We start from the raw sequence: 55,462 nt of genomic DNA, 5'->3' as shown, positions 1-55,462 counted from the left end.
AGACCGGTGTATGGCTGATGTTGACGGGAGCGACGGCAGCGTTCCGTTCTGGTGGATCGCGTTTTTCATCCTGGTCTCACTTGGTGCGGCGATCGGTTCGATCTATTTCGTCGGCGGCAGCATTCTGCTGGTACCGCCGATCGCGTAGCTACATCGAGTCAGGGGCCTCGACGCCGAGGACGGCCAGGGCGTTGGCAACGGTGTGTTGTGCGGCGGCGACGAGCGCGAGCCGCGAGCGGCGGGTTGCGGCCGAATCGGCCGACAGCACCGGACACGACCGGTAGAAGCCGTTGAACGCGTCGGCGATCTCGCGGGTGTAGGTCGCCACGCGGTGGGGTTCGAGCTCGTCGGCAGCGTCCTCGATAACCGCCGGAAATCGGGCGATTGCGTCGATCAGTGCGGCCTCCTCGGGTGTCGGCAGTGCTTCGATATCGATCTCGTCGACACTCGGCTCGCCGTCGGCCTCCGCAAGAATCCCACAACAGCGAGCGTGGACGTACTGGACGTAGGGGGCTGACTGAGCCTCGAAGTCGAGTGCCTCCTCCCATTTGAACGTGATTCCTTTGGTTGGTTGTTTCGAGACAATATCGTAGCGCACCGCGCCGATCCCAACCTGGTGGGCGATGCGTTCGATATCCTCCTCGTCGAGTTCGTCGTCGCGGATGCGGTCGTCAAGGCGATCTTCGACCTCCTCGCGGGCGCGGTCGATGGCCTCGTCCAACAGATCATCAAGCATGACGCCGGTGCCGCGGCGGGTGCTCATCTTCCCCTCCGGGAGATTGACGTACGAGTAGATCACGTCGTCGAGCCGGTCGGGATCGTTGCCGAGGATATCCAGCGTCGCCTGGAGTTGGCGGGCCTGCAGCTTGTGATCCTCGCCAAGAACGGTCACCGCACGATCGAAGTTATCGAACTTCCACTCGTGGTGGGCGAGGTCACGGGTCGTATAGAGGCTCGTCTCATCGGAGCGCAGGAAGACGAGATTTTTGTCGATGCCAAACTCATCTAATTCGAGCTGCCAAGCCTCCTCGTCGTAGACGGCATACTCGCTGTCTTTGAGCCGGGCGGCGACATCGTCGGTCGAGCCGTCTCGCATGAATCGCGTTTCCTTGACGAACTCGTCGAACTCGGCGGGCAGCCGGGCGAGACAGTCTTTCATTCCACCGAGGACGGTGTCGACGACCTCGCCGACGCGCTCGTAGGTCGCCTCGTCGCCGGCTTCGAGTCCCTGCATGATCGCGGCGATCTCGTCCTCGGCTGCCTCGGCCGTCGCCTCGTCGGCGTCTTCGAGGAATGAGTTTCCTTTGCGGTAGTACCGCACCAGATCATACTCCGCGCGATCGCGGGCTGGCTCGCTGTCGAGATCGCTCTCGTCGAACTTCTCGTAGGCCCACGTGAAAACAGCCATCTGGCGGCCGGCATCGTTGACGTAGTAGTGGCGTTCCACGTCGTAGCCCGCCATATCGAGGGTGTTGGCGACGGCGTCGCCGAGGATCGGGTTCCGGGCGCGGCCGACGTGTACCGGGCCGGTCGGGTTCGCGCTTGTGTGTTCGACGACGACTGACTCCTCGCGGTCGTCCAGCCGCCCGTAGTCGTCGGCGTGGGCGGCTTCGACCGTCTCCTGTCGGTATCGGTCGGTCGTCTGAAAGTTGATGTACGGCCCTTTGGTCGTCACCGCACCGATGTAGTCGTAGTCGGCCGGCTCGATGGCGTCGGCCAGTTCGGCGGCGGCCTGTGGCGGTGCGGTCTCCAGCTCGCCGGCCAGCCGGAAAGCAACACTTGAGGCCAGCGTCGCGTCAAGATCTTCGGGTGGCTCCTCGATCCCGAGGTCGCCGGTCGGCAGGCTGAGTGACTCCAGGCCCGCCGTCAGGGCGTCGGCGACCTCCGCACGAAAGGTTCTGAACATGCCGTCGGGTTTCCGGCCGGTGCTAAAGGGCCTTCCGAACCGACACCCGCGATCCGAGGGGTCTTCAACGCGGGCCACGTACTCCGAGACAGCAGTGTTGGTTTCGACGGACAATCTATAACGATTTTGAGATGCGTTCCATATGCGATATTCTTATCACACTCGATCACCTTTTCCCATCTATGTCAGAATCGGCAGCGGGCAGCCTCACTCACGACGAACTGCTCGCGTTGAAGCATGTCGCCCTCGACGGTGGCCTCACGGGCACGGTGACCGTCTCCTGTCGCGGTCTCGGCGACCGCCTCGATGCCTCGACACAGACCGCCTCGCGTCGTCTCCAGGCGCTTGAAGCGGGTGGCTATCTCGACCGCGAGCGGGTCGCCGACGGCCAGCTTGTGTCGGTCACCGACGGCGGCGAGCAGGCGCTCCGATCGGAGTACGCCGACTACCGCCAACTGTTCGAGTCGCCGACTGAGTTGACGCTGACCGGCACGGTAACGACGGGGATGGGCGAGGGCAAACACTACATCTCACTGCCGGGCTATGAACGCCAGTTCGAATCCCGCCTCGGCTACACACCGTTTCCGGGCACACTCAACATCGAGCTTGATACCGCAAGCATTCACGCTCGGGCTGACCTCTCGGGACAGGCGTCAGTACCGATCGACAGTTGGGAGGACGATGATCGCACCTACGGCGCGGCGACCTGCTACCCCGCAACGGTCGAACGCGATGGTCGGGCCTTCGAGCCAGCGCACATCATCGTCCCCGACCGCACCCACCACGACGAGGAAAACCTCGAACTAATCGCCCCCATCAAGCTCAGAGACGAACTTGATCTCGATGACGGCGAGATGTTAGCCATCCACGTTGCGGAGGCGGAGCTCGAATGAGCCCGCCGACTGCTGACGCCGACAGCGACGCGGCCAGCATCGACGCCGACACCTCTCAACCAATGGAAAACGGTGACAGCGACGCAGTCGACGCCGCGATCGACGCCTTCCGTGCGGGTCAGCCGGTGTTGATCCACGATTTCGCCGACCGCGAAGGTGAAACCGATATCGTCTATCCGGCAACCGCGGTCGACCCCGCGGCGGTTCGGCGACTTCGCAACGACGCCGGCGGGCTCGTCTGTGTCGCCCTCGCTGACAGCGTTGCCGAGCGGTTCGACCTCCCTTTCCTCCAAGAGGCCCTCGACCATCCGGCGACCGAGAACCACGAACTGAGCTACGACGACCGCTCGTCGTTTTCGATCACGGTCAACCACCGGACGACAGAAACGGGGATCACCGACCGCGACCGGGCAACAACGATCAGTGAACTCGGCGCGGCTGCGGCGACCAGCGACTACGACGGCGAGACCTTTGCGACCGAGTTTCGCAGCCCCGGGCACGTCCATCTGCTGCGGGCGGCCCCGAATCTCTTGGCCGACCGGGCCGGCCACACCGAGTTGGGGATTGCCCTCGCCGAGGCGGCCGAGCAGCCGCCGGCAGCCGTTGTCTGTGAGATGCTCGACGACGACACCGGTGCCGCGTTGTCGCCGGCTGACGCGGCCGCCTACGCGGCGCGCAACGATCTCGTCTACGTTGAGGGATCGGCCCTGCTCGACCGACTGGGGTAGCCGCGGGCCGCCTGCTTAGCCGCGAGACGATCTGTTTTGATCGTTGGTTGCAAACTGTTAAGAATCGGTAGCCGAAGGTTCAGAGTAGCAATGGCATCCTTCGACGAGATGCGCGAGGCGGGCGATATCGAGACGATCTGGCAGAACGGCGAGTTCGTCGACTGGGACGACGCGACGATCCACGTCCTCACCCATGGGCTTCACTACGGGACGGGGATCTTCGAGGGGGCCCGCGCCTACGATACCGACAACGGGACGGCCATCTTCCGGTGGGAGGAACACCTCGATCGGTTCTTCGCCTCGGGGGATCCCTACGAGCTGGAAATCCCTTACGACCGCGAGGAGCTCACCGAGGCCACGATTGAACTCCTCCGCCGGCAGGATCACGACAGCGCGTACATCCGCCCGATCGCCTACTTCGGCTACGGCAGCCTCGGGATCAGCCCCGACGACTGCCCGACCGATGTCGCCATCGCCACCTGGCCGTGGGGGGCGTATCTCGGCGAGGAAGCCCTCGAACACGGCATCGAGGTCATGGTCTCCTCGTGGCGAAAACACGCCTCCAGTCAGATCCCGACCAACGCCAAAACGACCGGCCTCTACGTCAACAGTCTGCTGGCCGGCGAGGAAGCCCGCCGCAACGGCTACGAGGAAGCGATCGTCCTCAACAAGGAGGGCCAGGTCGCCGAGGGCCCCGGCGAGAACCTGTTTCTCGTCCGCGACGGCGAGATCTACACGCCCGGCCTCTCCCAGAGCATCCTTGACGGCATCACCCGCGATACCGTGATCACGCTGGCCCGGGAACTCGGCTACACCGTCCACGATCAGGCGACGATCAGCCGCGGCGAGCTCAACACGGCCGACGAGCTCTTCTTTACCGGGTCGGCCGCTGAGGTCACCCCGATCCGCAAGGTCGACAACGTCGAGATCGGCACCGGCGACCGCGGCCCCGTGACCGAGGAGATCCAGTCAGCGTTCTTCGACCTCGTTGAACGGAAAACCGACGCCCACGACGACTGGTTCACGTACGTCTAACGACGACCGGTTCAGCGTTGTACACGCGAGTGCTCCGCCGGTATCGTTATCCTCGCAGCGAGCCTCTAGTTGGTATGAACCGCCTCCCACGAGCCCTCCTCAGCGTCGCTGTCGGCGTTCTCGTCTTCCTCGGCGTGACGATCGCGGTCACCGAGGGGCTCGCCCCCTACGTCTGGCCGTCGCTCATGGTCGGGGTTCCGGCCGGTGGTGTCGCCGGTGTCGCCGCCGTCCCGCTGGCCGTCTTTGGGCTCGCCGCGTGGGCGGAGCGACGGCAAACCGGCCGGGTGAGCGAGCGTACCCGTCGCAATCTCTCGACCACGGCGGCTGCTCTCGGTGGGTTTGTGGTCGGTAGCGCGCTCGCGTTCGCCGTGGCGATGACCCAAGCGATCGGCCTCGCAACCGCAATGCTTGTCGCCGCGATGCCCGCGGGATTGTTCACCGCCGCGGTCGCCGGGATCCTCGTTGCGCGTCGCCACCGACGCGTGGCGCGGGCGTCGGCACCGCCGTCGACCGATGTCGAGTAAGCTCCGCGTTAGTTGTCGGTCGCTGTGCCGTCAGCCCCCTCCGACGACTCGGTTCGCACGGTCGTGGTGGTGTCGTCGTCGCCTCGGGCCGGGTTTTCGGCTTCCTCGACTGGAATGTGGTGTGCCGACTCCGCAAATCCCGCGCTCAACACCCGCGTCAGGGCTTCCTCGACTTTCTCGTTGGTCTCTTCGACCCGATCCTCCTCGACCTCCATCACGAAGCCGGTCGTGATATTCGGCGCGGTCGGCAGAAAGAGCACGATCTTGCCATCCTGTGTTTTCTTCCCGGTTTTGAACGCCGTCATCCGGATCCCGGGCCAGGTTTCGAGTCGCACCGGCTCCTGGAGATCATCGGTGCCGGAGAGTGCGGTTTCGACGGCGAGCTTTGTCGCGTTGTAGACGACCCGGAGCCCCGGCATCCGATTGATCGCGCCATCCAACGCCGACTCGAAGAGCCGGCCGGCGGTCGTCCGCATCAGGTAGCCGACCGCAAGGATCAGCGTCAGGATGAGGACGACCGCGACGGTGATCCGGGCCAGCGGGACGAGGCTTTCTGGAACGCCGAGCCCGACGAAATCGAGGGTGCTGATCAGCGGGAGGGCGATGATCCGCTCGTAGAGATAGTTGAGAACGAACAGCAAAATCCCCAGCGGCAACAGCACCACCAGCCCGCTGGCGATATCGCGTTTCCACGAGGACATATTCTCTCCTTGGTGTGTGGACGCTTAGGTCATGTGGATCGCCCGCTGGGGGCCGAACCAGTGCGTCTTTACGCTCGCCGACATCTCACTCGGGTATGCTTGTGGGCCTTGTCGTGACAGCGTTGTGGGCGATGTTGCCGGCCTACGTGCCGAACAACGCGGCCGTCCTCGCCGGCGGCGGCCGCCCGATCGACGGCGGCCGAACGTGGGGTGACCGCCGGCTCCTCGGCGACGGCAAAACCTGGCGCGGCACCGCCGTTGGCACGCTTGCCGGCGTCGCTCTTGCCGCCGGGCTCAACGTCGTTGCCGCGCCGATCGCCGCTGCTACCGGACTCTCGCCGCCAACGTTCCCGCCGGCCGCCGCCGTCGGCCTCGCCGCCGGTGCGATGGGTGGCGATATCGCGGCCTCGTTTCTCAAACGCCGGAGCGGCCGCGACCGCGGGGCGGCGTTTCCCGGCTTGGATCAGCTTGATTTTGTCGTCGGCGCGCTCGCATTCGCCGTCGTCGCCGCGCCTGAGTGGACGCAGGCGACGTTTACCCCCGGTGTGCTTGTGGTGGTGCTCGTTGCCACACCGGTTCTCCATGTCGGCACCAACATCATCGCCTACCTGATCGGCGCGAAAAACGAGCCTTGGTAGCGTGTCGACGCAGCTACCGGGTGAACTGGACGCCGGAATCCGTGATCGACTGCCGGAGGAATCGGTGATCGATGATTCGGTCAACCGCCCCGGCTTTCGTCTGTATCTCCAGGTGTTTGAACTCGTAGTCCCGCTGGATCGATTTGGCAAATCGGGTGGCCTGTTGGTTGCCCTCAAGCGCACAGAACATGAACTCATCCGTCGCCGAGGCAACGGTCCACGCCGCAAGCAACTGACTGTACGTCACCTGCAGGCGTTTGAACTGGTCGTTCCACAGGAGGCCGCCGACGCTCTGTGTGGTCTCCCAGACGAGCGCGCAGGGATACCGGCTGTTTGAGAGCTGTTTGCGGACGGCGCGTTCGGCCAGCCGCCGGTTTTCGTACCGTGACAACACCTGTGGCTTGCTGCCGTCGGTGACAAACTCCCGGACGACGCTCTCGCGCCCGTCGGCGACGATCTCGATCGGGGGTTTGCTGTCCGGCACGCTGATCGCGCCGATCGCCCCGGTGCCCAGTATCTCTGCGTCCACGACTCGGTTGCTGTTACCCGGCCGCGGTATAAAATTCCGTCCCAGTCTGTCGGCATCCCCGCTGCTGCACCTGGCACCGCGATCAGGCTGTCGCAACGAGCCGCGTTTCGCCGGCGGTGACCGCCTCGTCGATGGCGACGAGGACATCCTCCCGATCGTATCGTGGCGGCAACAGCACATCGGCGCGGCTCCCGAAGGAGACGTGGCCGATCCGTTGGCCGCGGGTGAGGGTGTCGCCGCCCTCAACGTAGGGGTGAATCCGGCGGGCGAACCAGCCGGCGATCAGCGCGACCTCGTAGTCGCCGCAGTCGATGACGACCCGCTCGTTGCGATCGGAATCCTTCGAAAAGGCTGGCTTGTACGCTCCGGGGCAGTGGTCGACCGATCGCACCGTGCCGCCGGCCGGCGCGCGGTTGACGTGGACATCGGTGACGTTCATGAAGATCCCAACCCGAACCCGGTCGCCCTCCTCGCGGATGACCGACACCCGGCCGTCAGCCGGCGCGATGATCCCCGACCCGGGTGGCTGTCGGGGTGGATCACGGTGAAACCACAGCACGCCAACGCCGAGTGCGAGGGCGACGGCCGCACCCGGCGGGAACACGACGACGGCGATGACGGCGGCCGCAAAGCAGATCGCGGCGTACCGCCATGCGCCGGAGGCGACGGCGATGGTCGGGAGTATCGAACCCATGGTTAGGCCATCTCCCGAAGTTCAGCTCGGCCGTCGGCCCACGCAGCCAGCAGGTGCATGAGGTGAAGCTTGTCGTCGAGGCCCTCGCTCAACTCGTGGTCGGCCGCACCGGCGAGTGTGTGGAGCCGGGCGATCTCGTCGCTGTCGAGGGCCGACTGTGAGCGAGCGACCCGCAGCAGCTCGCTCAGTAGCGTCTTGCCGTCGTAGCCGCCATCCGACAGCAGGTCATCCAGCGTCCCACGAGCCTCGCTGAGCTCACCGTTGTGCGCGGCGGTCAGGGCGGCGGCGATCTGCTCGTCGTCGCCGATATCGCCGAGTGTTTCATAGGCTGCCTGCATCGTGAGTTCACCCTCCTGTTCGGCGGTTGTCTGTGCGGTCAGAATCGCCTCACGGAGGTTACCGTCGGCCGCGCTGGCGACGAATTCGAGTCCGTCGGTGTCGTACTCGACGCCCTCGGCGTCACAGATCGTTTCGAGGCGATCGATGATCTCGTCGGTCGTCGGGGCGCGCATCGGGACCGGGAAACACCGCGAGTGAATCGGCGCGATCAGCTTCGTCGGCTGCCGTGTCGTAAACACGAACTGTGTGGTGCGGTGGTGTTGTTCCATCACCCTGCGAAGGGCCTGCTGGAAATCCTCCCGGATCGCCTCGGCGTTATCCAGGAGAATCGTCTTGAACTGCCCGGAGACCGGGGCGTGACTCGCCGACTCGGTGAGCACGTGGTTGATCATGTCGGCTTTCGCCATCCGACTCTTCCCGGCGAGAAAACCCGCAAACCGCGGGTCGTTTGTGATCTCTTTTTTGCTGCGACCGAAGAAGTCGGCGACGTTGAGCTCAATCAGATCGGCGTCGGGATCCTCGTGGACTGCCCGGGCCAGCGCGCGGGCGGCGGCGGTTTTGCCGACGCCTGGCGGCCCCTGCAGCAGGAGGTTCATCGGTTCGCCGACGGTTCGTTGGAGTCGATCGCGCACCTCCGGCTGTGGGAGGTCGGCCAGCTCGGGGGCGTAGGTGTCGATCCACAGCGGTGCGTCCATTGGCGACGCTGGGGGCCGGTGGCGTAAGAATCGGTCGATCGCCCGCGCTTGCTCACGGTACTCTCACCGCGAGCCCGTCCGACTGTCGTTCCGAAGGGGGTTTATCGCTCGGTGGTTGAGCCCCGCCCATGTCGTTACGCGTGACGTTTCTCGGAACCAGTGGGGCCGTGCCGACGACCCAACGCGCTCCCAGTGCGATCATGGTCAACCGCGAGGGCGACCGCCTGCTGTTCGACTGCGGGGAGGGCACCCAACGGCAGATGATGCGCCACGGCACCGGCTTTACCGTCTCGGATATCTTTGTCACGCACCTGCATGGCGACCATATTCTTGGCATCCCTGGTCTCGTCCAGAGCTGGGATTTCAATGACCGCACCGAGCCGCTGACGATCCACTGTCCGCGCGGCACCGCCGACGAGATCGATAAGCTGCTTCGGATCGGCGGCCACTCGCCGTCGTTTTCGATCAGCATCGATGAGGTTTCCCCCGGCGAGGCGGCCCACGAGACCGACGAGTACACTGTTCGCGCCGTCGAAACTGACCACCGCGTCACCTCCGTTGGCTACGCGCTCATCGAGGCCGACCGCCCCGGCCGCTTCGACCGCCAGAAGGCCGAAGACGAGTTGGGGATTCCGCCGGGCCCGAAGTACGGCAAACTCCACAACGGCGAGTCGGTCGAACTCGATGACGGCCGGCTGATCGACCCCGAGGAAGTTGTCGGCGACCCACGTCCGGGCCGGCGGGTTGTCTACACCGGCGACACCCGCCCGACGGCGGCCGTCGAAGCCGCCGCGGCCGACGCTGATCTACTGATCCATGATGCCACCTTTGCCGATGGTCACGCCACCCGCGCCCGCGAAACCAAACACGCAACCGGCCGGGAGGCCGGCGAACTCGCCGCAGCAGCGGGCGCAAAACGGCTTGCGCTGACGCATATCTCCTCGCGGTATGGGGCCGATCCGTCGCCGATCAAGTCGGGGGCCGCCGATGCCTTCGACGGCGAGGTCTTCATCGCCAGCGACGGCCAGCAGGTCGCGGTGCCGTTTCCTGACGCTGACGCCGACGAGCGGTGATCGACCCCACCGGATCGACACACACCTGCCCACGAGAGGTGTTCTCACAGTAGTGCTCCTAGCAGCGGTTTTGTCGATCGCCGCCTACGCTCAGATATGGGCATCAACCCAGCGATCAGCCTGCTGTTGGTCTCGGATACCCCTTCGTACCGCGAGGCCGTCGCCGACGCCGTCGATCACTGTCCGGATCTCACCCTGACAGCGACCGTCGTGCCGGACGACAGCCAGCCGGCCCGTGTTGCGGCTCCCGCTGACTGTGTGCTCATCGACGCCGGCACCGACGGCCTCTCGCTGGCTGATTTTCGGGCGGCCCTCCGCACCCACCACCCCACACTGGCTGTCATCGTCGCCGCAGCCGAGTCGACGACACTGCCGCCGTCGCTGTCGATCCATGCGCGTGTCGCCACGTCTGACCCGGATATCGTTCCCGAACTCGCCCGGATTGTCACAACGACCCGCCAGCGACAGCCCTCGCCGTCGGTGTCGGCCGACCAACAGTAATCCCGCCGTCGACACCCCCGCTCGGCGTGGCCTATTTAGCGGTCGATGCCCTACTTCCCTCCGTGACCGTCCGGACAAACGCCATCGACGCGCCGGTGTTCGGCGTCGACATCCAAAGCGGCGACATTCGGGGCGACGCGCCGGCCTACGCGTTGGTTGTCCTCGACGACGGCGAGATCGAGCGCGATGTCGTCTCCTTCCGGAAGCTCTGCCGACTCATCGACGACGAGGAACCCGCACTCGTCGCCACCGACAACGCCTACGAACTCGCCGCCGACAAAAACGAACTCGTCGGCTTTCTGCGGTCGTTGCCGTCGACGACGAAACTTGTCCAGGTGACCGGCGACGAACGCCCCGAACCGCTCTCGCGGGTCGCCTCCCGTCACGGCGTTCCCTACGACAAAAAACCGATGGCCGAAGCCGAGGCCGCCGCGCGGCTGGCGATCGCCAACGTCGGCTGTGAGGTCTCGGCGTTCACGGATACCACGACCGTCAAGGTCGCCCGCGGCCGCTCGACCGGCAGCGGCGGCTGGAGCCAGGATCGCTACACGCGGCGGATCCACGGCAACGTGAAAAAAGTCGCCCGCGAGGTCGAATCCAAACTCGACAGCGCGAATCTCGACTACGAGCAGGACGTGACCGAGAAGTACGGCGGCTACTCGAACGCGATCTTCACCGTCGAGGCGACGCCGGACGAGCTCCCAGTCTCTACCCATCGGGCCGGCGACACCCGGATCGAGATCGAACGCGAACAGCGCGACGGGATCAGCTACCAGCCGCTCGTCAAACGCCGTGATCGCGTGATCGTCGGCATCGACCCCGGCACGACGACGGCGGCGGCGGTCGTCTCGCTGGACGGCCGCGTGTTGGCGACGTTTTCCAGTCGGACGGCCGACACCGCCGAGGTGACCGAGTGGCTGATCGAGCAGGGTCGGCCGCTGATCGTCGCCGCCGATGTGACGCCGATTCCGCAGACGGTGGACGAATTCCGGCGGAGCTTCGAGGCGACGGCGTGGACGCCCGAAAGCGATCTGCCGGTCGACGAAAAGCTCCACCGCACCCGCGACCACGAGTACGACAACGACCACGAGCGCGACGCCTTAGCGGCCGCGCTGTACGCCTACGACGACCGCGAGGATCAGTTTGATCGCATTACCGAGAAGACGCCGCCGCAGTTCGACCGCGAGGAGGTCATCGCCCACGTCGTCGCCAACGAGTCCTCCGTCGAAGCCGCCCTATCCGAGCTGGCGGACGACGAGGACGGCGACGAGGAGGAATCGACCCACGAACCGCGTGAACTCACCAGCGAGGAACAGCGCATCAAGGATCTCGAAGCGCAGGTCGATCGGCTGCAGTCCCACAACGAGAAGCTAGAGGCTGAACTCGCCGACCGCGAGGAAACGATCGACGAGTACGAGGAGAAACTCTCCGAGGCCAAACGCGAGGAACGCCGGGAGGCCCGCGAGCGACGCGCTGTCTCGCGGCTCAAACGTGAAACCGACCGACTGGAACGCGAACGCGATGAGGCCCGCGAGCGCGCCGACGAACTCGAAGCCAAACTCGACCGCCTCAAGGAGCTCTGGAAGCTGGATCACTCGGATGCCGCTGTCACCGGCGACCGCAATCTCGTCTCGGTGAAGATCGTCGAGCAGTTCACCAACCGCGCGCTCGACGACGCCGAAGACGAGGTCGGCCTCACTCGCGGCGACATCATCTATTTCCGGGATGCGTCGGGAGCCGGCCGGAGTACGGCCGAGCGCGTCGCCGCCATCGAGCCACGGGTCGTCCTCCGCGGCGGCGGGCTGTCGGATGCGGCCGATGAGGTGCTGTTCGACGCGGGTATTCCAGTCGGCCCCGCCGAGGACGTTTCGATTCAGGAGATCGACGAACTCGCTGTCGTTGACGACGCGGAGATCGAGGCCGTCATCGACGACTGGGAGGAGCGTGCCGAAGCGCGCGAACGCGAACAGAAGGCAAGCATGGTCGACGAACTCATCAGCGAACACCGGGCGGATACGAAAAGCGGCGGTTCGTAGCGACCACATTCAGAAGTCATTTTACACCGCTGACCCGACGACACTGCATGGATGCCTACGAGCTGATCACCCGGAACGCCGCCGAGGTGGTCACCGAGGAGGAACTAGAGGAGTTGGCCGACGATCCCGACGGCAAGCGGGCGTATGTTGGCTACGAACCCTCCGGCGTCCTCCATATCGGCCACATGTTGACGGCGACAAAACTGATCGATCTGCAGGAGGCGGGCTTCGATGTCACCGTCCTCCTGGCCGACGTGCATGCCTATCTCAACGACAAGGGTACCTTTGCGGAAATCCGGGAGACCGCCGACCGGATGCAAGAGCAGTTCATCGCCTACGGGCTCGACGAGAGTAAAACCGAGTTCGTCCTCGGCTCCGAATTTCAACTCGACGAGGAGTACACCCTCGATCTCCACGCCGCTGAACTCGAAACGACGCTCTCGCGGGCTAAACGCGCGATGGCCGAGATCGCCCGCGGCGACCACGCCAAGGTCTCCCAGATGGTCTACCCGCTCATGCAGGCGCTCGATATCGAATATCTCGATGTCGATCTCGCGGTCGGCGGCCTCGACCAGCGGAAAGTCCACATGCTGGCCCGCGAAACGCTGCCGGAGCTTGAGTACGACGTGCGGCCCGCCCTGCATACGCCGATCATCGCCGACCTCTCCACCGGCGTCGGCAAGATGGCCTCCAGTTCGGGTGTGACGATCTCGATGGAGGACAGCGAGGACGACATCGAAGCAAAGATCAACGACGCCTACTGCCCGCCGACGGCCGATCCCGACCCCGATGGCGACGGCAACGAGCGAGAAAACCCCGTCCTCCAGCTGTTCCAGTATCACGTCTTCCCGCGTGTCGATAGCGTCGTCGTCGAACGCCCCGAACAGTACGGCGGCGACCTCGAATACGACGACTACGAGACGCTGGAAGCCGACCTCGAATCCGGCGAGTTGCACCCGATGGACGCGAAATCCGCGCTGGCCGCCGAACTCAACGCGCTGATCGAACCCGGTCGCCAGCAACTGAACGCCTAATCTCCCGCCGCGACCCCCTCCCAGCCGAGCTTTTTTATCCGATACCGCGGCCACGCCGCACAATGTGTTCCGCCGATAGCCGCGGCCAGTCGCTGCAGATCGGTGCGATCCTGCTGTTTGGGTTTCTCCTCATCGGGATGACGACCGCCCAAGCCAGCCTCGTACCTGCGGACATTAGTCGGGCGGAACTCGATCACAGCCAGCGGGTGGCCGATCAGTTGGTCGGCCTTGAGACGGCCGTCTTCGAGACCAGCGTGACCGGCCGCCCGCAGCCGACGACGCTTGATCTCGGGCCCACCTACGACGATCGGCTGTTGTTCGTCTATCCGCCACCCCGAGCCGGCACGCTGCGCACGACTGAGCCCGCGACCCTCCATATCGACAACGCCGAAGCCGTCGGCGACGACGATGCGTTTGACACCTACTGGAACGGGACGACCCGGAGCTACACGACGCGGGCGATCACCTACGAGCCAGCCTACCGGGAACTCGACACCGCACCGCGATACCGGCTTGAACACGGTGTGCTTGCGGCGCGGTACGACGCGGACAGCCGAATCGAGCTGGCCGACAACCGCCAGCCGGTCGTCGACGACACCGACCTCTCGGTACTCGTTGTCGACGGCGAGGTGGCGGCCGCGGGCGTCGGCACCGAGGCCGTCGTTCCCGAGCGCGTCACCGACTCGACGACGGTCGACATCGAAGCCAGCGGCGATCCGATCCGGCTTCGATTGCCGACCGAGCTGTCGGCCGAGACGTGGCGCGAAACGATTCTCGCCGGCCAACCGACGGTTGATTCCGTCGCCGTCGCTGACGACGTTGCCACCATCACGCTCGACAGTTCGGAAACGTACGATTTGACGCTCCACGAGATCGAAATCGGCACGAACACCACCGACCCGTCGGCGACCTATCTGCGGAACGCCTCCGGCGACGACGAGTGGCCCTTGCCGGTTGACGTGCGGGATCGGTACAACGACCGGGTTGACGACGCGACGACGGTCTGGGTGTACAACGACAGCGACTACGGCAGCCCGGAATCGTCGTTCACGGTACCGGACGGCACCGCTCCGGCGGTGTCCGGCGACGTGTGCTACACGCTGACGAAAGGCGTGGTTGATGCCGACGCGCCGGAAACCGTCGAATCGGTCGCCGGCGGGTGTGCGTAACCCTGTCCCGTGGCTCGCTTACAACCCCACGATTTTTACACGCGTGATGCCCTACCCCCGCGTATGAGCGACAACGAGGGGCGACGCGACCTCCGAATGCCTGACGAGGGGGAGGTCTTCGCGGAGGTCACCGACATGCTCGGAGCGAACCGTGTGACCGTCCGGTGTGCCGACGGCGTCGAGCGCACCGCCCGCATCCCGGGCCGGATGCAGAAACGCGTCTGGATCCGCGAAGACGACCTCGTCATCGTCGACCCGTGGGACTGGCAGGACGAGAAGGCCGATATCGTTCACCGCTACGAGCAAAACGAGGCCGATCAGCTCCGCAACGAAGGCCACATCCAGTAGCGACGGCACCGCTGTCGACAGCCACGACCGACGACGCTTTTCCCGCTGCCGCGTGTAGCCTCCCCTAATGACAGAGGAGTACGGACTGCTCGACACCGATCCTGAGGCCGCCATCGGCGACGAGTGGGAGGAGATCGACGTTTCCGACACGGAGGCCGACCGGATCGCCCGCGAGCGCGACCGGGAGTTCGAGCAGTTCGAAGAGCAGATCAACGACGCCGAGCAGTTCAAAGTCGAGCAGTCGGTCTTCGACGATGCGACCTTCGGCGCGCTGTACAAACTCGTCGCCGACGGCCACATCGAGGCCTTCGGCGGACCGATCTCGACCGGCAAAGAGGCCAACGTCTACGAGGCCCTCGGCGCCGAGGACACCGAAGTTGCGGTCAAAATATTCAGAATCAACGCCTCGCCGTTCCAGCAGATGCGGACGTATCTGGAGGGCGACCCCCGATTCGAGGGGCTCGGCAGCGACAAGAAACAGGTCGTCCTCGCGTGGGTGCGCAAGGAGTTTGCCAATCTCAGCCGCGCCCGGGAGGCCGGCGTCCGCGTTCCGCGTCCCATCGCCGTCGAGCGCAACGTCCTCGTCATGGAGCTCGTCGGCCTCGTCGAGGACCGCGCCCGCCGACTCGCCGAAGTGAATATCGAAAACCCCGAGACGGCCTACGAGGTTGTCCGCGAGTACATGCGCCGGCTCCACACGGCCGGGCTGATCCACGGCGATCTCTCGGAGTATAATATGATTATCCACGACGGCGAACTGGTCATTATTGACCTCGGGCAGGCCGTCACCGTTCACCATCCCAACGCCAGCGACCTCCTCTATCGTGATTGCGAGAACGTCGCCGCCTTCTTCAGCCGGCAAGGGATCGAGACCGATGCCGACGAACTCTTCGCGTTCATTGCCGGCGACGACGACCGGATCGTCCGTTGAGCCGCCGCCATCTCGGTTGCTGCGTCGCCGCCGTGCCGCCTGAACCGCGAGGAACACGCTTAAACAGATCCGCGGGGTAGCACCCGTATGCAACACGTCAAAGTCCCGCAGGATCGGATCGGCGTCCTCATCGGCGAGGGTGGCGAGACGATGCGGGAGATCGAATCCCGGGCGGAGGTACGGCTGGATATCGACTCCGAATCGGGCTCTGTCGCCATCGAGTCGGTTGGCGATCCCGTGAGCGCGCTTGTCGCCCCCGATATCGTCAAGGCGATCGGCCGCGGGTTCAAACCCGAAACCGCGCTGACGCTGCTTGACGACGACATGCGTCGGTTTGAGCTGATCGACCTCTCCGAGCAGACTCGCAACGACAACGACCTCCGGCGGCAGAAAGGCCGAATCATCGGCGAGGACGGCCGCACTCGCGAGCTCATGGAGGAGCTCTCGGGCGCCAGTGTCGTGATCTACGGCTCAACGGTCGGGGCCATCGGTGACGCCGAGGAGGTCGACGCCGTTCGGCGGGCTGTCGGGATGATCCTTGACGGCGCGCCCCACGGTGCAGTTTATGCCTTCCTCGAAGAGAAACACCGAGAACTGACGCGCGGCCCCGATCTGGCCTGATCGGATCAGCTCGATTCCTGGGAGTCTGCCTCGTCGCCCTCGATATCCTCTTCGTGCTCGGTATCGCGCGTGTCAGTATCGTAGGGCGACGCTGACGGTGTCTCTGTTTCCTCCGCCGGCTCGGCGGCGTCCGCTGGTTCGGTTTGTTGGGCAGCCTCGACGGTGTCTTCACCGGGGGTAGTGCCGGTCTCTGGTGGGGCAGATTCGGCGGGGGACTCGCTACCGGCTGTGCTGTTCATCGCCGTCATCTCCTCGTCGTCGCCGGTCTCTGCTGCCGTGTCGTCGGTGGGTCGTTCCCCGTCACCGCTCGCGTCGTCACGGGCGGGCCAGTCGATCGTTCGGTCGTCGTCGCTGATCTCGTTGAGGGCGGCTTCAAATCCTGGGCGTGTGAGCCGCATCTCCTCGACAGCCGCCTGCTGACCATCGTCGCGGGCACGGACGTGGGCCCGCACGGCCTCGGTCGCGGCCTTCCGGCAGAGCGCGGCAAGCTCCGCGCCGACAAATCCGTCGGTCGCCGCCGCCAGCGCGTCGAGGTCGACATCGCCGGCGACCGGGCGGTCGCGGGTGTGGATCGCCAGGATCTCGCGTCTGGCTGCCTCATCCGGCTCGTCGACCGCGATCTGTTCTTCGATTCGGCCCGCGCGGGTGAGCGCGTCGTCGAGCAGCTCCGGCCGGTTTGTCGCGGCGATCACCACCACGTCTTCGAGGGCTTCCAGCCCGTCGAGTTCGGTCAGCAGTTGGCTGACGACGCGCTCGCTGACCTGGGAGTCACCTCCGCTGCCGCGCTGGGTGGCGATGGCGTCGATCTCATCGAAGAAGACGACCGTCGGGGCGTTCTCGCGGGCCTTGCTGAAGATCTCTCGGACGCCCTTTTCGCTTTCGCCGATGTATTTGTCGAACAGCTCCGGCCCGTTCACGGAGATGAAGTTGGAGTCGGCCTCGTTGGCAACGGCCTTCGCCAGCAGCGTCTTCCCGGTTCCGGGTGGTCCGTGCAGCAGGATGCCCTTGGGGGCGTGGAGATCGACCTGCCGGTAGGCCTCGGGGTAGGCCAGTGGCCACTGGATCGCCTCCTGGAGCCGTGCTTTCGTCTCCGGGAGTCCGCCGACATCGTCCCAGGTCACATTCGGCGCTTCGACGAAGACCTCTCTGAGCGCGCTGGGTTCGACCTCTCTGAGCGCGCGCCGAAAATCGTCCGCGGTCACCGCAAGGCCGTCCAGCGTTTCGGCATCGATCGTCTCCGCCTCAAGATCCAGTGTTGGCCGAACACGCCGCAAGGCGTTCATCCCCGCCTCCCGTACCACGCTTTCGAGATCCGCGCCGACGAAGCCATGGGTGTTGCTCGCGTAGCTGCCGAGATCCACATCGTCGGCCAGCGGCATCTCGCGGGTGTGGATCCGGAGGATCTCGCCGCGGCCGTTGGCGTCGGGCGCGCCGACTTCGATCTCACGGTCGAAGCGGCCGCCGCGCCGGAGTGCGGGGTCGACGGCGTCGATGCGGTTGGTGGTGCCGATCACCGTAATCCGGCCGTGATCGCCCAGCCCGTCCATCAGCGAGAGGAGTTGGGCGACGACGCGGTGTTCGACGCTGCCCTCGGTGTCGCCGCGTTTCGGCGCGATCGAATCGATCTCGTCGATGAAGACGATCGCGGGCTCCTCGCTTTCGGCGGTCTCGAAGACCTCCCGCAGTCGCTCCTCGCTTTCGCCGTAGTATTTCGACATGATTTCCGGCCCCGAGATGGTCTGGAAATCCGCGTCGATCTCGTTGGCGACGGCCTTCGCAATGAGGGTCTTGCCGGTTCCGGGTGGGCCATGCAACAACACGCCCTGTGGCGGTTCGATCCCGAGTGCCTGAAACAGCTCGGGGTGCCGCATCGGCAGCTCGATCATCTCCCGTACCGCATCGAGTTCGTCATCGAGGCCGCCAACATCCTCGTAGGTGATCCCCGGCGGGTCGGCGTCGGCTGACTCCGTCTCCTCGTCGTCTTCCGTCGGCTCCTCGACGATATCGATGGTCGTCGAGTCGGTGACGACGACGGTGCCGCCGGGCTCGCTGCCGATGATCTTTACTGGTATTCGGCGGTTCGACCCCCCGTTCAGGGAGCGAAAGCCCATCGTCACCGACACCGTTTTGCCGGGGCTGACCGCGCGGTTGGCGAGCTTGTCGTGGATGTAGGCGGCGATATCGCCCTGGATTCGGAGGCCTTCCGGGATGACGACCGCCAGCCGGGCTGCTGGTTCGACATCCGCCGAGGAGACCTCGACGAGTTGGTCGATGCGGGTGCCGAGGGTTTTGCGGGTTTGGCCGTCGATCCCGATGATCCCGCGCTGTCGGTCTCGGTTTTGGCTGAGTCGTGCCCGGAGGACGGCTGTCCGATTCCCGTGGCTGATCGTGACAAACTCGCCGTTGTTGACCCCGAGTGTCGCCATCGATTCGCGGTCGATCGTTGCGACCCCGTTGCCCGGGGTCTCCCTGTTGAGTGGTTTGACGCGTAGTTTCATCGATTGCTTCCTCCCGTCGCGTCGCTGCCGTCCCGCGGCGACACGACGGCTCCGTGTATGCGGTGTGTACGCCCACCCGCGTCAAATAGGTGGGTGCTTGCGATCCCGCCGGCTGGCTCTATGCTTGCTGATTGCGATCCCGCTGGCCGTCTTCCGGTGTCGACGGTGATCTGACCAGTACTTAAACCACCTGGTTGGTAGTCTCTCACATGCCCTAATTTGTCACACAGCGCGCCGCTCAGTATTTGCATACGAAGGGTTTATATAGAATCACAAACAATCCGGAGGTGACTATGTCTCAACAACAGCGAATGGGTAATCAGCCGATGATCGTCCTCTCGGAGGACAGCCAGCGAACCTCGGGGAAGGACGCCCAGTCGATGAACATCACCGCGGGCAAGGCCGTTGCCGAGTCCGTACGCACCACACTCGGGCCGAAGGGGATGGACAAGATGCTCGTCGATTCCGGCGGCTCGGTCGTCGTCACCAACGACGGCGTCACCATCCTCAAAGAGATGGACATCGACCACCCCGCCGCGAACATGATCGTCGAGGTCAGCGAGACACAGGAGAACGAGGTCGGCGACGGCACCACCTCCGCCGTCGTCGTCGCGGGTGAACTCCTCGATCAGGCCGAGGAGCTGATCGACTCCGAGATTCACGCGACGACCATCGCACAGGGGTACCGAGAGGCCGCCGAGAAGGCCAAGGACATCCTCGAAAGCGAGGCCATCGAGGTCTCCGCGGACGACCGCGACACCCTCGTCGAGATCGCCACCACGGCGATGACCGGCAAGGGCGCGGAAGGCGCGAAAGATCACCTCGCGGAACTCGTCGTCGACGCCGTGCTGGCCGTCGAGGACGACGAGGGGATCGACCTCGATAACGTTGATGTCGAAACCGTCGTCGGCGGTTCGATCGACAACTCCGAACTCGTCGAGGGCGTCATCGTCGACAAGGAGCGCGTCGACGAGAACATGCCCTACTTCGCCGAGGACGCTTCGATCGCGCTGTTCGACGGTGCCTTCGAGGTCAAAGAGACCGAGATCGACGCCGAGGTCAACGTCTCCGACCCATCCCAGCTGCAGGAGTTCCTCGACCAAGAGGAAGCCCAGCTCAAGGAAATGGTCGACCAGCTCGCCGACGCCGGTGTCGACGTGGTCTTTGTCGGCGATGGCATCGACGACATGGCCCAGCATTACCTCGCCCAGGAGGGCATCATCGCCGCCCGCCGCGCGAAGAACTCCGATCTGAAGGCACTCGCTCGCGCAACCGGCGGCCGCGTCGTCTCCAACCTTGACGACCTGACCGAGGACGACCTCGGCTTCGCCGGCAGTGTCGCCCAGAAGGACATCGGCGGCGACGAGCGACTCTTCGTCGAGGACGTCGAGGACGCCAAAAGCGTCACCCTCGTCGTTCGCGGTAGCACCGACCACGTCGTCGACGAGGTCGAACGCGCAATCGAGGACTCCCTCGGTGTCGTTCGCGCCACGCTCGAAGACGGCAAGGTGCTCCCCGGTGGCGGCGCGCCCGAAACCGAACTCGCACTCCAGCTCCGCGACTTCGCCGACTCCGTCGGGGGCCGCGAACAGCTGGCTGTTGAGGCATTCGCCGACGCACTGGAAGTCATCCCGCGCACGCTCGCCGAGAACGCCGGGCTGGACTCCATTGATTCCCTTGTCTCGCTGCGCTCCCAGCACGACGGCGGCGACTTCACCGCCGGGCTGGACGCCTACTCGGGCAACGTGATCGACATGGAGAACGAGGGCGTCGTCGAGCCGCTTCGCGTCAAAACGCAGGCGATCGAATCCGCAACCGAAGCCGCTGTGATGATCCTCCGCATCGACGATGTCATCGCCGCAGGCGACCTCGCTGGTGGCCAGGTTGGCGACGACGACGATGACGGACCAGACATGCCCGCCGGCGGCGGTATGGGCGGCGGCATGGGCGGCATGGGCGGCATGGGTGGCATGGGCGGCGCGATGTAAGTTCGGCCACAGTCCGCTTACTCACCCACGCCAACCTAACCGCTGTACCGGCTTCGAACCGACTGCGTTGCGACCGCGGTCATTCTCGTTTTTATTTCGCTCTATCCGACCATCAGGTGTGCGTAAAGCCACTGTCGACGAGGATACGGTGGTCGCAACTCGCTGGCGTGACCATGAAACTAAGCTGTTCCTCCCAGTAGTTTACATATGCCAATGGGAATCGTCGGGAAAGAAGAGTTAGCCCAAGAGGTCGCAGCCGCGCTTGGCGACTGGACACCGACCCGAGCCTACGAACAGGAAGCTGCGTTTCAAGATGACCTCCATGCGTATCTCGATGCACGACTGAATGCCGGCGGCGGGAAAATCCTCGACACTGGTGGCAACTTCGTTGTTGAAAGAGCCCATGGGGAACTGGAATGCGATGTCGTCGTTAGCGATACGGTTGGAATCACGATCAGACGCGATCTCACGGCCGAGCAGATCGATCAACTGGCTGGGCGCGTCCGAGAGTATCAAAAAGCATACACCCATGTTGCGATCATCGCCTGCGGGAGTATTGACGGCGACAACTGGGAGAAATTACAGCATACGTATCCAAATCAGCGGGGCCTGAATAACGACCCCGACAGCACGCCAGTCATGTTCCTCCGTCGCCGTGAGACGAACTACGGCAAAGGCGATTCGGCTGAGAACTACCAACAGCCGGATGCGGAAGATCCCGAACGGAATATCCTGCAGACGACAGTCTCGTTGGTGCAACGTCGTTTGCGACGACTCCGCTAGCCCCGTGACGAGAACCGAACGACGCAGAAGGGGACGGTGGTATTGATGAGGATCTTAACGAAGATCGAAGCGTCCGAGCGGCGGCAGGAAATCAAACAGGAATCAGCACGACTCCGCGACGTATCTTGCTAACTCTTAGGGTGTAGCCGCGCTGCTCTCGTTTTCCGAGGCGGCGAACGGAAGGTCGATTTCGAGGCCGTCGTACGCCAAAACAGGTTGTTTCGCTTGGCCCGGACTCCCGCTCTCAAAGTCGATCACGCCGATCTCGCTGAGCTCGGAGAGGTTCTGATGCACCTGCTTATAGTCTCGATCGACGAGCGTGGCGGTCTCCCGGATACTCTCGGGGTCGTGTTCGGCGATGACTTCCAGTAGCTCCAGATTCGTCGGGCGCAGGAGCTGACTCAGTTCGGCGTACGACCCGAAATTCAATACCGGCTGTGCATCCGCAAGCTCTGCACCCTCCTGGGCGGCTTTGATTCGCTCGCGCGTGCGCTGGTCGAGTCGGTCGCGTTCGCCGACGGTAACTTTGAGTGTTGGCATGGTGTGCTCCTCCCGACAGCGTCCTACATCGGCCAGTCCCACGAGACGGGCGATAGGGATTCGACCTCTCGCGTAAAGCGGTCATAGAGCGTCAACATCCACGGGAAGTCGATGCGTTCGACCTCGTCGGCGTGGCGTTCGTGGCCCTTCGTCCGTTCGTGGGCGTTGTCGTATCGAAGGACTGTCTCGCCGCCGACCGTCCCGAGATGGAGGCTGTACTCCCACCCACTCGGGTATGTTTGATCGTCCGTCTGTCGGATGGTCACCGACACAACGTAGCCGGCCTCGACAGCCTGCCAGTCTTCGATGGTGACGTAGGACGCCATCCGTTGCTCTATGTTATTACCCACATATGCATAAGCCTATGGGGGAAACAACATAGAACCGTGGTGCCGCGATTCGCCCAGCCACCCGGCGAGAACGACGCCCTCGGATCACCGTTTTGATATACGCCGACCCACTGCCTCTGGGTATGGACGACGTTAGCGACCAGTATTCGCCCGCCGACGTGGAGGCGGCTATCGACGACTACTGGGACGACCACGACGCCTACGAGGCGACCAAGGCGGCCCACGCCGACGACCCCACCTTCTTCTTCGTCGATGGCCCGCCCTATACCTCCGGGCAGATGCACCTCGGCACCGCCTGGAACAAGACGCTCAAGGATGCCGTGATCCGCCAAAAGCGGATGACCGGCTACCAAGTCACCGACCGGCCGGGCTACGACATGCACGGCCTCCCGATCGAGGTCAAAGTCGAGGAGGAACTCGGCTTCGAGAGCAAGCAGGACATCGAAGAGTACGGCATGGAAGCGTTCATCGAGGAGTGCAAGGAGTTCGCCGAGACCAACCGCGAGGCGATGGACGACGACTTCCAGTCCATCGGCGCGTGGTTCAACTGGGACAACCCCTACAAGACCATCTCGCCGGAGTACATGGAGGCCGCATGGTACGGCTTCAAACAGGTCGCCGACCGCGGCCTCGTCGAGCAGGGCAAACGCTCGATCTCGCAGTGTCCGCGCTGTGAGACCGGGATCGCCAACAACGAGGTCGAATACGATCAGGTCGAAGACCCCTCGATCTACGTCAAATTCCCGCTGGCCGACCGCGAGGGGAGTCTCGTCATCTGGACGACGACGCCGTGGACGATCCCAGCTAACACGTTCGTCGGCGTCGGCGAGGAGCTGACGTATCAGAAAGTTCGCGCGAGCAAGGGCGGCGAGGAGGACGTGCTCTACATCGCCGCCGAGTGTGTTGATGACGTACTCGGGAAGGGCCGATACGACGACTACGAGATCGAAGCCGAACTTGACGGTGCCGAACTCGTCGGCTGGGAATACGACCACCCGCTGGCTGAGGAAGTACCCGACTACCCGAGTTTCGAGGGCGCGGGCGAGGTCTACACCGCCGACTTCGTCGAGGCCGATCGCACCGGGCTCGTCCACTCCGCGCCCGGCCACGGTGAGGAAGACTTCCACCGCGGCCAAGAACTCGGCCTCGATATCTTCTGTCCGGTCGCTGGCGATGGTACCTACACCGACGAGGGCGGCAAATACGCGGGCCAGTTCGTCCGCGACGCCAACGACGAGATCACCGCCGATCTCGACGCCAACGGCGCGCTGCTGGCCGAGGAAACCTACACCCACTCCTATGGCCACTGTTGGCGATGCGACACCGACATCATTCAGCTCGCCACCGACCAGTGGTTCATCTCGATCACCGACATCAAGGATGAACTGCTGGACAATATTGAGGAGGCTGAGTGGCACCCGCAGTGGGCCCGCGATAACCGCTTCCGTGATTTCATCGAGAACGCCCCCGACTGGAACGTCTCCCGACAGCGGTACTGGGGCATTCCGATCCCGATCTGGGTGCCCGAAGACGCCGCCAGCAACGGCGGCGATGGCGACGCCACCCTCGACGAGGAGATGATCGTCATCGGTACGCGCGAGGAACTCGCCGACCGCGCCGATCAGGAGATCGACCCCGACGAGATCGACCTCCATCGCCCGACCGTCGACGACATCACAATCACGGAAGACGGAACGACCTATCGCCGGATCGAGGACGTCTTCGACGTGTGGCTGGACTCCTCGGTGGCAACCTGGGGCACGCTGGGCTATCCAACTGAGACGGAGGAATTCGACGAGCTGTGGCCCGCCGACCTCATCATCGAGGCCCACGACCAGACCCGCGGCTGGTTCTGGTCGCAACTCGGCATGGGGACAACCGCCTTCGGCGAAAGCCCATACAAGGAAGTCCTGATGCACGGCTTTGCCAACGACAAACACGGCCGCAAGATGTCGAAATCCGTCGGCAACATCGTCACGCCGGAGGAGGCTATCGAACGGGCCGGCCGTGATCCGCTGCGAGCCTATCTGCTGAGCCACGACCAGCAGGGTGTCGATCTCTCCTTCGATTGGGACGGCCTCGGCAGCATGGTCGGCACGCTCAACATCTGCTGGAACGTCTTCCGCTTCCCGCTCACGTACATGGATCTCGACGGCTACGATCCCGCCGATCCCGACCTCAGCGAAGGCGAACTAACCACGGTCGACGAGTGGGTACTCTCGCGGCTACAATCCGTCATCGAGGAGGCCAGCGAGGCGTGGGCCGACTACCGCATCGACGACGCGCTCAACACCGTGCTGGATTTCGTCACCGAAGACGTGTCGCGGTTCTACATCAAGGCGACCCGCGAGCGGATGTGGGAGGAGGGCGACTCGCCCACGAAACTCGGCGCGTACGCCACGCTGTCGACTGTCACCAACGCGGTCATCCGCCTGCTCGCGCCCGTCACGCCGTACATGGCCGAGGAGATGTACCAGACGATCGACGGCAGCGCAACGACCGTCCACGCACTCGACTGGCCCGTGGTCGACGACGACCTCCGGGACGCCGACCTCGAAGCCGACATGGCTGTCCTCCGCGACGTGGAGGAGGCCGCGGCCAATGCCCGCCAGCGCGGCGGCCGCAAGCTCCGGTGGCCCGTCTCACGGGTCGTCGTCGAAACCGACGACGAAGAAGTCGCCAGCGCGGTTGAGAACCTCGCCGACCTCCTCGGCGAGCGTGTCAACACCCGTGATATCGAGGTCGTCAGCGAGTTCGATGAACTGATCGAGTACGCCGAGCCACAGATGGGCGAAATCGGTCCCGCCTTCGGGGGCGACGCCCAGGACGTGATGGAGGCGGTTGAGGGCGCGACCCGCGAGGAGGTTGAGGCTGGTATCGAAGTCAATGGCGAGGAGATCGACCTCGACGACGAGATGGTCGACTACCGCAAGGAGCCACCGGAACACGTCACTGGCACCGACTTCGAGGGCGGCACGGTGTACGTCGATACGACGCTAACCGATGACCTCGAATCCGAGGGCTACGCCCGCGACGTGATCCGCCGGATTCAGGAGATGCGCAAGGAACTCGATCTCGATGTCGAAAGCGAGATCAGCGTCGGCCTCGCCGTCGCCGACGACCGCGTTGCTGGCTTCGTCGACGAGCACCGCGATCTCATCAGCGAGGAAGTCCGCGCGGCCGAACTCACCGACGCGCCGAGCGACGAGGCTGACCGCTTGGAAACGTGGGAAATCGAAGACACCGAGGTCGAAATCGGTGTCTCCGTTCTCGCCGAAGGAACGGCCTGAGTTCGGCACCCACTGATTACTGTTCCGCGCAGAGGTCGACGAAGTTCCGGAGGATTCGCAGGCCGGTCTCGCCGCTTTTCTCGGGGTGGAACTGGGTGCCGAAGATCGTCCCCTCCTCGTTGGCGATCACCGATGGAAAGTCGACGCCGTAGTCGGTGCTGGCGACGACCGCGTGCTCGTCGTCGGGGGCGGCGTAGTAGGAGTGGACAAAGTAGGCGTATTGGCCATCGACCCCTTCGACGAGGGGATGCTCACGCTGGACGTTCAGTTCGTTCCAGCCCATATGCGGGACTTTCTTGTCGACATCGAACCGGACGTTGGTGCCGGGGATGAAGTTCAGACCCTCAACCTCGCCCTCACCGGCGTGTTCGGCTTCCTCACTGGAGCCGAGCAGCATCTGCATCCCGAGACAGATGCCGAAGATCGGTTGCCCGCGGTCGGCCGCCTCGGCGAGGGCGTCCCGATAGGGGCCGGCGTTGTCCATCCCTTCGCGGAACGCACCAACACCGGGGAGGACGATGCCGTCGGCGTCGGCGAAGCTATCGGGGTCGTCGGTGATCGTCACGCCCGCGTTCGCGCGTTCGAGCCCACGGGTGACGCTGCGGAGGTTGCCGAGCCCGTAGTCGACGACAACGACCTCGGCGGCTGTCGTCTGTGGTGTCGCGTTCATACCGACCCTCTGTGGGCGACCGTCAAGGCCCTTTCCGTTGCCCCAATTGTCGCCCTAGCGATGGCTACTGTGGGATCGATAGGCGATCACCCAACCCGTTGTGGGGTCGTTACTCCTCGTCGACGTCGAGTTCGAACTGTTCGTTTTCGGAGGCCGCGTTCAGCACGACACTCGTGTTCGACTCGCGGATGTCCACGTCGGTCAGGAGCTCCTTGATCTGGTCGTTCATCCCATCGGTGTCTGTGAACTTGCCGATGGCGACGATGTCGTAGTCGCCGGTGACCTCATAGACGCTGACCATCTGTTTTTGCTCCCGCAGCCGGTCGGCAACCGTCGGGATCGCACTCCCCTCAACTTTGAGGTTGACAACCGCGGTTACATCGTAGCCGAGATTGTCGTAGTCGATGATCGGTGTGTAGCCGTTGATGACCCCCTCGGCCTCCAGATCTTGGAGGTGATTCGAGACCGTTGTCACCGAGACATCGAGCTGCTTGCCGAGACTGCGAAGACTTGCTCGCCCATTGCCGAGTAGTGCATTGATCAATTTCGCATCCAGGTTTTCGTACGTCATACAACCTACCGACGGACTGGGGGGTTTATAATTTTACGAATATCCACTTTCTGAGTTTGAGCGGTGTAATTGCCATAAGCGGTAAGACCTTTATACTGGCACCAAATGGTATACTCGTCCGGAATATGACTGAAAAGAACGTTGCCACAGACGGTGGATTGACTGACGAAGAACAAGAAGTACTCGATGAAATTGACGATGAAGGAATCGACTTCCTTCGGCTCCAGTTTACTGATATCCTTGGGACGGTCAAAAATGTGTCAGTGCCGGCCGATCAGGCCGAGAAGGCCTTCACGGAGGGTATCTACTTCGATGGCTCCTCGATCAACGGCTTTGTCCGGATCCAGGAGTCCGACATGCGGCTCAAACCCGACCCCGAGACGTTTGCCATTCTCCCGTGGCGCAACAACGAGGAAAGCGGGGCGGCCCGACTCATCTGCGATGTGATCAACACCTCGACCGGCGAACCCTTCGAGGGTGACCCACGCTATGTGCTCCAGGAGGCCATCGACAAGGCCGAGGAACACGGCTTCGAGGTCAACATGGCCCCTGAACCGGAGTTCTTCCTCTTCAAGACCAACGAGGACGGCTATGCGACCACTGAGTTCGCCGACCACGGCGGCTACTTCGATCTCGCGCCGAAGGATCTCCAAAGCGACGTGCGCCGGGAGATCATCTTCACGCTCGAAGAGATGGGCTTCGATATCGAGGCCAGCCACCACGAGGTCGCCCAGGGCCAATACGAGATCAACTTCGAGTACGACGACGCGCTGTCGACCGCCGACAACGTCGCCACCTTCCGGTTTGTCGTCCGTGCGGTCGCCGCCCAACACGACCTGCACGCAACGTTCATGCCGAAACCGGTGCCGAAGATCAACGGCTCGGGGATGCACACCCACATGTCGCTGTTCAAAGACGGCGAAAACGCCTTCCACGGCGAGGGTGACTTCGATCTCAGCGAGACCGCGCTCTCCTACCTCGCTGGCATCCTCGACCACGCGCCGGCGATCACCGCCGTCACCAACCCGACCGTGAACTCCTACAAACGCCTCGTCCCCGGCTACGAGGCTCCGGTTTACGTCGCGTGGTCGGATCGCAACCGCTCGGCGCTCATCCGGAAGCCGGCGGCCCGCGAGCCGGTCGCCACCCGTATCGAGGCGCGGTTCCCCGATCCATCCTGTAACCCGTATCTCGGCTTCGCGTCGCTGATCAACGCCGGGATCGACGGCATCGAGCGCGATCTCGACGCGCCGGATCCGATCCGCGAGAACATCTACGACTTCGACGAGGAGAAGATCGAGGAGTACGGCATCGAGACGCTGCCGAAGAACCTCGGCGACGCTGTCGACGCCCTCGAAGCCGACGATGTGATTCTTGGCGGGCTCGGCGATCACGTGGCCGAGAAGTTCGTCGAAGCGAAAAACGAGGAGTTCAAAGAGTACCTCGTCAACGTCTCCGAGTGGGAGATCGACCGCTACCTCGAGAAGTTCTAAGCGACGGCAGCGTTACCCTCTTTTTTGCGCCACTGCTCGACCAGCGGCAGCCCCAGAATGATGATTACGCCGACCGCACTACCGACGGCGGCACCGACCAGCCCGAAGACGCCCTCGTAGGCACCGATCCACAGCCCGCCGGCGACGACGAGCCCGCCAGCGGCGACCGGGATCGAGACCGCCGGCGCGGCCGTCAGTCGCTCACCGCCCCGGTACCATGTCGCGCCCGCGCCGACCGCGGTGCCGAGGCCGATCACCGCGTGGCGAACCTCCTCGGTGTGACCGCCGACGGCGGCGACACCGAGGCCGACGACAGACGCGACGCCGGCGAGTAGACAGACGCGATCGGCCCGGAGGATCGATTCATCGGCGGCGACCCATCGTGCGAGAACGATCAGCCCCACGCCGAGTGCGATGCCGGCGACGATGTCGCGGGGGTAGTGAACGCCGAGGATCACGCGCGATCCGCTCACAAGACCGATCATCGTGGCGGCAGCAGCATACCGGCGTTGACGCCGCCCGATCGTCAGCAACGCCGCCAGCCCGCCGTAGACCGCGGTCACACCGGTGGCGTGGCCGCTGGGAAACGCGAAGCCGGAGGAGTCGAGTTCGCCGGCGACGAAGCCGGCGAGTCCGCCCGGTAGCCCGGCGGGATCGATCGGGGTTGCCGCGGGTCGCGGGATCGCGGTGTAGCTTTTGACCGCAAGCACGACCGCCAACGCGAGCGTCGCCAGCGCGATCACGGTCGCCGCGACCGCTCGGCTGTCGTCGTCAACTCGTGGGCCGATCCAGTAGCCCACCGAGAGCCCGACGAAAAGAAGCCACGCGTCGCCGAGCAGCGTGATGACCGCAAACAGTGTCACCACCGATTCGGTGGCCGCAACCAACGGTAGCGGGGGCATTGTCTCTGGGTATCCGGTGGGAGTATAAAACCTGAATCACTCACGGCGGCTGACACGCAGCTCGTCGTCGGTCTCCTCGATGTCGACAAGCCCGTCGCCAGCGAGATCTGCCACCAGTTCACGGAGCCACTCGCGGCCGGTCTCGCCGCCGTAGTCGACCCGGATTCGCGGCCCCAGTTTTGACAGCGGCAACTCGTCGTACTCACCGAAAGTGTTGACCACGCGGCCGCGAAACTGCCGGCGGCTCCCCTCAACGCTCGGCTGTGTCGGTACGTCGGGTGCGGTGAAATCTCCCGTTTCGTAGGCGTGACACCATTCACGCCACGGACAGCCGGCAACGTCACACTCCAGACACGTTAGCTATGCTGTTGATCGAAACAGAGCGGATCGACCAAGAGTAACTTATCGTTGTTGATCGGTTGGCCGAATGAGCATCTCATTGATATTGACATGCTGTGGCTGGGTTACCGCGTAGGCGATTGCACGGGCGATATCTTCGCTTTCGAGTGGTGTCATCGACGCAAGCATCCCTTCTTCGATCTGTTGTTTGATCTCTTCGTCAGGGATGTGCTCTTGCAGTTCAGTATCGACCGCCCCCGGTTCAATGATTGTCGTCCGGATGCCCTCAGTTGTAACTTCCTGCCGGACAGCTTCGGTGAAGGCGTTGACACCGAACTTTGTCGCATTGTAGCCCGAACTTTTCGCACCGGCCCGTCGGCCAGCCGTTGATGAGACGTTGACGATATGGGCGGTGTCTTGTTCTTGCATGATTGGCAGTGCGGCATGGGTGAGGTTCATCAATCCCAAGAGGTTGACCTCGATCATCTGTCGAAGGTTTTTGCGGTCAGCTTCATCAAGCCGCTCTAGTAGCATCACTCCGGCATTGTTTACCAGAATATCTATCGCCCCGAACTCATCGACTGTTTCTGCAACGAGTGCATCGATATCGTCGTCCTCGGTCACGTCTGTGGGGACAACGAGTGCATCGCCTCCCTCCGAGGTGATGCGTTCGGCCACCGCTTCGAGTTCATCTACACGGCGTGCGGCGAGCACAACGCTGGCTCCACGGGCAGCCAGCGACTCAGCAGTCGCTTCTCCAATCCCAGACGATGCGCCAGTCACGATTGCGACCTCTCCAGCTAACTCAGACTCAGGGGCGGCTGTCATCACTTACACTGAGGCCCTCAATCCGTATGAGGATGCCGCTCTAGAATATGTATTCTGATTGTTTGATCTGGTTCGCAGCATACAATCCGACGTGTGCCTACAACCACGCCTACGCGTGTCCGATGATTCCGCCCGCAAACTGGCTCGATGTCCGGATCGAGGCCGGCGAACAGGCGTTCCCTGGCGAGCCTGCTGACCCTCGCTGACCGTTCAAGCGGTTAGACAACGACCAGCTACGCAGCGAAGACGGCTGCCGCCCCGCCGAGTGAACTCACCGCGGCATGGGTGCGCAGCCGATTCTGAAAGCGATGGGCGTCGCTGTCGCCTGCGGCGTCGACGGGTACGTGTCACTGCCGGCGGTACACTCCGGTAGGAGGTCGACGGCGACATGGAGGAAGACGCCAGCACCGAACCCAAACAGGAGCCCGCGAAACATCGGCGGCGGCGACAACCCGGTCATTCCGACTGGCAGTGCGCTCAACCCAGCGGCCGCCGCCGACAACAGGAGTGCGACGACCGACCGATTCCGGTCAGCCAGCCGGCACGCGGCGGCATCGCCGGCCGGTGTCTTGTGTGAGACAAGGGCGACGCCGAGAATCGATGTTAGCGACGGTATCGCGGTGTAGCGCGCCCCGATGATCGTACCGGCGTTACGCCACCTCGCCGAGCGTGAAGTCGGTCAGTGTCTCAGGATTGACGACATGCATGGGCTGTTCATCGTTGACCAATGCTTCGATATCGTTTACCGTGAGTTCACTGTGGCGATCGATGACATCCTGTGATGCCGAGGCGATATGCGGTGTTGTAACAACGTTTTCCATCTCCAACAGCGGGTCGTCTTCGGCGATCGGCTCTTCAGGGTACACATCGAGTGCCGCACCCTGTATCTCGTTTGTCTCAAGCGCTTCGAGCAGCGCGCCGTCTTCGATGAGGGCGGCCCGTGCTGTGTTGATAAAGTAGCCGTCGTCGGGCATCGCCGCGAATTCTGCCGGGCCGATCATATTGCGCGAGCCGGGTGCAACTGCGGCATGAAGGCTGACGATATCGCTTTGTTGACACAGTGATTGGACATCGGTCACCTTGTCGACGTTGAACGGTTCCATCTCAACATGGTCAACAAACGGATCGTAGGCGACTACGTCCATCCCAAAGCCGTCGCGGGCTCGCTTTGCAACCCGGCGTCCGATCCGGCTAAAGCCAACGATACCGAGCGTCCGGCCACGAAGTTCCGGCCCTCGAAGCGTCGTGTACGGCGAGTCGGCACCGATTCCCCATGTGACATCCTCACGCTCGCCACCTGCGGCGGCGTCCTCCTTTGGGGTGCCGGTATCTTTGCCCATCCGCAGTCGGTGGTGGGCCTGTGCAATATTTCTCGTGGCAGCCAACAGTAGTCCCATCGTGTGGTCGGCAACAGTCTCCGCGTTTCTGCCCGGTGCATACAGAACGGGAATCCCACGGTCGGTCGCGGCATCAATATCCACGCTGGCTTCAGGGCCACCGCGCGGACAGGCGATTAGTTTGAGATCATCGGCAGCGTCCATGAGCTCAGCTGGCACACCCTCAAACCCGGAGATGAAGATGTCAACACCGTCCAATCGCTGTTCCAGTGTCTCAACCGACATTCGGCCGTCACGGCTCTCAATCGGATCGAACGTGACATCGAACCCGAGATCGGTTAGTCGCTCAATTCCGGCTTCAGCAAAATTTGAACTGATGAATATGTTCATAATATTGTGTTTTCTCTACAATTTAGATAACAGTACGTGTGGCTTAACCCTGTCGAATATTCTCACTTACCCGTACAGGCTTCCCACCGATATTCTCTTTCAACCTGAGCACGATCGCATGCTAATGACTGAGTCTTCCGGTGGTGTCGTGTAGTCCGTTAGCACTGATGGCTCAGAAGAGACGTAGCTGGCTGACCGCTTGGCTACAGAACGTTTTGGTGTCACCGGCATCACGGAGGGAAGCGATGGGACGGTCGATATTGCATATTGCGGTAACGCGCGCCAATGAGATGGGCCGTCTCATCGAGGTGCCAATGGAAGCTGCAGGCAGCCCAAGCGGGCCGACAAAATTTTCAGCAGTGATTGATCAACTGGTATCGATTCGGACACTGACGACATCGTCGGTGGTATCGTAGCTTTCTACCTCAGGGTGGAGCCGTGATACTGGGTCGACAGTTGCGAGTGTCTTCTCTTCGATTAAGATCTCACAATCTTCAGTAGCATACTTACTGTCGTACAGTTTTTCAATATCAGACATGGATTCACAATATTAGCCAATGTATATAAATTTAAACCAGATATCACCGCCTTTATGCGCTACTTATTAGCTAAGTACACAATAATCGGTTAAGATGTTTGGATCGCGCAGTAGGATTCCTGATTGAACGAACACTTATGCCTTGAGCCACAGCATGAGGGCTGGATATACTGTGTTCACCTCTCTATCGGTCACTCGGCTATCTGCCAACCACTGGATCGAATAGCGCGCCAGGTGGTGGATAGAGCGCGCGTATCTTGCACGCCAAGCAGTAACAATGTCACTAAACTGATCCTCGTTTGGCCCAGTTAGGCAAGAACCTCAATTCAACGCTGAAGTCGTGCTATTGTTGCGTCTTCCTGCTCTGTCAAATCAACCAACCCGTCGTCTGCAAGGTCAGCAAGCAGATCATGTAGCCACTCACGTCCATGGGTTCCTTCAGGCGCATAATCAACTCGGATACGCGGCCCAAGTTCATCAAGCGTCAACTCATCGTGCGCTGATAATACCTCGATGACACGCCCACGGAACTGGCGGCGACTCCCTTCGAAACTCGGTTGCGTCGGCACGTCTGGCGCGGTGAAGTCTCCCGTGGCGTAGGCATCACACCACTCCCGCCACGGACACCCTGCTTCGTCACAGCGTGGCGTCTTCTGACATGCAACACCGCCGAGTTCCATGATTGCGTTATTCCATACGTTTGACTCCCCTTCCGGCAGTAACTCGTCCGCTAAGGCCTGATACGGCGGATTCTCTGTATTGTGGATCTCCGAAAAGGCGCGATACAGCACGCGTTTGACGTTGGTGTCGACGACGGCGTCGCCGTTGTTGAACGCAAACGAGGCGACAGCGTTGGCGGTGTAAGGGCCGACACCCATCAACTCCTGGAGCTCCCCGGGCGTTTCGGGACACTCGCCGTCGTAGTCGTCGACGATCTGGCCGGCGGCTTCGTGGAGATATGTCGCGCGGTTGTTGTAGCCGAGGCTGTGATCGCTCCAAAACGAGACTACGTCGCCGCGGGCGGCGTCGGCCAACGCTTCGGCGGTCGGCCAGCGGTCGAGGAACTCCTTCCATGCGTCGACCACGCGATCCAGTTGGGTCTGTTGGCTCATGATCTCCGAGACAAGGATCGCGTAGGGATCGTCGGTCTCCCGCCACGGATGCTCGCGGTGATCGGCCTCATACCACCCGATCAACTGCCTGCGCATCCCGGCGAGATCATCCGGGCGGGTTGCCACACCCTCGCCGTCGTCGGACTCACGCATTGGTGGGGATCGGTAATCGGTCGGTTTAGGCCTACTGTTCTGGGGGTGCAAGCTGTTGTTGGCTGACCGAAATAATAATGAGGTAGGGGGTATAACGTACTGATTGCAGTGCTACCACCATGCCAGTGGGGTAGCGGGGTCTAAGGGGGGGCAATGTCGCCTTTTCCTTTATGCGATGATCTCCGAGAGTCACAGCTATCTCCTGTAGACAGTACCGGAGCCAACAAGCAGCTGTGTTGGAACACCTGATTGATGACGCTGATGACGGGTGGGAGTTCATCTTGTCGCGACGACGAGCGTTGTTGTAACTGGCAGGAAGAGTGTTGCTTGAAGGAAGGGAAGTCGGGGGAACTTCCACACCTGTTCGGGGGGTAGTCGCCTTGAATAACTCAAGGGACTACCTGAACGATGCTGGCACGAACATAAATATCCACCGCTGAAATTTTCAAATTTGATATCAGATGTATCCGCTCCGGGCTGTCGATCCTGTGAGCCGGTATCCTTTTTTCCGGGCCTCCCGCCCACAGTGGTATGTCCCTCCGCTCGGTCGTCCGCGACCATCCGCTGTGGCTGCTTGCCGGGATCGTCCTGCTGGGGGCGATCGGCTACATCCTCAGCTCATTCATCGGGCTCGTCGTTGTTGGGCTGTTCGTCTACTACGCCGCCCGACCGGTGTACCGCCAGCTGGTGGCTCGGATCGGCCATCCGACCATCGCCGCCGGCCTCTCGATCATCACGCTTGTGTTGCCGATGTTTCTGCTGGTCGGCTACGCGCTGCTCATCGTCTCTCGGGAGCTGCGGCGGCTGACGAACGTCCCCGCGTTCGGTCCCCGACAGCTCGGCATCGATCCCGAAACCTACAGCCGGCTGACCGATCCCTCGTTTCTGTTGTCGCCGGCGGCCCAGGAGCTGCTGACAGGGGCGTTTTCGGGGTCGATCCTCGACTCCGTGGTGTCGGTCGCCGAAACGGCGACAACCCTCGGTGTCATCCTCATCAACCTGCTTGCAGTCGCCGTCTTTGCCTTCTATCTGCTCCGCGATGACGACCGCCTCGCCCGGTGGTTCCACACCACGCTTGACACCCGCGAGACGGTTTTTGCGGCGTTCCTGCGGTCGGTCGACCGCGATCTGAGCAGCATCTTTTTCGGCAATATCCTCAACGCGATCATCACCGGCACCATCGCTGTCATCGCCTACTCGGTGTTGAACGTGTTTGCACCCGCCGGAGCGGCGATCCCGGCGGCCGCCCTCGTTGGCCTGCTTGCCGGTGCAGCGAGTTTGATCCCGATCGTTGGCATGAAGATCATCTACGTGCCGGTCGCCCTCTATATGGCCGTCCGCGGTGTGCTGACCGCCGGCGGCGAGAGTCTGTGGTTTGTTGCGCTCTTTGCTGTCGTCTCGATCGTCGTCGTTGATTCGATCCCGGATTTCCTCCTGCGGCCGTATGTCTCCGGGAAGAACGTCCACATCGGATCGCTCATGCTTGCGTACATTCTTGGGCCGCTGTTTTTCGGCTGGTACGGTCTGTTTCTCATGCCGGCCCTGCTGGTTGTGGTTGTCCAGTTTGCGATGGTCGTCGTCCCATCGCTGGATCTCGGGTCGTCGCCGGCTCCCCACGACACCCAGTCGACGCTCCAGCGGTTCGCTGATACCGGTGTGGCCGAACGATCAGCAACGGAGCAGCCCCCGACATCGGCTTCCGATGATGAATCGGGTGAAACCTGACCGAAAACCAGGGCGTCGTCGACAGGGTTGGGCTACGCTTCGAGATACTGTGCTTCCCACTCGGCGCGGGCATCGATCTCGCGGCTGCCGCGGCGGGTGAGCGTATAGAAGTTCGTCCGCCGGTCGCGTTGGCCCTTCTCGACGAGCCCTTTGTCGACGAGGGTATCGAGGTTCGGATACAGCCGGCCGTGGTGGATCTCCTTTTCGTAGTACGATTCGAGTTCGTCTTTGATCGCAAGGCCATGGGGCTCGTCGAGGCCGGCGATCACGTACAGCAGATCACGCTGAAACCCTGTGAGGTCGTACATGGATACTGTCCGTTTTGCTGTTATTCTTTTATTCAAATAAATATATCGACTCACAACAGCGCGACGCGATATTTCGGGTTTGCTAGCCCTCAGATCGTCAGATCAACACTAGAATGTTATCGTGTTTACTTGTTGGTTCGCTTTTGCGTCGCTGTATGTGACGGCCGATATACGAACGATTCACGCCGCGTTCCGGCGATTCTGTCTTTCAACCAACATGCCGCTGTGCTCCCGAATCCCTTTTTGGCTGCGTCGGCAACACGCGGTATGAAGATCCGCGGGCAGCGCGTCTGTCAGGCCTGTGCCACCGAGTGGTCGTACTACGAGACCGGCAGCGTCGCCTGTCCGAACTGCGGCTCGCTTCGCAGCGTCGGCCGTGATGACGACCGGCAGCTCCACACCGACACGCCGGCCGCGCTGTCGCTTGCACAGTTTCAGGCACAGATCGCCGCGGAGCCGGTCGCGGAGTACGCGGCCGACCTCAAGGCGGTGCTGCGTGAGTACACCCGCAAGCGCGGCTTCATCAACGGCGGCGAGCTCCAACCGCTTGACGATCGCTACCTCACAGCCCGAACGCTGCTGCACACCGTCGATATCCTCGCTCGTCGCCGCGAACCGACCGCCGATGCGGAATTATACCTGTTATCGCTATACGAAACACTGACCGACGATGCTGCTGGCGCAGCAAGCGATGCTGCTGACGCCGAGACAGCAGCTCGCGACGTTGACGGCGGTGACAACGGTGACACCGCTGCCGACACCGAAACGGCTGGTACCGACGCTGTCGACGCTGTCGACGCTGACGACGCTCACAGTACCGAACTGACCGCCGCACAGGTGCCGAGCGAGCTTCGGGAAGCGTGGGGGTTGGCCGCCGCCGACGCCGTCGATGCCTACTGCAGCGATCTCCGCACCTGGCTGGATGCGACACCGGATGCGGCGGCTGCGACGACTCTCAGCCAGCTTCGGGATCACGTCAACCGTCTCAACGCGCTGCAGGGCGATGTCGAGCCGGCGGTCGCCACCGACGTTGTCGAGAGTGCCCGCGCTGTCGGCCGGTATCTCCGGACGGGCGACGATGACGCGCTCACAGCAGCCCGTGATCGACTGCGGCGGTTGGCACAAGCATAACACCCAAACCCCACTCGTTCCTTGCGCTACCCATGCCGGAGCCGTTCGATATCCACGACCACCGCCATCAGATGAAACAGCTCAGAGAAAGCAGCGACACCGGGCTGTACGACAACCGCGACGGTGTCTCCTGTCCGGTCTGTGCGGCCGTCTTTGATCGATTGTTTATCCTCCGCGGCCGCGAACAACAGTTTCCCGAAAATGACGGCGCGCGGTTCTGCCTCTTGAATCAGGACGACGGCGTCTACCTGTTTCGGCACTGACGACTACGGGAGCTCGATCTCGATGTCGTGGTGGTCGCTGGCGGCGGCAACCGTGTTGTACAGCAACATCGCCCGCGTCATCGGGCCGACACCGCCGGGGACGGGCGTGATCGCACCGGCGACGGATTTCGCGCTCTCGTAGTCGACATCGCCGACGAGTTTGTACCCCTTATCGGTGTCGGCGTCGACACGGTTGACGCCCACGTCGATGACGGTCGCCCCCTCCTTGAGCATCGAACCATCGATCAACTCCGGAACACCCGCGGCGGCGATGACGATATCCGCTGTGCTCGTTTTCGCCGCCAGGTCGTCGGTGCGGGAGTGACAGACCGTCGTCGTCGCGTTCCCCTGTGGGGCCTTCTGGATCAGGAGATTCGCAAGGGGTTTGCCGACGATATCCGAGCGGCCGACGACGACGGCATCGGCCCCCTCGGTGTCGATCTCGTAGGCCTCCAGGAGCTTCTGGACGCCGTGGGGGGTACAGGGTTTGAACCGGGCGTCGCCGGCGACAAGGCGGCCGACGTTTTCGGGGTGGAAGCCATCGACATCCTTCGCGGGATCGATCGCGCGGATGACCGCGCGCTTGTCGACGTGGTCGGGCACCGGCAGCTGCACCAAGATCCCGTGTACCTCGGGGTCGTCGTTGAGCCGATCGATGGTTTCGAAGAGTTCCTCGCTTGGGGCGTCGGGCTCGATTTCGACGTGGATCCCGTTGATGCCGACCTCCTCACAGTCCTGCTGTTTCATCGAGACGTAGGTCTCACTGGCGGGATCGTCGCTCATCAGGACGGTCGCCAACCCCGGTGTCACGCCGGCCTCGGTGAGTGTTTCGACACAGCCGCTGATCTCGCTGCGGATCTCGCTGGCGACGGCGTTGCCGTCGATGATCTCGGTCATTAGACGGATGAGGGTCGGGGATCGGCAAAAGGATTCGGAACGCGCTACTTCTCGTCGCCGTGGGCTTCGAGGGTATCTCTGACCAGTGGGAGCCGAGTGTCCGTTGCTGCGGCGATCTCGGCGTACGTCTGTGTCGGGTTGGCCGCCGCGTGCTCGATGATCCGCTGTTGGCTCTCGGAGCGCTCCGCGGTCGACTCCGCGGTGTCGGTTGTTGTTCCCGCGACCACCGCATCTGGATCGTATGTTTCGAGCGTGTCTCTGACCAGCGGGAGCCGGGCCCCGGTCTGCTCGGCGATATCGGCGTAGGTTCGTTCCGTGCTGTCGGCGGCTACTTCAAGGATCGCCCGTTGGGTTGCCGAGAGTTCGTCCCGATCGGCGTCGTCGCTGTCGGCTGTCGAGGCCGCCGTCTTGCCCTCGTGACCGTCCGGGAGTGTCGCGTCCTCCTCGTAGGCGTCGCGGATATCCCGGACTAATCCGACGTGGGTGTCGACGCGGGCGGCGATCGCCTTGTTGGTTGCCTCTGGGTTCCGCAATGCCGCTTCGAGGACAGCCTGTTCGGTTTCGTTGAACGACGCCGAATCGGTTGGTTTCGGGCCACCCGCGCGCCGTCGTGTCGCTCCCCCGGGGCCGTGGGCGGCGATCGTATCACGAACCAGCGGGAGGCGATTGCCGGTTCGCTCGGCGATCTCCGCGTTCGTGAGCGACGGATCTGCTCTCACCAGCTCAAGGATCTCCTCTTGGGCCGACGAGAGCAGCTCTTGATCGAACTCCATCGCTGACTCGCCGGCCGCTGCGTCCGTCGATTCGTCGTCGGGCAGCGTTGCCACCGCCTCGTATTCCTCGCGGATGTCCCGAACCAATCCAACGTGGGTGTTGACGCGCGTTGCGATCTCCCTGTTTGTCGAGTGTGGCTCCCGTAACGCCGCCTCAAGGACAGCCCGTTCGGTGGCGTTGAACGACGCCGAGTCGATCGGTTTGCTGCCGGCTGCCGGCTGATCTTCTCGGGCGTCGATGCTGTCGCCGTGGGCTTCGAGGGTGTCACGAACTGTCGGGACGATATGGCCGGTTTGGTCGGCGATCTCGGCGGCGGTTAGCTCCGGCCGCGCCGCGGCGGTCGCAAGGATCCGCTCCTCATATGGGTCGATCGCCGTCCCAGCTGTGGTGCCGTTAGTCATCGGTCGATCCTCCACCTCGCGGGTGAGTGCGGCGCGGTGCCGGGCGCGCCGTCCGTACTTGCATGACGAGACATATGGGCACTCGGAGCTACACGTTTAATATTGTATTTTTTGTCACTTGACAGGAACGTATCTGTGAAAACAGCGGCACAAAACTATATGACTGAAATTTTGTTTTCTACTGGAGCGCGTTGTGCCGTGTACCGCAGAATATATTCGAACTACTTGTCGATCTTTTGTTTTTTGTTCGGCCAGCTATGCCCGATTTCGCCGACGACAACTCTCGGAAACGCGTTACGTTTAATACAGCCGCCATCGTACGCCCATCTGTCCATCTGGTGTCTCGGTTCTCAGTGCTGAACATGGTGAACCCTATTTCAGACACCAGGTGGGCGGTTCAATCGGCTGGCTCAGCGCGTGATCTTTGACAAACACTCGTTCGTACACGACCGATAGCGGCTGTGATGGCTGTGTTCTCCGACCTGCAGGTTTCGGGAGCGATATTTTTGTCTGTTGGCTGCCGATACGTTGGAATACAGTCCGCCATCTTGATATCAACTATGATATTTTGGGAACTAGGTTTATTACTAACACGCTGATTAGTACAGATACAGCCTGTGAAGCTGTCTAACTGACACACAATCACGGGCTTCAACACTGATAACTGAGACACCACCTCGCCGTCTTTTCCGATACGGTATCGATTCGCGTGTCAGTTCCGACTGCGCTGGTCGCTCGTCACCGTCGTCAGTACCCAAGTCACCAGCGGTCGCATCGCTGGCATCAGCAACTCAGGATCGTTCGTTCGACACACCGTTTTGAGCCGATCAGCGGGCCCTACAGTTTTATCTATCCCGCCTGTTGGGTGCGGTATGATCGGTGAGTCAGCGAATCCGGCGGCTACACAGGAGGTTGTCGTCCTCACAGGGGTTGTCGTCGTGGTCGTCATCATCGCTGTCATCGGATTCCTCTGGATGCTGTCGCGGTAGTCGCCCCGGTGGTGCTTCTCGGTCGGCCAGCGGAGCTGTTGTCTCGATGTGTCGCGGTGCTGCGTGTGTGAGCTGTTGTCCAAGTATAACTAAATACAGGGAGCGTCCTACCGTTGGATATGTCTGCGGGGGCTGATACCACTGAACATGATCCTGACGTGGCCGCCTGTGAGAAGTGCGGTCACCAGATCCCCTTCGAGGAGCTGGTCGAACACCAGATTGTCCCGTCGGCGGCCGGTGGCAGCGACAACCCTGACAACATCGCCATGCTGTGTCGCCACTGCGCGCGGTACGCGCCTGATGACTTCCTTGAGCCCGAGGAGTACGAACCGGTCTTTGCCGACTACGTCGACACCGGCACACGCCCCGAGGTTGATTTCGCGTATTTCGGCGTGATCGCCACCGAAAAGCTGGCGACCGCCTACCGCGATGCAGCAGGCGGGATCACCGGCGAGATGGACGCCGACGAGCTGGTCGAAAGCATCGATCCGATCGTCAACACCGTCCAGAGCCTCCCGGAAGCCGAGGATACCCACAGCCCGGCGTACTACTGGATTCTCTATGCGCGGTTTGCGGAGTACGGCTGTGTCACCGAAGCCGACTCGCTCACCGAGAAGTATATCGACGGCGATCTGACAACCTAAGCTACGTCTCAAACTGATCCAGCGAGGACTGACTGCCTGTTGTCGTCGCTTCCCCGTGTTCGTCGGCGATCGCTGTCGCCCGCTCGCGGCCGCCCGACAGCGACGCTCGTGCGGCGACCGCCGGATCGCCGAGCGCGGCGGCGGCCTCGGCCTGTCGCTCGCTGTACCGTTGTGTGAACTCCTCGCGGGCCGATTCGTACTCGACGACCGGGTACGGATAGGTGTCGCCGATCTCGACGCCACAGGTCTGCTGGATGTGTGGCGGCGTCGACTCCGGCTGATCGAGCTGTGCGGCCGGCAGCGGCTCCAACTCCGGCACCCACCGCCGAATGAAGGCCGCGGCCTGCTCGTGGTCACGAACCTGTTTGCGGGGGTTGTACAGCCGAAGCCCCGGGACGCCAAGCAGCCCACACTGGGACTGCCACTGCGTGTAGTTGATCGCCGCGTCGGCATCGATCAGCTCGCCGTAGAAGTGATCCGCACCGATCTGCCACGGCTGCTGGAGGAGATGGAAGTACGCCGAGGCACACATCGCCCGCATCCGGAAGTTCAGCCAGCCGGTTTCCGCAAGACACCGCATGCTCGCATCGACCATCGGAAACCCTGTCTCGCCGGCTTTCCACGCCGCGACCAACGCGGGATCGTGCCGGTCGCGGTTGAACCCCTCCAAAACAGGGTTGACCGCGGTATCCAGCCAGCCGTGCCAGTCGGCGAGTTTTTGGGTGTAGTGGCGGTTCCAAAACAGCCGCGAGACGAACATCTCGCGTGCGCGAGTCTCCGGGGCGTGCTCGATCACGTACTGATAGACCTGCCGGACGGACAGACAGCCGAAGGCGAGGTACGGCGAGAGGCCGCTGGTGCCCTCTCGGGCTGCCATCGGATCGGAGATGCTCCCCGGGTACGCATCGATATCGTCGACGAACGCCGCCAGCCGCTCCCAGCCGGCCGCGGTGCCACCGGTCGGCACCTGCTGTTTGGTTGGCTCGATATCGTAGGTTTCGTCGATCGCGGGGATCGTTACCCCCGTCGCACAGGAGTCGATCTCGACGGCATCCGGGTTCCAGTCGTGGGGGTCGGCGGTCAGAAACGCCTCGATGTGATCGCTCCAGTCTGCTCGGGTTGGTGCCGATCGCCGGAGGCCGTCGCCGTGGACGAACCGGACGTCGGCTGCGTGGGCGGCTGCCTGATCCCGTCGGCGTCCGTACCGACCGGTCGGCTGTTGGGCGGCGACAACCTGCCAGCCGCGGTCGGCGAACCGCCGACAGATCGCCACCGGATCGCCGTGGGCGTAGCTCAGACCCTCCTCACCGACCCCGCGGTACTGGCCGTCGAGATCCGCCAAACACTCGTGTAAAAACGCGAGTCGGCTATCGCAGGCGAGCCCGTCGGCTCCGTAGAAGGCGGGATCAAAGATGAACAGCGGCAGCAGCCGGTCGGTCTCGACAGCGGCGACGGCGGGGTGGTCGCCGAGCCGAAGCCCGTTTCGGTGCCAGACAACCGTTCCGGTCGTCTCGCTGTCGCGGAGATCGGGGATCGCTGACGACGCGGGGAGCCCGCTCGGAAGCGACCCCTCGGAAGCCATACCCCTTCATGGGTCGCCAGCGACAAAACCCATGCGTCGACCGGTACTTAGACAGAAAGCTCGTTGTCGGCTTGGATCACATCAAGCGAGTCGGCGTCGATGGTGTCGACATCAAGCCAATTAGGTACGTACTCCCGTTTTTCGAAGGTTTCGTGTTCGTCCTCGGTGCCGATCGTACACCACAGCTGAACCTCATCGGGGCCGTGCCAGTCGCCCTGTCGCTGGATCGAAAAGCAGATCTGCTCGCGCCCATCGTAGTCGATGATCGCACCCTTGCGGATCCCGGGGTCGCCGGTGACGATGAGATGTTGCATACCCGGGCTTCGACTGGCTGGCTGTTAATGGCTTCGATGCGGGCGGTTCTTCCTCGCGAGGGATCGTCCACCGTGTCTCGCTAAACGTCGTCCACCTCGTACTCGCCAGACCTCGCCCACCACTGTTCGTCGCCGTCGCCCGCCGTGCTCCCGCTGTCGGGATCGTCATCTTTAGGTCTCGTCTGGCGAAGAGGAGATATGGATCGCTTGCAGCAGTCGCTTCTTGAGGCACCGATCATCGAAAAGGGCGACTACGAGTATTTCGTCCATCCGATCAGCGACGGGGTTCCGATGCTCCGCCCCGAACTGCTGCGGGAGATCGTCATCCGAATCATTCGGAAGGCCGAGATCGAAAACGTCGACAAGATCGTCACGCCCGCCGCCATGGGCATCCACATCTCGACGGCCGTCTCGCTGATGACCGATATCCCGCTTGTCGTCATCCGCAAACGCTCCTACGGGCTTGACGGCGAGGTGTCGCTGTCGAAACAGACCGGCTACTCCGAATCGGAGATGTATATCAACGACGTTGAGCCCGGTGACCGCGTGCTCGTCCTCGACGATGTGCTCTCGACGGGTGGGACGATGGCGGCGATCCTCGACGCGCTCACCGAGATCGGCACCGAGATCGCCGATGTGGTCGCGGTGATCAAGAAGGCCGGCCCGAACGATCTTGATGAGACCGACTACCACGTCAAGACGCTGATCAACGTGACCGTCGAGGACGGCGAGGTCGAGATTACCGATCCGATGGGCGACGACTAAGACGGCGGCGATGCCACCGCCGGCGCGGCGGCTGTTTCGCAACCCTTATTTCCGCAATCCAGAAAGGAAGTAGTAGCCAACGACGGCGTGCCGGAGTAGCTCAGCCTGGCAGAGCGAATCCTTCGTAAGGATTAGGCCGAGGGTTCAATTCCCTCCTCCGGCTTTCGGTTCACTACGTTCTCCTACTGATACACTAACCACCACAAGGCGACGGTGTTTTATCATTAGTTGGTAGCCCAAACAGTGACATTTGATTAGGTTTATCGGCAACAAATTCTGCAATCCGGGGTGCAACATTTGTTTAGGTAACCGATGCGGGACTCTGAAGTACAGCGATTTTGAAAAAGGAGTAACGCTGTGTTACTACCAGAGGTCAAAGCTCATGACGACATGAAGCGTATCGGTGTCTCCACGTTCAGTCACAGAGCCAGTACGTGACTTGTCTAACTCGTTGCCGCAGCCGTGTCACCGGCTTCCGGCTCGAACGGGAGACTGATGACGAGTTGGTCAAACCAGACGACCGGCCGCTTTCGCTGGCCGTCCTCCTCGAAGAAAATGATGCCCAGTTGAGCGAGTTGACTCAGCTCTTCGTGGACGTTCTTCACGTCGCGGTCGACGACGCGGGCGGTCTCGTTGATGCTGGCCGGCTCCTCGTGGCGGATCGCTTCGATGAGATCAAGGACACGCGGTGTCAGCGTTGACATCAGCTCGTCGTAGCTGGAAAACGAGAGCGTCGGCGACGAACCGACTGTCTCTCCGCGGTCGAGTGTCTTGATGCCGTCGGCAACGTCGTCGTGGAACTCGCTGGACGATTTTACCGTCACGATGAGCGTTGATTCGGCGTGCAACTGTTCGCGTTCCATCGGGTGGAGTGGGGGTGTGGAGTTGGTCATTGCTATCACCAGTGGTTGGTTTCACGGCACCTCGAACTCGGCTTTCGGAATCTCGCTCCAGAACTGCTCCCAGAGCTCTCCCATCCCAGGAAACTCGATTATCTCTGGGTCTGGATCCGGCGCGAGATGCAGTTCGTGCCCTTTCGTGGCCTCGTGGGAGTTATCGTATCTGCGAATCGTCCCATCGTTGAGCGTGTGCGGCGGGTTCGGCTCTGTCGCGCCGTAGTGGAGTTTGTACGCCCACCCTGAGGGGTACGCCTCACGGTTTGTCCGCATGCACAGTACACGGACGACAGTTCCGTCAGGGTAGGTTTTCACCTCCTGGACGCCGTCTAACTCCGCGTCGGTCGGCGCGTCCATCCTCCTGTATTGGTACTGTAGCCAATAGCATAAATTCATTGGTTAATAGACCAATACACATTTTCGCTGTTCTCGTGACAACGCTATTACAGCAGCTGACGCGCGAATACGCAGGATTAAGCCCCCTGCGCACGTTAGAACCCATGACCACCCACATGGTGGAACCCGAACCACTCTCGATTCTCGTCGTTGACGATAGTGAGTTCTTTGCCAACCTGGTCGCCGAGACACTCAGCGAAGAACACGGGATGGCAACGACCGCCGTCACCGATCCCCGGGAGGCGGTGTCTATCGCCGCCGAGGGAGCCGTCGACTGTCTCGTGAGCGACTACCAGATGCCGGATCTCACCGGCTTGGAGCTGTATGACGCCATCGTCGACAAGACTGACGTGCCGTTTATTCTGGTCACCAGCGAGGGCGATGAGACGGTCGCCAGCCGCGCGATCCGCAAGGGTGTCGACGAGTATATCCTCAAACAGGACATCAACGAGGCCGACGCGCTCGAACTGCTCGCCAACCGCATCGACAACGTTGTCGATCGACACCGCACCCAGCAGAAATACGAGCGACTCGTCGACAACGCCCCCGACGAGATCAGTCAGATCCGCTTGGATGGGACGATTCTGGCCGCCAACGAGACGATGGCGCGGGCGTTCAACACCACCACCGACGAGCTTGTCGGCCAGCAGCTGTCGTCGATCCTCCCCGAAGATGTTGCTGACAATCGTCTGACACAGGGCCGCCGGGCACGCACCGCCGGTAGCGTCGTCACCTTTCAGGACAGCATCGGTCTCCGCCATTTTCACAACATCGTCGTTCCGCTGGCGACCGGCAGCGAGACGGACTCCGTTCAGATCGTCACCCGGGAGATCACGCTTCAGAAACACAACGAAGAGCAGCTGCGCCGCAAAAAAGAGGAGCTCACCTTCATCAACCGGATCGTCAGCCACGACATCAAAAACGATGTCAGCGTCATCTCCGGCTGGGCGGGCGTGCTCCCCGAGCACACCGACCCGGAAGCCATCGAGATGGTTGACCGGATCAGAGAAACGAGCAACCATATCGCGGAACTCGCCCAGATCGCCAAGGATTTCGTGGACTCAATCGAGGGAACGACCACCGTTGATCTCGAAGCGATCGATCTCGGCGGGATCGTCGACACTGAAGTCAGCAAACTCCGCTCAAAACACGACGACGTAACGATCACCGTCGGCGACGATATCGACGCCGTCGTTCGGGCAAACGAACTGTTGTCGTCGGTGATCGGCAACCTCCTCACAAACGCCATCCGACACAACGACACCGGTGCCCCTGCGATCGAGATCACTGCCGAACAGACGGCGACAACGGTCGTCCTCCGGATCGCCGACAACGGGCCGGGCGTCCCCGACAGCGAAAAGGAGGCTGTCTTCGAGAAGGGTCGCAAGGGTGCCGAGAGCCCGGGGTCGGGGATCGGGCTGTATCTCGTCTCGAAGCTGGTCGATCAGTACAACGGCGAGATCTGGGTCGCGGACAACGAGCCAACCGGGGCGGTGTTCGCCGTCGAACTCCAGATCTACGACCCGAATATCGACTAATCCGCTGGCGACCGCCACACCACCTCAAAACAGGCTATCGGTCGTTACAGCCCCAACAACACTGAAGACGGCAGCAATACTGATCGCTCGGATGGTGACTGCTGTGCGGGCCGCTGGCTCAAGATCACTCAGGAAGACAGCCGGCGCGGTGATAGCGACCGCGAGCGCGCCGACAGAGCCGAAGGCGACGATCAGCACCGAGATGAAGCGAACCGGGATGCCAGCGACCGCCGCCTCCCGCCGTGGATCGCGGTCGTTGTCCGCGCCGTACAACCCCCCGTAACCGATCGCCATCACGGCACCGACGAGGACGACGCTGTGTAGCGGCGTCATATTGCGGGCGAGCGACCACACCTCCTCGGTAACGACGAACGGCCCGGCCAGCAGAAACCCGCCGACGATCTGTTGGGCGGTGTCGGCGAGCTTGTGTTTTCGTCATTTGTTCATACCCACTCTTTGGCATGCTGGGTGGAAGAGCTACCGGCTGGTAGCGTGGTGGCATCTGTCGACACTCACCGTCGACTGGACGCATGTTTCACCCACTCTGCGTGATCTGGCGCGGTGTTCCGACAGAAACCTAGGCGAATCGTGCACAATCGTTATATAGCTGGCGACAAAGTATGCGACATGGCAACAGCTACCAATCCCGTTGAGCCAAACCGGTGTCCGTTCTGTGAGCGACCGATCGGCTCCGCCGGGGCCGGGTTCATGGAGCACATCGAGTCGCACCCCGACTGCAACGAGGCTTTTGAGCTGTGGCGTGAGCGTGTTGACGGCGACATGCCGGGTGGGTGGGCCGGCTGAGGCGGTTGTCTGCGGCGGCCATACAGCGCGGACAGCACCATCGGTTAGTAGGCCGGAACGGGTAGCAAGGGTTTTTCCTATCGGTCTCATAGGAGCGAACAGATGAATCAGTACGCAGTCGGTCGCCGGTTTGGAGGGCAGCGATGAGAGGTAACGACCAGCAGGCGTACGACCGCGGCACGTCGCTGTTTTCGCCGGACGGTCGCATCTATCAGGTCGAGTACGCCCGGGAGGCCGTCTCCCGTGGCGCGCCAAGCGTCGGCATCCGGACGGCCGACGGCGTTGTGCTGGCCGCACAGAGCCGCGCTGGCTCGTCGCTGATGGAATCCGAGAGCATCGAAAAGCTACATAAGATCGACGACCACGTCGGTGCGGCCTCCGCGGGCCACGTCGCCGACGCCCGTCAGCTGATCGACTTCGCCCGTCGACAGGGCCAAGTCAGCCAGCTCCGCTACGGCGAGCCGATTGACGTGGAAGCACTCACGAAGGAACTCACCGACCACATTCAGGAGAACACTCAGCGCGGCGGCACCCGGCCGTACGGGGCAGCCCTGCTCATCGGGGGGATCGAAAACGGCGAGCCACGACTGTTCGCGGCCGACCCCTCGGGAACACCCAACGAGTGGAAGGCGACGGTCATCGGCGGCTCCGGCGCGGACATCCAGGAGTTCCTCGAAGAGGAGTGGGACGAGGATATCAGCCACGACGACGGCCTCGCGCTGGCGGTGCGCGCGCTCCGCGTCGCGACCGACGAACTCGGCCCGACGGAGGTCAGCATTTCTACCCTCACCGACGATGACGGCTTCAGGTCGCTGACCGTCGAGGAAATCGAGGCTGTCTTCGACGACGCCGACATCGACCTCGACGCCGACACGGACGACGAGTAAGGGGGCGGATCACGCGGCCGCCGCCGCTATCGCCGCCAGCGAATATTTTGTGGAACCGACGGATTTTCTATTCGGCATGCTGTTCGACCGACATGCACCCCCCGGAGTCGGCAACGGTCGAACACCTATGTATTTATCCGATCAAATCACTTGACGCCCGGCCAGTCGAACGTGTCGGGATCGTCACCAACGGCGGTCTCGCCGGCGACCGCGAGTACGCGCTGTTCGACGGCGACGACGATTACGTCAACGGAAAAAACGACCCGCAGATCCATCCCATCCGTGCGACCTACGACGGCGAGACTGTGCACGCGGAGACGGTCACATTGTCGACGCCGGAGCAGGCCTCACGTCAGTTCGACCTCACCGGTGCCGACAGCGACTCATCGGGCTCTCTCACCGACTGGCTCGGCGAGTGGTTCGGCTACCCCGTCACCCTCGACCGTAACCGCGCGGGCGGCTTTCCCGACGACACCACCGCCTCGGGGCCGACGATCATCAGCGAGGCGACTATCGACACTGTCGCCGGCTGGTTCGACGGCGTCGAACCCGACGAAATGCGTCGTCGCCTCCGACCGAATATCGTCATCAGCGGCGTGCCGGCGTTCTGGGAGGATCAGCTCTTTGCCGACCGCGACAGCCGCGTTCGGTTCTCGATTGGCGACGTTGAATTTGTCGGCGTCAACCCCTGTCAGCGGTGTGTTGTTCCGAGCCGCGATCCCGACACCGGCGAGGAAATCGAGGGCTTCAACGAAACGTTCATCGGGCAACGGCGGGCGACGATGCCCGACTGGAGTGGTAGCGACTGGTTCGACCACGACTTCCGGCTGATGGTCAACACCGCGGTTCCCGAGGCAAGTTGGGGCGACTCAATCGCCGTCGGCGACGAGTTGACCGTCGGCGAGACGGTGCCAGCCGACGAGACGCCGGTGCCGGCCGAGTAGCGCGAGGGCCGCCGCTGCTCACCACGTTCGGAACGAGAAATCGAGACTCGGAGCCGAGTGCGTCAGCGAGCCCATCGAGATGATGTCGACGCCGGTGGCGGCGTAGTCGGCCACGTCGTCGAGGCTGATGCCGCCGCTGGCTTCGGTCAGCACATCGGCAGCGTTGTCACCGAGCGCGTTGACAGCGGCTTCGGTCTCGGCCGGCGTCATGTTGTCCAACAGGACGATGTCGGCACCCGCTGTGGCTGCACGGCGGGCCTGATCGGCTGACTCGGCTTCGACTTCGAGCTTCGTCGCAAACGAGGCCCGCTCGCGGAACCGCTCGATGGCGGCTTCGAGCCCCAGCTCGGCGATATGGTTGTCCTTGATCATCACCATATGTGAGAGGTTGAGCCGGTGGCTGTCGCCGCCGCCAGCGACGACCGCGCGTTTCTCGATGCCGCGCAAGCCAGGCGTCGTCTTTCGCGTGCCGGCGATCCGTACGTTGTCGGCGACTTCGCTCGCACGGTCGACGGCTTCCCTAGTCTTTGAGGCGACGCCCGAGGCGTGGCCCGCGAGGTTGACCGCGACGCGTTCGGCCCGGAGCGTCTCGCGGGCGGGGCCGTTCGTCGTGAGCACGGTTTCGCCCACGTCGACGGCGTCGCCGTCGACGGCCTCACGGTCGGCGTCGACGCCGAGGTGGTCGAAGACGGCTCCGGCCGCGTCGATGCCGGCGGCGACGCCTGACGCCTTGGCGACGAGTCGGCCATGCGTCTCGCCGTCTACGTCGTTTGTCACGTCGTGGTGACCGATATCCTCTTGCAGCCACCGGTCGATCTGATCGGCCGTGAGCATCAGTCTCCGTTTGTCGCTGCTACCGCCGATTCGGTTTCGTGCTCCTCGACGAGATAGTGACAGCCGACGCTCTCGCTGTTCTCGGCGGCCGCGTTGGCGATCAGGATCGCGACGACCGTCGCGTTGCGGAGTTCATAGAGGCTGCGGGAGGTTCGCGTCCGGGTGTAGGCGTCGACCTCGCCTTTGAGTCGGCGGAGGATACCACGCGCGCTGTCGATCCCGCCGCTCGTTCGCCGGAGGCCGAGTTCGTCGCTGACGACGCGCTGCAAGCGATTGAATTTCTCGCCGGCAAAGCGGTCGGGCAGGGCGGGGTCGCTGTTCTGGAGCCGCTGGTACTCGATGGCTTCGGGCTCGAAGCCCGCCGCATCGCGGCCAGCACGCAGCCCCCAGACGAGGCCTTCCAGCAGACTTGTCGAGGCCAGTCGGTTCGCACCGTGGACGCCGGTTCGGGCGCATTCGCCGGCGGCATAGAGGCGGTCGAGGCTTGCCCGCCCCCGGTCGTCGACGGTGACGCCGCCACAGAGGAAGTGCTCGCAGGGCGCGACCGGAATCCCATCGGCGGGATCGATCCCGTGGTCGGCGCACTTCTCGGCCAGATTGGGAAACGCCTCGTTGAACGGTTCGGCTAGCGGACGCACGTCGAGCGTCACGCCGCCGGTCGCGTCGATCTCGTCTTGGACGGCGCGGGCGACGACATCCCGCGGCGCGAGTTCGGCGTCGGCGTGGTACTCCGGCATGAACCGCTCGCCGTCGGCATTACGCAAGAGGGCTCCCTCGCCGCGAACTGCCTCACTCAGCAGGAATGGTTCCTCGACATCGGCCGCGGTCGGGTGGAACTGGACGTACTCCATGTCCTCGACCTCGGCGCCGGCGAGAAACGCCATGGCGATCCCGTCGCCCGTCGAGCCCGGCGGGTTGGTTGATTGCTCGAAGCAGTCGCCGATGCCACCTGTCGCAAGGATCGTCGCGCCGGCAAAAACGGGCTCGCCGTCGGGGTCGGTATCGAGCAGCGCGCCGTGGACGCGGCCCTCGTGGCGCAGGAGTTCCAGGGCGGCTGTCGATTCGAGGATCTCGACATTGTCGACACTGCCGAGATACGAGAGAAACGGCCGGAGGACGTGCTGGCCGGTTGCGGCATCGACATGGAGGATGCGATCCTCGGAGTGGGCGGCCTCCTGTGCGAAGTCGTACTCGTCGTCGAGGGTGTCGAACTCGACGCCGAGCGTCTCGATCAGCACGTCGCGGACGGCGTCGGCGGCGTTCTCGACGAGCACGTCGACCGCCTCGGGGTCGGCGACGCCCGCGCTGGCGTCAATGATGTCGGCTTTCAGCGAGTCGGGGTCGCCACGGGTGGTAGCGATGCCGCCCTGGGCCCAGTCGGAGGCGGCGTCTTCGGGTTCGCTGGCCTTCGTGACCAGCAGTACCTCTTCGCCTTCGCGCGCGGCGGCGAGAGCGGCTGCACAGCCGGCGATCCCGGAGCCGACGACGAGCACGTCGGCGGTGCGGGCGGCGTCTGCTGTTGGTGTGTTCGGTGTCATCTTAGAGCTCCAGCATGCGGTCGAGGGCGACACCGGCGAGTTCCTTCTCTTCGGGGGCGACCTCAACGACGTTGTGCTCCCGTCCCGCCGCTAATTCTTCGAGCACCCACGTCAGGTAGTTGGGATCGATCTGGCGCATCGCGTCGCAGTCCATACACGCGTCGCCACAGAGTGGCACCACGTTCACGTCGTCGTGCCAGCGGTCGAGATGGTTGGCGAGGTGGATTTCGGTGCCGATTGCCCACGTCTCACCGGTGTCGGCCGCCTCGACGACTTCGGTGATCGTCGCTGTGCTGCCGACAACGTCGGCGGCTTCGACGACTTCGCGGCGACACTCGGGGTGGACGACGACGTTGGCGTCGGGGTGTCGCTCGCGCACGTCGGCGATGTGGTCGGCGGTAAAGCGTTCGTGAACCTGGCAGTAGCCGTCCCAGAGCACGATTTCGCTCTCTTCGAGTTCGTCGGCATCCTTCGCTTCTGGATCCCACGGGTTCCACTCGGCGATGGAATCCTCCATGCCGAGGCGGTGGGCGGTGTTCTCGCCGAGGTGTTTGTCGGGGAGGAACAGCACTTTGTCGCCGCGCTCGAAGGCCCACTCGAAGGCCTTGTGGGCGTTCGAGGAGGTACAGACCAGCCCGCCCTGTTCGGCACAGAAGGCCTTCAGGTCGGCATACGAGTTCATATAGGTGATCGGGATGATTTCACTCTCTGGGTCGGCGCTGGTGATCTGTTCCCAGGCGGCATCGACCTGCAGGGCCTCGGCCATGCCGGCCATCGGACAGGAGGCTTCCATACAGGGGAGGATGACCGTCTGGTCGTCGTCGGTGATGATGTCGGCGGATTCGGCCATGAACGTCACGCCGCCGAAGATCACGTACTCGGCGTCGGCCTCGGCGGCGTGTTTGCTCAGGGCGTAGGAATCACCGATAAAATCGGCGTGCTCGACGATCTCGCGTCGCTGGTAGTTGTGGCCGAGTATCACTACGTCGTCGCCGAGTTCGTCGAGTGCGGCTTCGATCCGGGGTTTGCGTTCGGCTTCGGTGAGGTCGCGGTGGCTCGCCGGCAGCTGTTCGAGATTGTCGTATTTAAAAAGGCTCAGCTCCGTGTCGAACGTCGCTGTTTCCATGTTGGCCATAGGTCAGGTTCGTTGGGTATCTGTACCACGTCACCTGTATTGAAGAGGTTTTCTATTCAATACGCAACTCCGGGTGTAGATATTCGTATAACATTGCCAACGGTGATTTCCCATCCACGAACGCGGTGATCGTCACACAGTCATTCGGCAGGCTGTCACATGGGGCGGTCGAAGCGCAACTGTTTTGATACCAACCCGGCTACAGTCGGATGCATTCAGCCGAATGCGACCTGCTCTGGTGGTGTAGTCCGGCCAATCATATCACCCTCTCACGGTGATGACCAGGGTTCAAATCCCTGCCGGAGCATTTCTTCAGTTGTCCACTCTTCTTGGTAAACGCTCAGTCCGATACGAACGTCTTGACAACGCTCTCATCCGATTGTATCTGGATGTTTCATCTCGATAATCAGAACACTTAGGTGCATTTCGCGTGGTAATCTGGTAACTACACGCAGTACGCCACACAACCGGGCAGTACAGCCAACACACGGGCACCGGGCACCCGTTCACGCGAGTGCTCACGACACAGCAGCCGGGCCAATCCACAACAGACAGACACATGAGCCACCCAGTAATCTCACGTATCGCGGAGCAAACCGGGGCAACGCCGGTCGCAACGGAGCACCTCTTCGGTGAGATCAGACAGGTTAGCTTTGCTGCCGACACGGAGTACGCGGCGATCGTGGCGGCCGCTGCGACCGTTGATGCCGAGACCAGCAGCGATATCAGGGTGTGGGGCTGTGGGTACTCGATCGATGGCTGTCCGCGCGTTGCGATCCAGCGGTTCGAATCCGCTGAGCCGCCGGACGACGATGGATACGACCGCGACCGTGAGTACAAGCTTCTCCGCGCGCGGGGCACAGCCGCACGGGGGTCGGTCACCGCGCGGCCAGGCGCGTCAAATACAACCGTCGAGAAGTAGTTCCCCTCATCGCTCGGCGTGTTTTCGCGTGTAGTCGGCTGGATCGCTGACCCGCGTGTATTCGACGGTCTCTTCCAGATGGTCGGTTGCTGTCTTGTGTGTGATCTGGTCTCGGATGTGGTCGGCGCGTTGCAGTGCCGGGGAGTCGAAGTCGGCTGTTTTGATGACCGCTTCCAGCCGATCGATAATAACAGGCTCATCGTAGCTGACGAGCTGTGCGACCGCAATGTTGGCCGTTTTCGTGTCGTCATCACCGATCGCTTCGATCAACGCGGTGAGGCAGTCGGTGTGTTCGGCTGGATCGATCAGCTCTCCGAGCAGCCAGACCCCGTTGCGGCGGCGTTGCCGGGAGTCGGCCGTCACGACCGGCCGGAGTTTGGGGACGATGTCGTGGGACGAATACTGCTGGAGATGGGTTCCAACCGTCATCCGGACGGTATGGCTGTCGTCGGCCGGGGCGTTGACCAGCAGATCCACGATCGATCGAACCGCCCGCTCCTGTAGCTCCGGTACATCGGTGGTGAGTGCCCACAGCAGCAGCCCAAAGACGCGCAGCGAGCCAACAGTTCCGATCTCGTCGAGGATGGCGTGTTGTACCTGCGGCTCAGCCGTCTTTGCCAGCGGCATGACCGCGGCGAGTGCATCGTCGGTGCCGATCCGAATGAGGCAGGTGGCCGCGGCCGTCCGAACCTCGACAGCGTCGCTGTCGAGACACCGGATCGCGGCGTCAACACAGCGTGGGTCACCGAGCCGACCACACTCAATGAGCGCCCGCACCTGAACGCGTGGATCGTGATCGGCACAGGCCGCCGCAAGCTTTGGCACGATCCGGTCGCTGCCAACGTGTCCGAGTCCAGCGATGCCGACCAGCCGAAGTTCGACGTGGTCGCTCTCAAGCCACTCGCCGTACACCAGCGGCGGTGGGGTTGCTGGTGTCGGCGCGTCGGGGGATTCGATTCGTGTAACGACCGTATCGACCGCCCGCTCGTCGAGATATATGAGCGTTTCAACGATCGTTGCCCGGACGCTGTCGTCGGCTTCGGTGATCGCGGCGGTGTAGAGCTGTGCTGTCAGCTCGGCCGTCTCCCCCTCGCGGATCGATTCAGCTGACTGTGCCAGAATGTTCGCTGCCTTCTGTCGAACAGCAAGCGGTTCGTTGCTCCCAAGGTATGTTGCCAATCGCGTAAACTGCCCACTACTCGCTATCGAATGGAGAAACCCGGTCTCGGTGGGCCGGCGATCGGGCGACATGGATGCTGTATCACACAACTACTGTCGTTCACCTATATTTTGTTCTATACTGTTTATTTGTCAGTGGATTATGTTGTCGTAACTCATCGATAGCTGTCATATTATTGTTTATTGTCCAACAGTATTCGCGGTCGATACTGTAGCAGAGACGCATCGACAGGCGGACGGCTGTCGTCGTCGATGGCTGTCATCGATGATGGTTTTCAGTTGGTGGTTGCTATCGCTCGCTCTGTCTCCTCCGTCTCCTCACCTGTTTGCGGCAGGAACTCGCTGAGTGTAGCTTCAGACTTAGACTGTCTAGTTTAACCTCTCTGGGAGCATATCTACAGGAATGAGCCGGAAACAGC

General features: G+C 62.7%; 54 protein-coding genes, 2 tRNA genes and 4 pseudogenes. 32 read left to right on the top strand and 28 right to left on the bottom strand.

What is annotated here, in order from left to right; all coding sequences use genetic code 11:
* Positions 1-10 precede the first annotated feature (10 nt).
* Positions 11-148: a hypothetical protein gene (locus HKK80_RS13240; RefSeq protein ID WP_411800066.1), complete on the top strand. Its 138-nt coding sequence runs from the start codon at positions 11-13 to the stop codon at positions 146-148.
* On the opposite strand, the gene argS is transcribed toward HKK80_RS13240, so the two are convergent.
* Positions 149-1,906, bottom strand: coding sequence for an arginine--tRNA ligase (gene argS, locus HKK80_RS13235; protein WP_411800065.1), 1,758 nt, complete (start codon positions 1,904-1,906; stop codon positions 149-151).
* A 182-nt stretch (positions 1,907-2,088) separates the two neighbouring features.
* Between argS and HKK80_RS13230 the strand changes: the two genes are divergently transcribed.
* The 4 genes from HKK80_RS13230 (at position 2,089) to HKK80_RS13215 (ending at position 5,086) form a co-directional block, all read left to right on the top strand.
* Positions 2,089-2,799 (top strand): DUF120 domain-containing protein, encoded by a 711-nt coding sequence (locus HKK80_RS13230; RefSeq protein WP_411800064.1) that lies wholly within the window; start codon positions 2,089-2,091, stop codon positions 2,797-2,799.
* On the top strand, positions 2,796-3,527 hold the full coding sequence (gene ribB, locus HKK80_RS13225) for a 3,4-dihydroxy-2-butanone-4-phosphate synthase (protein ID WP_411800063.1): 732 nt from the start codon (positions 2,796-2,798) through the stop codon (positions 3,525-3,527). The genes HKK80_RS13230 and ribB overlap by 4 nt, the downstream gene beginning before the upstream one ends.
* A gap of 90 nt (positions 3,528-3,617) precedes the next feature.
* Positions 3,618-4,562: a branched-chain amino acid transaminase gene (locus tag HKK80_RS13220; RefSeq protein WP_411800062.1), complete on the top strand. Its 945-nt coding sequence runs from the start codon at positions 3,618-3,620 to the stop codon at positions 4,560-4,562.
* A gap of 74 nt (positions 4,563-4,636) precedes the next feature.
* Positions 4,637-5,086, top strand: coding sequence for a hypothetical protein (locus HKK80_RS13215; protein WP_411800061.1), 450 nt, complete (start codon positions 4,637-4,639; stop codon positions 5,084-5,086).
* Between the two features lie 8 nt (positions 5,087-5,094).
* Here HKK80_RS13215 and HKK80_RS13210 read toward each other — a convergent pair whose 3' ends face one another.
* Complete coding sequence (locus HKK80_RS13210; protein WP_411800060.1) at positions 5,095-5,787, bottom strand: DUF502 domain-containing protein; 693 nt, start codon at positions 5,785-5,787, stop codon at positions 5,095-5,097.
* 95 nt (positions 5,788-5,882) lie between these two features.
* Here HKK80_RS13210 and HKK80_RS13205 point away from each other — a divergent pair, with 95 nt between their 5' ends.
* Complete coding sequence (locus HKK80_RS13205) at positions 5,883-6,425, top strand: CDP-2,3-bis-(O-geranylgeranyl)-sn-glycerol synthase (RefSeq protein WP_411800059.1); 543 nt, start codon at positions 5,883-5,885, stop codon at positions 6,423-6,425.
* A gap of 13 nt (positions 6,426-6,438) precedes the next feature.
* Here HKK80_RS13205 and HKK80_RS13200 read toward each other — a convergent pair whose 3' ends face one another.
* The 3 genes from HKK80_RS13200 to HKK80_RS13190 all read right to left on the bottom strand — a co-directional run bounded on the left by HKK80_RS13200 (position 6,439) and on the right by HKK80_RS13190 (position 8,682).
* Positions 6,439-6,954, bottom strand: a complete 516-nt coding sequence (locus HKK80_RS13200) for a hypothetical protein (RefSeq protein WP_411800058.1) — start codon at positions 6,952-6,954, stop codon at positions 6,439-6,441.
* A gap of 82 nt (positions 6,955-7,036) precedes the next feature.
* Positions 7,037-7,648: a protein sorting system archaetidylserine decarboxylase gene (locus HKK80_RS13195; RefSeq protein WP_411800057.1), complete on the bottom strand. Its 612-nt coding sequence runs from the start codon at positions 7,646-7,648 to the stop codon at positions 7,037-7,039.
* Between the two features lie 2 nt (positions 7,649-7,650).
* Positions 7,651-8,682 carry an AAA family ATPase gene (locus tag HKK80_RS13190; protein ID WP_411800056.1) on the bottom strand — a complete coding sequence of 344 codons (1,032 nt, stop codon included), beginning with the start codon at positions 8,680-8,682 and terminating at the stop codon, positions 7,651-7,653.
* Positions 8,683-8,810: 128 nt separating this feature from the next.
* On the opposite strand from HKK80_RS13190, the gene rnz reads away from it, so the two are divergent.
* The 8 genes from rnz (at position 8,811) to HKK80_RS13150 (ending at position 16,395) form a co-directional block, all read left to right on the top strand.
* Complete coding sequence (gene rnz / locus HKK80_RS13185; protein WP_411800055.1) at positions 8,811-9,755, top strand: ribonuclease Z; 945 nt, start codon at positions 8,811-8,813, stop codon at positions 9,753-9,755.
* Positions 9,756-9,851: 96 nt separating this feature from the next.
* Positions 9,852-10,256, top strand: coding sequence for a hypothetical protein (locus HKK80_RS13180; RefSeq protein WP_411800054.1), 405 nt, complete (start codon positions 9,852-9,854; stop codon positions 10,254-10,256).
* A 62-nt stretch (positions 10,257-10,318) separates the two neighbouring features.
* On the top strand, positions 10,319-12,292 hold the full coding sequence (locus HKK80_RS13175; RefSeq protein WP_411800053.1) for a DUF460 domain-containing protein: 1,974 nt from the start codon (positions 10,319-10,321) through the stop codon (positions 12,290-12,292).
* Positions 12,293-12,339: 47 nt separating this feature from the next.
* Entirely contained in the window at positions 12,340-13,326 is a 987-nt protein-coding gene (locus tag HKK80_RS13170) for a tyrosine--tRNA ligase (RefSeq protein WP_411800052.1), read from the top strand.
* A gap of 62 nt (positions 13,327-13,388) precedes the next feature.
* Complete coding sequence (locus tag HKK80_RS13165; protein WP_411800051.1) at positions 13,389-14,495, top strand: hypothetical protein; 1,107 nt, start codon at positions 13,389-13,391, stop codon at positions 14,493-14,495.
* Between the two features lie 63 nt (positions 14,496-14,558).
* A complete protein-coding gene (gene eif1A, locus HKK80_RS13160; RefSeq protein ID WP_411800050.1) occupies positions 14,559-14,843 on the top strand; it encodes a translation initiation factor eIF-1A in 285 nt (94 codons plus the stop codon).
* A 67-nt stretch (positions 14,844-14,910) separates the two neighbouring features.
* Complete coding sequence (gene rio1, locus HKK80_RS13155; RefSeq protein WP_411800049.1) at positions 14,911-15,774, top strand: serine/threonine-protein kinase Rio1; 864 nt, start codon at positions 14,911-14,913, stop codon at positions 15,772-15,774.
* Positions 15,775-15,861: 87 nt separating this feature from the next.
* Positions 15,862-16,395 carry a KH domain-containing protein gene (locus tag HKK80_RS13150; protein ID WP_411800048.1) on the top strand — a complete coding sequence of 178 codons (534 nt, stop codon included), beginning with the start codon at positions 15,862-15,864 and terminating at the stop codon, positions 16,393-16,395.
* Between the two features lie 353 nt (positions 16,396-16,748).
* On the opposite strand, the pseudogene HKK80_RS13145 reads toward HKK80_RS13150, so the two are convergent.
* A pseudogene (locus HKK80_RS13145) lies at positions 16,749-18,893 on the bottom strand (CDC48 family AAA ATPase); the annotation flags it as partial.
* Between the two features lie 326 nt (positions 18,894-19,219).
* On the opposite strand from HKK80_RS13145, the gene thsA reads away from it, so the two are divergent.
* Both thsA and HKK80_RS13135 read left to right on the top strand, forming a co-directional pair.
* Positions 19,220-20,881 (top strand): thermosome subunit alpha, encoded by a 1,662-nt coding sequence (gene thsA, locus HKK80_RS13140; RefSeq protein WP_411800073.1) that lies wholly within the window; start codon positions 19,220-19,222, stop codon positions 20,879-20,881.
* Between the two features lie 213 nt (positions 20,882-21,094).
* Positions 21,095-21,664: a hypothetical protein gene (locus tag HKK80_RS13135; RefSeq protein WP_411800047.1), complete on the top strand. Its 570-nt coding sequence runs from the start codon at positions 21,095-21,097 to the stop codon at positions 21,662-21,664.
* 135 nt (positions 21,665-21,799) lie between these two features.
* Here the strand turns inward: HKK80_RS13135 and HKK80_RS13130 are convergent, their stop codons facing one another.
* Both HKK80_RS13130 and HKK80_RS13125 read right to left on the bottom strand, forming a co-directional pair.
* Positions 21,800-22,204 (bottom strand): transcriptional regulator, encoded by a 405-nt coding sequence (locus tag HKK80_RS13130; RefSeq protein ID WP_411800046.1) that lies wholly within the window; start codon positions 22,202-22,204, stop codon positions 21,800-21,802.
* A 23-nt stretch (positions 22,205-22,227) separates the two neighbouring features.
* Positions 22,228-22,530, bottom strand: a complete 303-nt coding sequence (locus HKK80_RS13125) for a DUF6516 family protein (RefSeq protein ID WP_411800045.1) — start codon at positions 22,528-22,530, stop codon at positions 22,228-22,230.
* Between the two features lie 146 nt (positions 22,531-22,676).
* On the opposite strand from HKK80_RS13125, the gene ileS reads away from it, so the two are divergent.
* On the top strand, positions 22,677-25,844 hold the full coding sequence (gene ileS / locus HKK80_RS13120) for an isoleucine--tRNA ligase (protein WP_411800044.1): 3,168 nt from the start codon (positions 22,677-22,679) through the stop codon (positions 25,842-25,844).
* A gap of 16 nt (positions 25,845-25,860) precedes the next feature.
* Here ileS and hisH read toward each other — a convergent pair whose 3' ends face one another.
* Both hisH and lrp read right to left on the bottom strand, forming a co-directional pair.
* On the bottom strand, positions 25,861-26,514 hold the full coding sequence (gene hisH, locus HKK80_RS13115; RefSeq protein ID WP_411800043.1) for an imidazole glycerol phosphate synthase subunit HisH: 654 nt from the start codon (positions 26,512-26,514) through the stop codon (positions 25,861-25,863).
* Positions 26,515-26,623: 109 nt separating this feature from the next.
* Entirely contained in the window at positions 26,624-27,085 is a 462-nt protein-coding gene (gene lrp / locus HKK80_RS13110) for an HTH-type transcriptional regulator Lrp (RefSeq protein WP_411800042.1), read from the bottom strand.
* Positions 27,086-27,210: 125 nt separating this feature from the next.
* Between lrp and glnA the strand changes: the two genes are divergently transcribed.
* Positions 27,211-28,578: a type I glutamate--ammonia ligase gene (gene glnA, locus HKK80_RS13105; RefSeq protein WP_411800041.1), complete on the top strand. Its 1,368-nt coding sequence runs from the start codon at positions 27,211-27,213 to the stop codon at positions 28,576-28,578.
* Here glnA and HKK80_RS13100 read toward each other — a convergent pair.
* From HKK80_RS13100 to HKK80_RS13090, 3 genes and pseudogenes are all read right to left on the bottom strand, one after another.
* Positions 28,575-29,480, bottom strand: a complete 906-nt coding sequence (locus HKK80_RS13100) for a phosphatase PAP2 family protein (RefSeq protein ID WP_411800040.1) — start codon at positions 29,478-29,480, stop codon at positions 28,575-28,577. The genes glnA and HKK80_RS13100 overlap by 4 nt on opposite strands.
* Positions 29,481-29,516: 36 nt before the next feature.
* Positions 29,517-29,825 (bottom strand): annotated as a pseudogene (locus HKK80_RS13095) (A/G-specific adenine glycosylase); the annotation flags it as partial.
* A gap of 57 nt (positions 29,826-29,882) precedes the next feature.
* Positions 29,883-30,647, bottom strand: a complete 765-nt coding sequence (locus tag HKK80_RS13090) for an SDR family NAD(P)-dependent oxidoreductase (RefSeq protein WP_411800039.1) — start codon at positions 30,645-30,647, stop codon at positions 29,883-29,885.
* A 77-nt stretch (positions 30,648-30,724) separates the two neighbouring features.
* On the opposite strand from HKK80_RS13090, the pseudogene HKK80_RS13085 reads away from it, so the two are divergent.
* Positions 30,725-30,853 (top strand): annotated as a pseudogene (locus HKK80_RS13085) (DUF1684 domain-containing protein); the annotation flags it as partial.
* A 75-nt stretch (positions 30,854-30,928) separates the two neighbouring features.
* Positions 30,929-31,273, top strand: coding sequence for a hypothetical protein (locus HKK80_RS13080; protein WP_411800038.1), 345 nt, complete (start codon positions 30,929-30,931; stop codon positions 31,271-31,273).
* 24 nt (positions 31,274-31,297) lie between these two features.
* Here the strand turns inward: HKK80_RS13080 and HKK80_RS13075 are convergent, their stop codons facing one another.
* From HKK80_RS13075 to HKK80_RS13065, 3 genes are all read right to left on the bottom strand, one after another.
* Positions 31,298-32,374 carry a 2-hydroxyacid dehydrogenase gene (locus tag HKK80_RS13075; protein WP_411800037.1) on the bottom strand — a complete coding sequence of 359 codons (1,077 nt, stop codon included), beginning with the start codon at positions 32,372-32,374 and terminating at the stop codon, positions 31,298-31,300.
* 367 nt (positions 32,375-32,741) lie between these two features.
* Positions 32,742-32,912 (bottom strand): hypothetical protein, encoded by a 171-nt coding sequence (locus HKK80_RS13070; protein WP_411800036.1) that lies wholly within the window; start codon positions 32,910-32,912, stop codon positions 32,742-32,744.
* Between the two features lie 326 nt (positions 32,913-33,238).
* Entirely contained in the window at positions 33,239-34,177 is a 939-nt protein-coding gene (locus HKK80_RS13065) for an A/G-specific adenine glycosylase (protein WP_411800035.1), read from the bottom strand.
* Between the two features lie 531 nt (positions 34,178-34,708).
* Between HKK80_RS13065 and HKK80_RS13060 the strand changes: the two genes are divergently transcribed.
* Entirely contained in the window at positions 34,709-35,902 is a 1,194-nt protein-coding gene (locus HKK80_RS13060; protein WP_411800034.1) for an AI-2E family transporter, read from the top strand.
* 32 nt (positions 35,903-35,934) lie between these two features.
* Here HKK80_RS13060 and HKK80_RS13055 read toward each other — a convergent pair whose 3' ends face one another.
* Positions 35,935-36,210 (bottom strand): helix-turn-helix transcriptional regulator, encoded by a 276-nt coding sequence (locus tag HKK80_RS13055; RefSeq protein WP_411800033.1) that lies wholly within the window; start codon positions 36,208-36,210, stop codon positions 35,935-35,937.
* 267 nt (positions 36,211-36,477) lie between these two features.
* Here HKK80_RS13055 and HKK80_RS13050 point away from each other — a divergent pair, with 267 nt between their 5' ends.
* A complete protein-coding gene (locus HKK80_RS13050; RefSeq protein WP_411800032.1) occupies positions 36,478-37,341 on the top strand; it encodes a hypothetical protein in 864 nt (287 codons plus the stop codon).
* A gap of 32 nt (positions 37,342-37,373) precedes the next feature.
* Positions 37,374-37,604, top strand: a complete 231-nt coding sequence (locus tag HKK80_RS13045) for a flagella cluster protein (protein ID WP_411800031.1) — start codon at positions 37,374-37,376, stop codon at positions 37,602-37,604.
* A 3-nt stretch (positions 37,605-37,607) separates the two neighbouring features.
* Here HKK80_RS13045 and HKK80_RS13040 read toward each other — a convergent pair whose 3' ends face one another.
* Together HKK80_RS13040 and HKK80_RS13035 are read right to left on the bottom strand one after the other, a co-directional pair.
* Entirely contained in the window at positions 37,608-38,501 is an 894-nt protein-coding gene (locus tag HKK80_RS13040; RefSeq protein ID WP_411800030.1) for a bifunctional methylenetetrahydrofolate dehydrogenase/methenyltetrahydrofolate cyclohydrolase, read from the bottom strand.
* Between the two features lie 44 nt (positions 38,502-38,545).
* On the bottom strand, positions 38,546-39,676 hold the full coding sequence (locus tag HKK80_RS13035; RefSeq protein ID WP_411800029.1) for a hypothetical protein: 1,131 nt from the start codon (positions 39,674-39,676) through the stop codon (positions 38,546-38,548).
* 1,108 nt (positions 39,677-40,784) lie between these two features.
* Here HKK80_RS13035 and HKK80_RS13030 point away from each other — a divergent pair.
* Entirely contained in the window at positions 40,785-41,309 is a 525-nt protein-coding gene (locus tag HKK80_RS13030; protein WP_411800028.1) for an HNH endonuclease, read from the top strand.
* A 1-nt stretch (position 41,310) separates the two neighbouring features.
* Here the strand turns inward: HKK80_RS13030 and HKK80_RS13025 are convergent, their stop codons facing one another.
* Together HKK80_RS13025 and HKK80_RS13020 are read right to left on the bottom strand one after the other, a co-directional pair.
* Positions 41,311-42,891, bottom strand: a complete 1,581-nt coding sequence (locus HKK80_RS13025) for an FAD-binding domain-containing protein (RefSeq protein WP_411800027.1) — start codon at positions 42,889-42,891, stop codon at positions 41,311-41,313.
* A 47-nt stretch (positions 42,892-42,938) separates the two neighbouring features.
* The gene (locus tag HKK80_RS13020) at positions 42,939-43,205 is read right to left on the bottom strand and encodes an HAH_0734 family protein (protein ID WP_142442560.1); all 267 of its coding nucleotides are present in this window, start codon (positions 43,203-43,205) and stop codon (positions 42,939-42,941) included.
* Positions 43,206-43,403: 198 nt separating this feature from the next.
* On the opposite strand from HKK80_RS13020, the gene hpt reads away from it, so the two are divergent.
* Both hpt and HKK80_RS13010 read left to right on the top strand, forming a co-directional pair.
* Complete coding sequence (gene hpt, locus HKK80_RS13015; RefSeq protein ID WP_411800026.1) at positions 43,404-43,970, top strand: hypoxanthine/guanine phosphoribosyltransferase; 567 nt, start codon at positions 43,404-43,406, stop codon at positions 43,968-43,970.
* 89 nt (positions 43,971-44,059) lie between these two features.
* A tRNA-Thr gene (locus HKK80_RS13010) sits at positions 44,060-44,133 on the top strand.
* Between the two features lie 280 nt (positions 44,134-44,413).
* Here HKK80_RS13010 and HKK80_RS13005 read toward each other — a convergent pair.
* Positions 44,414-44,863: a hypothetical protein gene (locus HKK80_RS13005; RefSeq protein ID WP_411800025.1), complete on the bottom strand. Its 450-nt coding sequence runs from the start codon at positions 44,861-44,863 to the stop codon at positions 44,414-44,416.
* Between the two features lie 21 nt (positions 44,864-44,884).
* Positions 44,885-45,223 (bottom strand): DUF6516 family protein, encoded by a 339-nt coding sequence (locus tag HKK80_RS13000; RefSeq protein WP_411800024.1) that lies wholly within the window; start codon positions 45,221-45,223, stop codon positions 44,885-44,887.
* A gap of 143 nt (positions 45,224-45,366) precedes the next feature.
* Here HKK80_RS13000 and HKK80_RS12995 point away from each other — a divergent pair, with 143 nt between their 5' ends.
* Positions 45,367-46,800: an ATP-binding protein gene (locus HKK80_RS12995; protein WP_411800023.1), complete on the top strand. Its 1,434-nt coding sequence runs from the start codon at positions 45,367-45,369 to the stop codon at positions 46,798-46,800.
* Between the two features lie 24 nt (positions 46,801-46,824).
* Here HKK80_RS12995 and HKK80_RS12990 read toward each other — a convergent pair.
* Positions 46,825-47,235 (bottom strand): annotated as a pseudogene (locus HKK80_RS12990) (DUF2391 family protein); the annotation flags it as partial.
* 192 nt (positions 47,236-47,427) lie between these two features.
* On the opposite strand from HKK80_RS12990, the gene HKK80_RS12985 reads away from it, so the two are divergent.
* The 3 genes from HKK80_RS12985 to HKK80_RS12975 all read left to right on the top strand — a co-directional run bounded on the left by HKK80_RS12985 (position 47,428) and on the right by HKK80_RS12975 (position 49,435).
* On the top strand, positions 47,428-47,604 hold the full coding sequence (locus tag HKK80_RS12985) for a hypothetical protein (RefSeq protein WP_411800022.1): 177 nt from the start codon (positions 47,428-47,430) through the stop codon (positions 47,602-47,604).
* A gap of 143 nt (positions 47,605-47,747) precedes the next feature.
* On the top strand, positions 47,748-48,491 hold the full coding sequence (gene psmA, locus HKK80_RS12980; protein ID WP_411800021.1) for an archaeal proteasome endopeptidase complex subunit alpha: 744 nt from the start codon (positions 47,748-47,750) through the stop codon (positions 48,489-48,491).
* 92 nt (positions 48,492-48,583) lie between these two features.
* On the top strand, positions 48,584-49,435 hold the full coding sequence (locus HKK80_RS12975) for an MOSC domain-containing protein (RefSeq protein WP_411800020.1): 852 nt from the start codon (positions 48,584-48,586) through the stop codon (positions 49,433-49,435).
* Positions 49,436-49,453: 18 nt separating this feature from the next.
* Here HKK80_RS12975 and nadC read toward each other — a convergent pair whose 3' ends face one another.
* Genes nadC through nadA form a run of 3 tightly spaced genes read right to left on the bottom strand, consistent with a single transcriptional unit; the run spans position 49,454 to position 52,942 of the window.
* Positions 49,454-50,269, bottom strand: coding sequence for a carboxylating nicotinate-nucleotide diphosphorylase (nadC, locus tag HKK80_RS12970; RefSeq protein WP_411800019.1), 816 nt, complete (start codon positions 50,267-50,269; stop codon positions 49,454-49,456).
* Positions 50,269-51,807 (bottom strand): L-aspartate oxidase, encoded by a 1,539-nt coding sequence (locus tag HKK80_RS12965; protein WP_411800018.1) that lies wholly within the window; start codon positions 51,805-51,807, stop codon positions 50,269-50,271. Before HKK80_RS12965 ends, nadC begins: the two co-directional genes overlap by 1 nt.
* A 1-nt stretch (position 51,808) precedes the next feature.
* The gene (nadA, locus tag HKK80_RS12960) at positions 51,809-52,942 is read right to left on the bottom strand and encodes a quinolinate synthase NadA (RefSeq protein WP_411800017.1); all 1,134 of its coding nucleotides are present in this window, start codon (positions 52,940-52,942) and stop codon (positions 51,809-51,811) included.
* Between the two features lie 232 nt (positions 52,943-53,174).
* Between nadA and HKK80_RS12955 the strand changes: the two genes are divergently transcribed.
* Together HKK80_RS12955 and HKK80_RS12950 are read left to right on the top strand one after the other, a co-directional pair.
* Positions 53,175-53,249 (top strand) — tRNA-Glu (locus tag HKK80_RS12955).
* A 252-nt stretch (positions 53,250-53,501) separates the two neighbouring features.
* A complete protein-coding gene (locus HKK80_RS12950; RefSeq protein WP_411800016.1) occupies positions 53,502-53,864 on the top strand; it encodes a hypothetical protein in 363 nt (120 codons plus the stop codon).
* Between the two features lie 6 nt (positions 53,865-53,870).
* Here HKK80_RS12950 and HKK80_RS12945 read toward each other — a convergent pair whose 3' ends face one another.
* Positions 53,871-55,115 (bottom strand): HEAT repeat domain-containing protein, encoded by a 1,245-nt coding sequence (locus HKK80_RS12945; protein WP_411800015.1) that lies wholly within the window; start codon positions 55,113-55,115, stop codon positions 53,871-53,873.
* Positions 55,116-55,462: the final 347 nt, after the last annotated feature.

This window comes from Halonotius sp. F2-221B (assembly GCF_046719765.1).
Taxonomy (GTDB): Archaea; Halobacteriota; Halobacteria; order Halobacteriales; family Haloferacaceae; genus Halonotius.
This window is presented reverse-complemented; position numbering and strand designations above follow the sequence as displayed.

Excerpts from the sequence above, each read along its gene's own strand:
- HKK80_RS13075 (WP_411800037.1), bottom strand. The coding sequence starts at position 32,374 with ATGAACATATTCATCAGTTCAAATTTTGCTGAAGCCGGAATTGAGCGA.
- HKK80_RS13070 (WP_411800036.1), bottom strand. The coding sequence starts at position 32,912 with ATGTCTGATATTGAAAAACTGTACGACAGTAAGTATGCTACTGAAGAT.
- HKK80_RS13065 (WP_411800035.1), bottom strand. The coding sequence starts at position 34,177 with ATGCGTGAGTCCGACGACGGCGAGGGTGTGGCAACCCGCCCGGATGAT.
- HKK80_RS13150 (WP_411800048.1), top strand. The coding sequence starts at position 15,862 with ATGCAACACGTCAAAGTCCCGCAGGATCGGATCGGCGTCCTCATCGGC.
- HKK80_RS13080 (WP_411800038.1), top strand. The coding sequence starts at position 30,929 with ATGGGTGCGCAGCCGATTCTGAAAGCGATGGGCGTCGCTGTCGCCTGC.
- rnz (WP_411800055.1), top strand. The coding sequence starts at position 8,811 with ATGTCGTTACGCGTGACGTTTCTCGGAACCAGTGGGGCCGTGCCGACG.
- HKK80_RS12945 (WP_411800015.1), bottom strand. The coding sequence starts at position 55,115 with ATGTCGCCCGATCGCCGGCCCACCGAGACCGGGTTTCTCCATTCGATA.
- HKK80_RS13180 (WP_411800054.1), top strand. The coding sequence starts at position 9,852 with ATGGGCATCAACCCAGCGATCAGCCTGCTGTTGGTCTCGGATACCCCT.
- HKK80_RS13215 (WP_411800061.1), top strand. The coding sequence starts at position 4,637 with ATGAACCGCCTCCCACGAGCCCTCCTCAGCGTCGCTGTCGGCGTTCTC.
- HKK80_RS13090 (WP_411800039.1), bottom strand. The coding sequence starts at position 30,647 with ATGACAGCCGCCCCTGAGTCTGAGTTAGCTGGAGAGGTCGCAATCGTG.
- HKK80_RS13210 (WP_411800060.1), bottom strand. The coding sequence starts at position 5,787 with ATGTCCTCGTGGAAACGCGATATCGCCAGCGGGCTGGTGGTGCTGTTG.
- HKK80_RS13195 (WP_411800057.1), bottom strand. The coding sequence starts at position 7,648 with ATGGGTTCGATACTCCCGACCATCGCCGTCGCCTCCGGCGCATGGCGG.
- glnA (WP_411800041.1), top strand. The coding sequence starts at position 27,211 with ATGACTGAAAAGAACGTTGCCACAGACGGTGGATTGACTGACGAAGAA.
- HKK80_RS13130 (WP_411800046.1), bottom strand. The coding sequence starts at position 22,204 with ATGCCAACACTCAAAGTTACCGTCGGCGAACGCGACCGACTCGACCAG.
- HKK80_RS13230 (WP_411800064.1), top strand. The coding sequence starts at position 2,089 with ATGTCAGAATCGGCAGCGGGCAGCCTCACTCACGACGAACTGCTCGCG.
- HKK80_RS13005 (WP_411800025.1), bottom strand. The coding sequence starts at position 44,863 with ATGACCAACTCCACACCCCCACTCCACCCGATGGAACGCGAACAGTTG.
- HKK80_RS13220 (WP_411800062.1), top strand. The coding sequence starts at position 3,618 with ATGGCATCCTTCGACGAGATGCGCGAGGCGGGCGATATCGAGACGATC.
- HKK80_RS13135 (WP_411800047.1), top strand. The coding sequence starts at position 21,095 with ATGGGAATCGTCGGGAAAGAAGAGTTAGCCCAAGAGGTCGCAGCCGCG.
- HKK80_RS13020 (WP_142442560.1), bottom strand. The coding sequence starts at position 43,205 with ATGCAACATCTCATCGTCACCGGCGACCCCGGGATCCGCAAGGGTGCG.
- hpt (WP_411800026.1), top strand. The coding sequence starts at position 43,404 with ATGGATCGCTTGCAGCAGTCGCTTCTTGAGGCACCGATCATCGAAAAG.
- HKK80_RS13050 (WP_411800032.1), top strand. The coding sequence starts at position 36,478 with ATGAAGATCCGCGGGCAGCGCGTCTGTCAGGCCTGTGCCACCGAGTGG.
- psmA (WP_411800021.1), top strand. The coding sequence starts at position 47,748 with ATGAGAGGTAACGACCAGCAGGCGTACGACCGCGGCACGTCGCTGTTT.
- HKK80_RS13000 (WP_411800024.1), bottom strand. The coding sequence starts at position 45,223 with ATGGACGCGCCGACCGACGCGGAGTTAGACGGCGTCCAGGAGGTGAAA.
- HKK80_RS13170 (WP_411800052.1), top strand. The coding sequence starts at position 12,340 with ATGGATGCCTACGAGCTGATCACCCGGAACGCCGCCGAGGTGGTCACC.
- nadC (WP_411800019.1), bottom strand. The coding sequence starts at position 50,269 with ATGCTCACGGCCGATCAGATCGACCGGTGGCTGCAAGAGGATATCGGT.
- HKK80_RS12995 (WP_411800023.1), top strand. The coding sequence starts at position 45,367 with ATGACCACCCACATGGTGGAACCCGAACCACTCTCGATTCTCGTCGTT.
- HKK80_RS13045 (WP_411800031.1), top strand. The coding sequence starts at position 37,374 with ATGCCGGAGCCGTTCGATATCCACGACCACCGCCATCAGATGAAACAG.
- HKK80_RS13030 (WP_411800028.1), top strand. The coding sequence starts at position 40,785 with ATGTCTGCGGGGGCTGATACCACTGAACATGATCCTGACGTGGCCGCC.
- thsA (WP_411800073.1), top strand. The coding sequence starts at position 19,220 with ATGATCGTCCTCTCGGAGGACAGCCAGCGAACCTCGGGGAAGGACGCC.
- HKK80_RS13165 (WP_411800051.1), top strand. The coding sequence starts at position 13,389 with ATGTGTTCCGCCGATAGCCGCGGCCAGTCGCTGCAGATCGGTGCGATC.
- HKK80_RS13125 (WP_411800045.1), bottom strand. The coding sequence starts at position 22,530 with ATGGCGTCCTACGTCACCATCGAAGACTGGCAGGCTGTCGAGGCCGGC.
- HKK80_RS12975 (WP_411800020.1), top strand. The coding sequence starts at position 48,584 with ATGCACCCCCCGGAGTCGGCAACGGTCGAACACCTATGTATTTATCCG.
- HKK80_RS12985 (WP_411800022.1), top strand. The coding sequence starts at position 47,428 with ATGGCAACAGCTACCAATCCCGTTGAGCCAAACCGGTGTCCGTTCTGT.
- HKK80_RS12965 (WP_411800018.1), bottom strand. The coding sequence starts at position 51,807 with ATGACACCGAACACACCAACAGCAGACGCCGCCCGCACCGCCGACGTG.
- nadA (WP_411800017.1), bottom strand. The coding sequence starts at position 52,942 with ATGGCCAACATGGAAACAGCGACGTTCGACACGGAGCTGAGCCTTTTT.
- lrp (WP_411800042.1), bottom strand. The coding sequence starts at position 27,085 with ATGACGTACGAAAACCTGGATGCGAAATTGATCAATGCACTACTCGGC.
- HKK80_RS13240 (WP_411800066.1), top strand. The coding sequence starts at position 11 with ATGGCTGATGTTGACGGGAGCGACGGCAGCGTTCCGTTCTGGTGGATC.
- rio1 (WP_411800049.1), top strand. The coding sequence starts at position 14,911 with ATGACAGAGGAGTACGGACTGCTCGACACCGATCCTGAGGCCGCCATC.
- ileS (WP_411800044.1), top strand. The coding sequence starts at position 22,677 with ATGGACGACGTTAGCGACCAGTATTCGCCCGCCGACGTGGAGGCGGCT.
- HKK80_RS13100 (WP_411800040.1), bottom strand. The coding sequence starts at position 29,480 with ATGCCCCCGCTACCGTTGGTTGCGGCCACCGAATCGGTGGTGACACTG.
- hisH (WP_411800043.1), bottom strand. The coding sequence starts at position 26,514 with ATGAACGCGACACCACAGACGACAGCCGCCGAGGTCGTTGTCGTCGAC.
- argS (WP_411800065.1), bottom strand. The coding sequence starts at position 1,906 with ATGTTCAGAACCTTTCGTGCGGAGGTCGCCGACGCCCTGACGGCGGGC.
- HKK80_RS13055 (WP_411800033.1), bottom strand. The coding sequence starts at position 36,210 with ATGTACGACCTCACAGGGTTTCAGCGTGATCTGCTGTACGTGATCGCC.
- HKK80_RS13025 (WP_411800027.1), bottom strand. The coding sequence starts at position 42,891 with ATGGCTTCCGAGGGGTCGCTTCCGAGCGGGCTCCCCGCGTCGTCAGCG.
- HKK80_RS13060 (WP_411800034.1), top strand. The coding sequence starts at position 34,709 with ATGTCCCTCCGCTCGGTCGTCCGCGACCATCCGCTGTGGCTGCTTGCC.
- HKK80_RS12950 (WP_411800016.1), top strand. The coding sequence starts at position 53,502 with ATGAGCCACCCAGTAATCTCACGTATCGCGGAGCAAACCGGGGCAACG.
- HKK80_RS13205 (WP_411800059.1), top strand. The coding sequence starts at position 5,883 with ATGCTTGTGGGCCTTGTCGTGACAGCGTTGTGGGCGATGTTGCCGGCC.
- HKK80_RS13190 (WP_411800056.1), bottom strand. The coding sequence starts at position 8,682 with ATGGACGCACCGCTGTGGATCGACACCTACGCCCCCGAGCTGGCCGAC.
- ribB (WP_411800063.1), top strand. The coding sequence starts at position 2,796 with ATGAGCCCGCCGACTGCTGACGCCGACAGCGACGCGGCCAGCATCGAC.
- eif1A (WP_411800050.1), top strand. The coding sequence starts at position 14,559 with ATGAGCGACAACGAGGGGCGACGCGACCTCCGAATGCCTGACGAGGGG.
- HKK80_RS13035 (WP_411800029.1), bottom strand. The coding sequence starts at position 39,676 with ATGACTAACGGCACCACAGCTGGGACGGCGATCGACCCATATGAGGAG.
- HKK80_RS13040 (WP_411800030.1), bottom strand. The coding sequence starts at position 38,501 with ATGACCGAGATCATCGACGGCAACGCCGTCGCCAGCGAGATCCGCAGC.